The sequence below is a fragment of the Cohnella sp. CFH 77786 genome, from assembly GCF_019400745.1.
GTDB lineage: Bacteria > Bacillota > Bacilli > Paenibacillales > Paenibacillaceae > Cohnella.
Window position 1 is genome coordinate 115,344 of the sequence record NZ_WJIB01000001.1, and the last position, 56,815, is coordinate 172,158.

Here is a 56,815-nt window from a genome sequence, read left to right on the forward strand (position 1 = left end):
CTGACGCGTGCCATATGCTCCACCGTCTCGGTCAGGTCGGCCCTTCGCACTTCCGAAGCCAGCTGTTCCAGCCGGACCCGGTCGATCAGCAGCTCGCTGAACAGGTTCATCAGCGAGTCCAGCCGCTCAATGTCGACGCGAATCGTTCGCGGCACCGCCCCGCCTCCCGTCGCGGGCGCCGAACGCGGCGACGAGCCTTCCGGTTGTTGAGGCGCCGGCGGCGCGGAAGCAGCCGGAGCAGCGGCCGCAGCCGTTTCCCGCACGGTCGCAGCCGCCGGGGAGGACGGCGCTTCCGGGGCCCGGTTCATCTCCTGAAGCGAAGACTTGTCCACCGCCTTCATCCGGACGGATTCGATTTCCGAAACGCGGGATACTTGGTCTGCCAGCGTCTGTTCGTCCGTTTTCGTTATGTAATAGACCGTAAAGCTCCGCTCGAACTTTTCTTGCTCGATGTCCTGTACGGAGGGGTGGGATTTCACCACTTCCCCGTGCTTTTCGAGCACGTCGAACACCATGTACGCCCTCGCCGCCTTGAGCAAGCAATCCTCGCGGACCGTTACCTCGATAAAGTAAGCCTGATGCCCGCTTTCCAAGGACTGGATCAAGACGGATTGCTGAAACTGGTCGAGCGTGAGCGATGCGGGCGTTTCTTGGGCTGCCGCTTTCGCGCCGGAACCCTGGCTTTCGACGTCCCCTTTGACGATCGCTTTAAGACGCGCGACCAGGTCGGCTACGTCCCGTTTGCCTGTTCCTCCCGCCACGACGTCCTGCACCATGCCTTCGAGCGCGTCCAATCCCTTGAACAACGTATCGAAAATCGTGCCGTTCATCGCAAGCTTGCCGTTGCGGACCAGGTCCAGCACGTTTTCCATTTCGTGCGTCAAGGAGGCGAGATCCTCGAACCCCATCGTCGCCGACATTCCTTTGAGCGTGTGGGCGGATCGGAAAATGACCTGAACGATGCCGATATCCTCCGGCTGCTGCTCCAGCCGAAGCATATTCTCGTTAAGCGACTGCAAATGATCGTTGGCCTCGTCGATGAAAATCGACATATACTGATTCATTTCCACTGGCCGGACACCTCCTGATAGCGTCGACTGGCTTGCGAGTCTGTCATTTGTTTCGGGACCTTACTTCGCTTACGAGAGCCGGGGTGATTTGCTGGAGCGGAAGCACGCGGGAGACGGCGCCGAGTTCCACCGCGGAACGCGGCATCCCGTATACGACGCAAGTTTCCTCCGACTCCGCGATCCGCGTCTCCGCGCCGTCCTCCTGCAGGGCCTTCATGCCTTTGGCCCCGTCGCTTCCCATGCCCGTCATCAGCACCGCATGGCGCACAAGCCCGCGATGTCCGACCAGCGATTCGAACAGCACGTCCACGGAAGGCATATGCCCGCTCCGAGGACCTTCCTCCGTAAGCCGGATCCGGTATTTGCCGGAAGCATCTTTGGCGAGCCTCATCTGTTTCCCGCCCGGTGCGATGTAAGCCGTTCCCGTTTCCACGAGATCGTCGTGCGTCGCTTCGCACACCCGGATGGCGCAGAACGAATTGAGCCGCTGCGCGAGCGAGTAGGTGAACTTCGGCGGCATATGCTGAACGACCAGCACCGGGGCTTGGAAATCCTCGGGCAATTTCGTGAGCACCTCATGCAAGGCTCGCGGTCCCCCGGTCGAAGTTCCCACAGCCACGATCTGCGTGAACGAGGACGACTTCCGGCTTGTCGGAGGTGCGACGGGCGGCTCCGCGGCATGCATTCCTGTTGCTTGCCGGATCGGCGTTCGATTATCCTTGGTAGATGTCGATACCGGATCCGATGCGGGATTCTTGCCTTTCACCGGAGCCGCGGACGAAGCAGAAGCAGCCGGCTCCGCTTTGCGGCCCTTCGATTCACCGGACTTCGGCAAGTTTGCCGCCGGCTGCGGCTCCTGCGTTTTCGCCGGCTTGGCCCGGGCCGGGGGAACGGCCGGAGGCATCGTTCTGCGGGCTGTATGTTGCAGCTCGGCTTCTCCGGTCGTCCGATCCCGTTTCGGAGCCGGACGTTCCCGCCCGGCGGACTCGTCCGGAGGAATCGTCCGTTCCGTATCGGCCGCGGGCGGAACAGGATCGGGCGACTCCGCGGCGGCTGCCGCTTCCGTCGCGGCCTCTTCCCCGCCGGGTTCCCACTCGGCCGGCAGCGCCCGCCACGACCCGCTGCGGATCGATTCCGCCGCGATGTGAAGCTTCTCGAGCAAGTACTCGCTGACTTCCTCGATAACCAATTTCACCGACGGATCCGGCTTGCGCACGAAATCGAATGCTCCGTATTGCAGCGCCTTGATCGTATCCCGGGTGCCATTGTCCGTTACCGCGGACAGCATAATGACAGGCGTCGGATGCGCCGCCATGATGCGCCGAAGCGCTTCAAGCCCGTGCATCCTCGGCATTTCCATGTCCATCGTGATGATGTCCGGTTTCAATTCCATCGCGAGGCGAATCGCTTCTTCCCCGTCGGAGGCCGTACCGGCAACGGCAAAAGCTTCGTCCGAGCCCACGACGTCGCTCAGCACCTTGCGCATGAACCTGGAATCGTCCACGATCAATACCCGATAGACAGTCATCATCCCCAACTCCTTCCGCCGATGAAATCCGAAACCGAGCGTCAACTCCACAACCGTTTCATGCGTTGAAAAAATCCGGAAATGCCCCGGTCCCGCCGCTTACGTTCTTCCAGCAGGAATCGCGAAGCGATGAGATCGATGCCCCTGGCCGCCGCGCTGTCCGGGAACGCGGCTGTCAGCGGGATTTGCCTTTTGACCGCCTTCGAAACGTTCGCGTCATCCGGAATGAATCCGAGTACCGGCAGCTCCATGCCCAAATATTTGGCGGCCACTTGCCGGATGTTGTCGGCCGTCTGCCGCCCCTCCCGGTCATCGCCCACGCGGTTGACGACCAATCGGAAAGCGACTTCATTCCCCATCGTCTTGACCATTTTCATGAGCGCGTACGCGTCGGTAATGGAGGTCGGCTCCGGCGTCGTGACGACGATCGTCTCTTCCGCCGCCAGGATAAAACGGAGCGTTTGCTTGGACAAACCCGCTCCCGTGTCGAAGAGCAGAAAGTCGACATGTCCGTTCAGCAAAGCGACTTGTTCGGCGAAATATTCGAGCTCCTCGTCGGAGAGCCGGACCAGTTCCTGAAATCCCGAGCCCCCCGCGATGAATTGAAGTCCCCCGGGACCGGTCTGGATAATGTCCCAGATCGTCTTCTCCCTTTTCAGTAGATGGAACAGGTTGTAAGGAGCGGGCGTCCCTAGCAGCACGTCGATGTTGGCCATCCCGATATCCGCGTCGAAGACGAGCACGCTGTGTCCCCGCTTTTGCAGAGCCATCGCGAAATTCAGGCTGAAATTCGATTTGCCGACACCGCCTTTGCCGCTGGTGACGGTTACGATTCGAGTCGCGGAGCTTCTGGGAAATTCGCGCGTCTGAACCAGCTGCCGGAGCGCTTCCGCTTGATCATTCATGTGCCGGTTCCCCCAGAAGCTTGCGTACCCATTCCTCCGGATCGAAAGCTCGGATGTCGTCCGGAACGGTCTGCCCGCAGGTGATGTAGGAAATCGGGAAGGAATACTCGCGTACCAGGTTGACGATAGAACCGTAAGTATCCGTTTCGTCCGCCTTCGTCAGCAACAATCGTCGGACGCCGTATTTGGCGAACTGAGAGACGATCGCCCTCATGTCCGCGTATTTGTGGGTCAAGCTGAGGACGAGGAAGGTCTCGGCTTTCTCTCCCGGAGCGAGGAGGCTGTTCACCTCCGACACGAACAGTTCGTTGCGGTAGTTGCGGCCCGCCGTATCCATCAAGATCAAATCGCGGTCTTCCAGTTTCTTGTAGGACCGGGTCAATTCGCCGGGGGAAAATACCACTTCAAGCGGTACGTTCAGAATGTCGGCGTACGTCCGCAATTGGTCGACCGCCGAGATTCGGTACGTATCCGCCGTGATGAATCCGACGGACCGGCGGTGCGCGAACGACTGGTCTGCGGCCAGCTTGGCGATGGTCGTCGTTTTGCCTACGCCGGTCGGTCCGACGAAGCGGACGATCCGGGTGCCGGGACCGATACCGCCGCCGGCGCAGGGGAGCAGCCAGGCGCGAAGCACTTCCCTTGCCGCTTCGCCGGCCGCGCCGTCATCGGGCGCTTCTTGCCCGCCCAGCCGGTCGCGGACTTCTTCCGCGAACCGTTCGACATGTACCGGCTCGACGCCTTGTTCGGCCAGTCTCCGGCTCCAGGCGAGCACCGATTCCGGCATGCTTCGGAACGATTGCTGCCTGGCCATCTTCGCCATCATCTCTTTCATCGATCGCAATTCCTGAAGCAGCGCGTTCGTTTCATCCGGATCCGCAGGTTTGACGGAGACTGCAGGTACGTCCGGGGCTGCCGGCTTCTCTTCGGCGGCTGCGGCAGCTTGCTGCAATTGGTGCAGAGCTTCGGCAAACGCCTGCGAAGGAGTATCCGCGGCCGGGTTCGCCTCCACGAGGCCGACGGCCGGCGACGCGGCCGTACTGCCGCCGCCCCGTCGGCCGCCTTGGACATAAAGGTTGCGGACGGCTTGTCCGGGCATCGGAACCCGAGCTTCCAAATTCTCGGCCGGCGGCTGGAGCGGAGGAGCGGCCTTGCGTTCCGGAAGCGGAGCCTCTCGGACCGGACGGGCGGGCAGCGGACGCGAAGGGGTCCTGCGGGAAGCCTCGTCCACCGCGGCGATCACTTCGACCCGTTTCTTGCGGAACAAGCCCAGGAAACCGCCCGTGCGGATTTCTTTCGTATTCAGGATCACGGCATCCGAGCCGAGCTCGGTTCGGATCATCTGCACCGCTTCCGGCAAATCGTCGACCAGATAGCGTTTTACCTTCATGCGTTCACCACCCCAACGCTCTGCACTTCAATGTTTGGCTCCAGTTCGCTGTAGGATAGAACCGGAATGTCTTGCAAGCTGCGTTCCAGCAGTTGGCGCATGTACATGCGGATCGTCGGAGAAGTCAGGATAATCGGCTGCTGTCCGGTTTGCACGAGGCGGTTCACTTGTTCCGTCAGCTTCTGGTAGATCGATTGCGAAGACGCGGGGTCCATCGCCAAATAGCTGCCTTGGTCGGATTGCTGAACCGCTTCGGCGATTTTCTTCTCCACGGCCGGACTGACGGTGATGACCTTGAGCGGTTCGCTCGTCGACGCGTATTGCTGCGTGATTTGACGGGACAGATTCTGCCTCACGTATTCCGTCAAAATATCGGGATCTTTCGTGAACTTGCCGTAATCCGCCAACGATTCGAAGATGGTCACCAAGTCTCGGATGGAAATCTTCTCTTTCAAGAGCTTGGCGAGCACCTTCTGGATGTCTCCTACGCCCACGATCGATGGAATCAGTTCCTCTACGAGCGCCGGGTACGTTTCCTTCACGCTGTCGATGAGCGCCTTCGTCTCTTGGCGACCGATCAGCTCGTGCGCGTATTTCTTGATCACTTCCGTCAGGTGGGTGGCGACGACGGACGGCGGATCCACGACGGTATAACCCGCGAGCTCGGCCCTTTCCTTCGTCGCTTCGTCGATCCAGAGGGCGGGCAGGCCGAACGCCGGTTCCTGGGTCTCGATACCCGTAACGGAATCGTCCTCGAACCCGGGACTCATGGCGAGGTAGTGATGAAGTAATAATTCGCCACGAGCCACCATATTTCCTTTCATTTTGATGACGTATTCGTTCGGTTTTAGTTGAATATTGTCGCGAATGCGGATGACGGGGACGATAAGTCCCATTTCCAGGGCGCATTGCCGCCGGATCATGATGATGCGGTCGAGCAGATCGCCGCCCTGCTGCGTATCCGCCAGCGGAATAAGCCCGTATCCGAATTCGAATTCGATCGGATCGACCTGGAGCAGGCTGATGACGCTCTCGGGGCTCCGCACCTCTTCGATCTCCTTCTCTTCGACCATGAGCTGTTCTTCCTGCTTGCGGCGATCGAGGTTCTTCTGCAGCCGGTAACCGGCGATGGCCAGAATGATCGCATACGGCATCGTCGTGACAAAGGGGATCGGCGTCGCGATTCCAAGCATCGCGACCGTTCCCGAAACGATATACAGCAAGCGAGGATAGCGGAACAGCTGGCTGGACATGTCATGCGCCAGGTTCCCTTCGGAGGCGGCCCGGGTGACGATGATGCCGGTCGCGGTACTGATGAGCAGCGCCGGAATTTGGCTGACGAGACCGTCGCCGATGGACAGCACGGCATAGGTGCTGAGCGCTTTCATGATGTCGAAGCCGTGAACGGCCATCCCGATGATGATGCCGCCGATGAGGTTGATCAGAACGATGATGATGCTCGCGATGGCGTCCCCTTTGACGAACTTGCTCGCGCCGTCCATCGCTCCGTAGAAATCGGCTTCCTTCTCGATTTTCTCGCGGCGCTCGCGGGCTTGCTGCTCGTTGATCAATCCCGCGTTCAGGTCGGCGTCGATGCTCATCTGCTTGCCGGGCATCGCGTCGAGGGTGAAGCGGGCCGCCACTTCGGCTACCCTCTCCGAACCTTTGGTGATGACGATGAATTGGACGACGACCAGGATCAGAAACACGACGAAGCCGATGGCCAGCTGGCCTCCGGCGACGAAATTGCCGAACGTTTCGACGACGTGTCCGGCATCGGCGTCACGCAAAATCAGCCGGGTCGTCGAAACGTTCAGGGAAAGACGGAAAACGGTCGTCACGAGCAGCAGCGTCGGGAAGATCGAGAAATGCAGCGCGTCGGTCGTGTTCATCGCGATCAGCAGAATCATCAGCGCCGCCGAGATGTTCAAGACGAGCAAGACGTCCAGCAGCCAGGTCGGGATCGGAACGACCATCATCAGGACGACGCCGATAATGCCGATCAGGATGCTCAGGTCCTTGATTTTCATCTTTCGATCCCTCCCTTCATAAGGAATTACTCGAATATTTCGTGTACCTTGGCGTTTCTGAATCGGATTCTGAGGAATTACTCGAAAATTTCATGTAACTCGGATGATTACGCTCTTCTGCGCCCTTTGAGGCGGTATACGTATGCCAGCACCTCCGCGACGGCTTGGAACAAGTCGGCGGGGATCGAATCCCCGACCTCCGAACGTTCGTACAGCGCGCGGGCGAGCGGCTTGTTTTCCATGATCACGACATCGTGCTTGCGGGCGATTTCGCGGATGCGAAGCGCCAGATAATCCTGGCCTTTGGCCACGACGACGGGGGCTTCCATCTTCGTCCCGTCGTATTGAAGGGCTACGGCGAAGTGGGTCGGGTTGGTGATGACCACATCGGCCTTCGGCACCTCCTGCATCATGCGCATGAGCGCCATCCGGCGCTGCTTTTCCTTGATCTTGCCTTTGATGAGCGGATCGCCTTCCGCGTTCTTATGCTCGTCCTTGATGTCCTGCTTGCTCATTTTCAAGCTTTTTTCGTACTCGAATTTCGAGTACAGATAATCGCCGATGGACAATACGAACAAAATGACCGCGACGATCAGACCCAACTGGAGAATGAGGTCCGCCGTAAACGAGAAGATGCCTTCGACCGGGACGTGAGCGAGTCCAAGAAACTGCTTCTTCTTCGACCACAACACCCAGTAAACGACCAAACCGATGACCGTCAGCTTTAACGCGCTTTTCAGAAACTCGATCAAAGAGCGCATCTTGAAGAGGTTTTTCGCTCCGGTAAGCGGATTAAGCTTCGACAGGCTCATCTTCAGCGGCTCCGTCGTGAACAGCCAGCCAATTTGCACGTACGTGGCGGCAAACGCGATCACGACGACGATGATCAGAATCGGGGACAGAAGGATCAACGTTTGCAGTGCGTAATGGAAGAACAACGCCAGGACGTTCTGATCCGTGATGTCCATGTTCAACCGATGGAGAAAAATGTCCCCGAACAACTGCAGTGTCCGGTCCCGGAAAAACGGACCCAGCATCATAAAGCAGGCCAACACGCCGACCAGGATCAAGGAGTGGGGAATCTCGACGCTTTTGGCGACTTGCCCTTTGTTCCGGGCTTCCTGTCTTTTTTTCGGAGTCGCCTTTTCCGTTTTTTCGCCGGCGAACAGCTGCAAATCGAGCTTGTAGCGAAATTGCGGCATGCGTCCGCCTCCCTTCCGGTCGATCGGTTACGCCGGGGTATTTTTCAGAATCGTGAACAGCTGGTGCAGCGATCGAAACATGTAATCGAACACCATTTGGAACAAGGCGCTGAAACCGGGCAGCAGCACGATCAGCAACGCGAGGCCGACCAGGATTTTCACCGGGATCCCGATCACGAAGACGTTGTATTGGGGAGCCGTCCTCGCAAGCAGCCCGAGCCCCACGTCCGTCAGCAGCATCGCCACCACGATCGGCGCCGAGATTTGCAGGGCGACCATGAACGTGTCCGCGAACGTTCGGACCAGAAAGTCGGACAGTCCTCCGTCCGCGATCTTGCTATAAAGCGCGTTGTCGAGCGGCAGCCATTGATAGCTGTCCATGATCGCCGCAAGCAAGTAATGGTGCCCGTTCATGGTTAAGAATACGAGAATCGTAAGCATGTACTTGAGATTTCCGAGCATCGGCGCGGAGACGCCGGTCAGCGGATCGACGATGTTGGAGATGCCGAAACCGATCTGCAAATCCATGATCGCCCCGGACGTCTGGACCGCCGCGAAAAACAAGTACGAGACGTATCCGATCAGGAGGCCCGCGAGCACTTCCCGGAACACGGCCAGCAAGTAGGTCGCGTCCGCGGTGACCTTGGTGTCGAATCCGACGGTCAGGAAGACGATCACCGACACGAAGAAAGCCAGGCCGATTTTGAGCGTTTTCGGCACATTGCGCGTCGAGAAGACGGGCGCGACCGCAAAAAACGCGCTGATTCGACATAAAACAAGCAGAAAGGCAGGAAACACCTTCATGATCACATCGGTTGTCAACATGAGGCGTTATCCTATGTACTGGGCTAAATTGCCCAAGATGTGGCTCGTGAAATCGATCATGATCGTGAGAATCCAGGGACCGAATACGAGAATCGCCACGAACACGGCTACGATTTTAGGAACGAACGCCAGCGTCTGTTCCTGGATCTGCGTCGTGGCCTGAAAGATGCTGACGATCAGGCCGACGATCAATCCCAGGCCCAGCATCGGCGCACTGACCTTCAGCACCGTATAGAGCGCTTGGCCTGCAAGGCCGATAACGAATTCGGAACTCATGTGAACCTCCCGCTTGACTCTGTCGCCGGCATTCTACGCATGGAAGCTGGTGAGCAGCGACCTGACGACCAGATACCAACCGTCGACCAACACGAACAGCAAAATTTTGAACGGCAGCGAGATCATGACCGGCGGCAGCATCATCATGCCCATCGCCATCAGCGTACTCGCGACGACCATGTCGATGACGAGAAACGGGATGAAAATCATAAAGCCCATCTGGAAAGCCGTTTTCAGTTCGCTCAGCGCGTAGGACGGAATGAGGACGGTAATCGGGATATCCTGGAACGTCTTCGGCTTTTCCGTTTTCGTATAGTTCAGGAAAAGCAGGAGATCTTTCTCTCTCGTGTGCTTGTACATGAACTCTTTCATCGGAACGGAAGCTTTCTGCAGCGCTTCGGTTTGCGTGATCTCGTTTTTCAGGTAGGGCTGAAGGGCATCCTTGTTCACTTGGGACAAAGTCGGAGACATGATGAACAAGGTCAGAAACAGGGCCAAGCCGATCAAAACCTGGTTCGGAGGCATCTGCTGCGTGCCGAGCGACGTCCGGACGAAGCCGAGCACGATGACGATCCGGGTAAAGCTCGTCATCAGGACGAGGATCGCAGGCGCCAGGCTGAGCACCGTGATCAGAAGCAGCAGCGACAACGCCGATGCTCCGACCGGCTCCTTGCCGTTGCCCAGCGTAATGTCGACGATGGGACTGTCCGCAGCGAAAACGGAACCTCCGAAGCCGAACATAAGCGATAACAGAATGATGAAGCTGATGAGCGATTTCTTTTTCATGGGTGGCCCGACCGATCTTCGTTAGGTTTCTCTTCGAGCAGCCGTTCGGCGCGCTGGCGTCTCTCGGCGAGCTCTCGCAACCGGTTTTCGAGCGTCTTCTCGAAGCTCTCGCGGGCATCCGCGTCCGCGTTTGCCTTGCCGCCCTCGGGGGATGGGAATTTCCGGGTCCAGCTTCTCAGCCATTCGGGCAACGGGCTTGCGGACGATTCCGCCGCCGAGTCGTGCTCCGCCAGCAACGATGCCACCGTCTCGGGATCGGTGATCGATTCGAGCAGCGTAACGTCCTCGCCGACGCCCAGCACGTAAATCCGGCCGTTCCATTCCACGATCTGCATCGATTTGTTCGTCCCCAGCGGGAACCCGCCGAGCGAACGGAGCGAGCGGTTCGTTCCCCAGCCGCGGTTACGCTTGGCGAGAAAGCGGAGCAGCAGGATGATCAGTCCGACGATGACGGCCAGGACGAACAGGATCCAGAGCAGATCCCAGACGGAGCCGGCCGGACCGTTGTCCGCAAATCCGCCCGCGTAATAAAAACCTTTCATGGCCGCTTGTTCGCTCCCGACTTATCCGAGTGTTTTCTTGATGGCTTCGATGACGCGATCGGCTTGGAACGGTTTCACGATGAAATCTTTGGCCCCGGCTTGGATGGCATCGATGACCATCGCTTGCTGGCCCATGGCCGAACACATGATGACCTTCGCGTTAGAATCGAGCTTGCGGATTTCCTTGAGCGCGGTAATGCCGTCCATCTCGGGCATCGTGATATCCATCGTGATCAGGTCCGGATGGAGCTCCTTGTATTTCTCGATGGCTTGCGCTCCGTCTTGCGCTTCTCCAACCACCTCGTATCCGTTCTTGCTGAGAATGTCGCGGATCATCATGCGCATGAATGCTGCGTCGTCTACAATGAGAATGCGGTTAGCCATTTCGTTTTCCTCCCGAAGGTCTCTTATTGGATTTTTTGGACGCGATCCCATTGGCTGACGATGTCGGTAACGCGGACGCCGAAGTTTTCGTCGATGACCACGACCTCGCCTTTGGCAATCAATTTGTTGTTCACCAGGATGTCGACCGGTTCCCCGGCCAACTTGTCCAACTCGATGATCGAGCCTTGGGACAACTCCAAAATTTCCTTGATCTGCTTCTGCGTCCGTCCGAGCTCGACCGTGACCTTGAGCGGGATGTCGAGCAACAAATTCAAGTTGGTCTCGTCCGCCTGCGACAGTCCGCTTCCCTGGAAGCTGGCGAACTGGACGGGGTTGACGTTGACGCTGCGGCCGCCTGCCCCGAGCGTCTGCGGATAAGAAGGCTGCGCTCCGTATCCTGGAGGCATGGATGCCATCGGCGGCATCTGGTAAGCGGCCTCCTGCGGCGGCATATGGTAAGCCGGCGGCATCTGCTGCGGAGGCATTTGCTGCGGCATCTGCTGCGGCGCGGAAGCCGCAGGAGATGCCGCAGCCGCGGGAGCCGGGTAAGACGGCGCCGCTTGGGGAGCCGGCTGCGGAGCGGGGGCCGGCTGGGCGTCGCCCATCAGGGAACGGACGAGTTCCTTCGCGAACGGCACCGTCAGCAGCTGCATGATCGTCGAATCGATCAAATCCCCGATTTTCAGCCGGAAGGAGATTTTGATGAACATGTCTTCCGTAGGGATGTTGGAAACGCCGGAATTGTTCGCAACGTCGAGAATGTCGATACCCGGAGGGGAGATGTTGACCATCCGATTGAAAATCGTCGACATGGATGTCGCCGACGACCCCATCATTTGGTTCATCGCTTCCTGCACCGCGCTGATATGGATTTCGTTCAATTCCTCCGCGGTGACGTTGCCTTCTCCGCCCAGCATCAAGTCTGCGATCACCTGCGCGTCGTGCGTTTTGATCACGAGGGAGTTGATCCCTTCGAACCCGTCCACGTAACGAACGTGCACGGCGACGTGCGGCTTCGGAAACTCCTCGTTGAACCGATCCCTGGAGATCGCGGACACCTGAGGCGTGGTGATGTCCACTTTGCGGCCGAGCAGCGTCGACAAGGCCGTCGCCGCGCTGCCGAACGTGATGTTGCCGATTTCGCCGAGCGCGTCCTGTTCGATCGGCGTCAGCAGGTCATCCAAAGAAAGTTCGCCGTCGAACCCGAACGAAGAAGCCGCCTCCGGCTCCTCGCCGGACGATTGCCTCAGAAGCGCGTCGATCTCCTCCTGGGATAAGTAATCTTTACTCGTCATGGATTTCTTCCACCCCTTCGCTGACGATTTCGTTAATTTGGATCGCCATCTTGTCTTTGACCGTACCGGGGCTGGCGATGAACTTGACCTTATCCCCTACTTTCACTTCCAACCCCTCGCCGGTCGGCTTGTTCAAGGCGATGACGTCTCCGACCGCAAGATTCAGGAATTCGTGAACCGATATGTGCGAGGAACCCAGTTCGGCGACGACGGGAAGCTTCGCCTTGCTCACCCGTTTCTCGAGCATGATCTGCTCCTCCGGCGCCCTCATTTTCTTCTGGGAGGCAAACCATTGGTGGGCGGACAGCCTCGGCATGACCGGCTCGATGACCACGTGCGGAATACAGAGGTTGATCATACCCGTCGTATCCCCGATTTTCGTACTGAGCGAAATCAGCGCGATCGTTTCGTTCGGGGACACGATCTGCATGAACTGGGGATTCGTCTCCAGCGCTTCCAGCCTCGGCTGCATGTCGATCACCGTCTTCCATGCCTCCTGCAGGCTGTCGAACGCCCGGCTGAAAATCCGCTCCATGATGATCGTTTCGATTTCGGTCAGGCTGCCGATTTTGGTCGGCGCGGCGCCCGCGCCTCCTAGCACGCGGTCCAGCATCGCGAACGCGACGTTCGGATGCACCTCCAGCACCATGCGACCTTCGAGCGGCTCCGCTTCGAAAATGTTGAGTATCGTCATTTTCGGGATGGACCGGATGAATTCGTCGTAGGGGAGCTGCTCCACCTGAACGACGCTGATCTGCACGAACGTCCGGAGCTGGGCGGAAAAATAGGTCGTCAGGTAACGCGCGAAGTTCTCATGGATCCGGGTCAAGCTGCGGATATGGTCCTTCGAGAAACGCACCGCGCGTTTGAAATCGTAGGACCGCACCTTCTTCTGCGTATCCTCTTTTTTGAGCTCCTCCGCGTCCATTTCGCCGGACGACAGCGCGGCCAAGAGCGCGTCGATCTCGTTCTGCGACAAAACGTCAACCAAATCTCTCACCCCTTTCCAAACCCCGTAATCGGACGTCCGTCCGGCCCGTCATACTTGCTGCATGATGAAATCTTTCAATTCGACCTTCGTGACCTTGCCTTCGGTAAGCACTTCGTTGATCGAGTTGATCAATCCCGCGTAGAGCTGATCCTTGCCTTTCGTGCCCTGCAGGTCCTCCGGCTTCATGACCCACAGAGCGCGGTTGATGATCGGCCTGACCACGATATCCTTGATTTTGTCGAATTCCTCCTTGCTCTTCTCGCTGTCGAGCTGGAAGATGAACCCCGTGATGACCACGTAGGAGGTGTCCGCGATATTCGTTTTGATATCGGTTAACTCGGATGTGACCTTGAGGAGCTCATCCGCGGAGAGCGTATTCGCCTCCACATTCTTTACGCTCTCCGCCGCCTGCGCCGCAGGATCTTTGGAGTGGGAACCGCTGAAATACTGGTTCCACACGTAGATGCCCGCCGAAATGATCAGCGTGATCGCCAGCAGAAGCGAAACGAGCCAAGGTAACATTTTCTTCATGACGAAGCTCCCTCCGATTGCGTATCCGCCGGGCCGGTTATCGCGGCCATGATGCCGATACTGCGCAGATAGTGCCGGATGGACCGGATCACATCCGATGAATGTTCGGTAACCATGTATTTCTTGCCCGTCGTGAGCGTAATGATCGTGTCCGGCGTCTGTTCCACCGTTTCGATCAACAAAGCGTTGACATGAAACTGACTGCCGTTGAGCCTCGTAACGGCGATCATGGAGATCCCCCCGTTCCGCGAGGGAGAGGGCCGAGCCCTCTCCCGGCGGCCGCGTCAATTATCGTTTCAGATTGACGACTTCCTGCAAAATATCGTCCGAGGTCGTGATGATCCGCGAATTCGCCTGGAACCCGCGCTGCGCGACGATCATCTCGGTGAATTCGTTCGTAAGGTCGACGTTGGACATTTCAAGCTGGCCGGAGATGATGGCGCCCGTGCCGAGCTCGATGTTGTTCGCGGTCGTCGGCGCGAACGCGCCGTCCGCGTTCGCGTTCGCCGTCACGCGGTACAGGTTCCCTCCGACTTTCTCCAGACCGCCCGGGTTCGTCACCTTGGCGACTCCGATGAAAGTTCCGGTTCCCGTCGCGTTGCCGTCGGCGCCGATCGCCATGATTTGGCCGTCCTGGGCGATCGAGAACGCCGTTACGTCCTCGCCCAATGTGATCGGAGCGCTGCCGTCGGAGCTGGCGACGAGCATCCCGTCGGCGTTAACCAATTGGCGGTTGGCGTCCAAGGTGAAGTTGCCGGCACGGGTCAAATAGCTGATTTCGCTGTCGGACGTCGGTTTGACGATGAAGAACCCGTCCCCGTCGATCCGCAAATCCGTCGGTACGTTGGTCGTCATGGCGCTGCCCGGCGTATGGATCGTGTCGATCGCGGACACCGCGACGCCGAGGCCGACCTGTCTGGCGTTGACGCCGCCGCTCGTTCCTTCGACGGGCGCCGTGACGCCCGACATCGACTGGCTCAGGATGTCCTTGAACATCACGCGCCCCGCTTTGAATCCGACGGTATTGACGTTGGCGATATTGTTTCCGATCACGTCGAGCTTCGTCTGGAAGCCTCTCATGCCGGATACGCCGGAGTACATGGAACGCAACATGGAATGAAACCTACCTCCCGCTGATTTTGGAGTACGGCCGCTTCAGTCGATCCGCGGCCAGGGCCCCCCTTGCCGGGTCCAGCCCTTCTTGCTTCGCATTCCGTTCGCTAACTGACGACGACCGCGCTGTCGATCTGCGTGAAGACGTGCTCTTTCATCGAAGAGCCGTCCATCGCCGTCACGACGGTCCGGTTCGGCACGTTGACGATCATCGCGATGTCCCGGAACAGGACGAGCGAATCCCTCGCGCCTTTGGCAGCGGCCTGATCCACGGCGCCCGCGATCCGTTCCAGCTGGTCGGAATTCAGCACGATTCCTCTCTGCTCGAGCCTTTGCTCGGCGTGATGGCTGAATTTCAGCTGCTGGCGCTGAAGAAGTTCCCGGAAGGATACCCCTTCAGGCGACGTTCCCGGAGTTCGGGCCAGGGCGCGTGTTCCTTGAAGCGGCGCCGCCCGTCCTGCCGTGAGCGGCAGGGTCATGATCCGGTGGTCACTCATTCGGGGTCCCTCCTCCGCCGGAGGTTACCGAACCCGTGGAGGGCGTGTCCGAAATGGACAGCACTTCGTCGATTTTCACTTCCGCGGATCCGACCTTGACATACTGGACGCCGTCTCGCCGGATGATCGATTCCACGACGCCCGAACGGCTTACCGTTTCCCCCGAGCTCGTCGTTTCCTGCCACCCGACCGTTTTGCCGATCAATCCGGCCGCCATACCGGCCGACTGGCGAAGCGCGGTCAATTGGGTCGCCATGTTCATCGTCTGCTCCAAAGCGGAGAACTGCGCCATCTGGGCGATGAAATCCTTGTCTTGCATCGGCTGCATCGGATCCTGATTCTTGAGCTGGGTGACGAGAATCTGCAGAAACTGGTCCTTGCCCAAGTCCTTCGCCGGCTTTCGTGCCGCCGACTGCACGTTCTGGGCCGAATAGTTCGGCCAAATGTTCGTCGTTCCGGCGCTATCCGCCACCGGTCTCACCTCCTTGCCGCGTTAAGCCGTAACGTTAAGCGAGCTGCCGTACCCGATCTCCCGAAGGAACGCCGTCCTGTCAAGCTCCGCTTCGAATGCCGCGGCGTCCTCGTAAACGGCGCTGCTGCCCCTGCCTTTCGGGTGGCCTCCTTGGCGGCCGTTCCCGGATTGCTCGTGCCGTCCCTGGAAGAAAGCGGCGGAGTCGGCGGAAACGGACGAAGATTGCTGCACGACTTCCATTTTGTCGACCTGCAGGCCTTGCCCTTGAAGTGCGGCGCGCAGTTGGGACAATTGGGTTTCGAGCATGTCGCGCGCGGCCCCGTTCTCCGTGACGAATTGGGCGGTCATGAGCCCGTTCTGGATCGTGATCTTGATATCTACCTGGCCCAAGTGCTCCGGATGGAGGGAAATCTTGGCCTCCGACGTTCCGTGCCCCTGCGTCAGGATGAACTGCTTCACCAGGAACTTGCCCATGTGATCGGCGAACTGCTGAACCGGCACTTGGGCGGGCGCTCCCGCACTTGCGGACGGAGACACCGGCATAGCGGCGTTCGCGTCTCTCTGCAGCGTCCAGGCCAGCGCGGTCCCGTTCTGTCCGGAAGTTTCGGCCGATTCGGCCGCCGGCACCGCTTGGTTTTCAGGCGCCGTGCCCGCTTCCGTTCCTTGCGCTTGATGGAAATGCCAGACCGGACTGCGCAGCGGAAGGACGGTTTTGCTAACGGCTTCGGCTTGGACGCCGGCCGTTTGCTCGCCCTTGGCAGCCGCGTTCGCGGATGGGCCTGCATTCGCTGACGGGTTAGCCGCCTGGGGCGCCGTCGTCGCCGTTTGCGGGGACTCGGATGCCTGTCCGGCCTTGCCTTTCGAAGACGTCCATGGCTGCAGCGCTTCGAAGGCCTGCTTGAGCGTTTGCTCCAGCTGCTCGGCTTGTCCGTTAAGCGTCCCTCCTTGGGCTAGCCGGTGCTGCAATTGCACGAGAGACTCACGCAATGCCGCGATCAAATCCTGCTGCGCGCCCCGAACCGGTTTTTGCGAATCGAAGCCCATACCGTCCGCATCCGTCACAACGGAAGCGCCGTCGTTCTGCGCCGGAACATTCGCACCCGATCCGTTTAGCAGATTTTGGACCATCAGGAGCAAGGCCGCCAGCAGTTCTTGCAGCTCTGCCGGCAATTCGGCGTCCGGAGCCAGCCCGTTCAATTGATCCGTCAGTCCGCTGAGCAGTTCGGCCAACGGATTGGAGGAAGTCTCCCCCGTCTGGCCCCCAAGAAGACCGAGCAATCCCGTCAGACCTGCCGGAAGGCCGCTGCCCGTTGCCGAAGCGCCGGTGCCGCCGGTGCCTTCGACAGCTTGCACAAGCGCGGTGGCGAAGCCGCCCGCGGATCCGGTTTTTCCCGTTGCCGAGCCTGCGGCTTGGCCGGTTGCGGAGGTTGCCGCGTTCACCGTTGCCGCGATTCCGTTTGCGTTCATGTTGTTTCACCTCCTTTCACGTGGCGTTGCCGCAATCGTCAAGGATTCGCAGGCATCAGCTTGCTGACGAGAGCAGCCGTTTTTTTGCTGTCTTGATTCGACATGGCCGCGAGAACCTGCGAACGTGCGCTGTCGTCCATGGCGCCGAGAATCAGAAGCGCTTTGGACTGGCTCGAGCCCGACATCTGAAGCAGCAGGGTAGCGGCGTCCGCCGCTTTCATCGAGGAGAACGTCTTCTTCAGCTCCGAAGCGTCGAGCGTAGACGCGCCGGAACCCGCGGCCGTCTCCAACTCCTTGATCCGGGCCTGCAGGGCCGCGATTTGCTGATCCTGCACCGAGACGGAGTCTTTCAGCCTGATCGTCACGTCGGCCGCTTTCTGGGCACTCATTTTCTCCAGCACTCGGGTCCGTTCGGTATCGCTCATCGCTCCGAGAATGAGCGCCGTTTCTTCCAGGGTCATGCTTTCGAGAATAGGGGCGGCTTTGCCGGGCGTCATTTTGGCGTAAACGCCTGCGAGCGACTTGATCCGCGCCGTATACTCTTCCGCGGTTAACGTTTGCTGCTGCTTGCCTTTGTTCAATTGCTCGATTTGCGCCTTGAGCGTATCGATTTCCTTCTTCTGATCGGCGGTCTGCTGCGTCGCTTTCTTCAGCGACGCTTCCCGGTCCGCCAATAGCGCCTTCAGCTCGTCCACTTTCTTCTTCGCGTTGCTCACCGTAAGGTCTTCGTCGCTGGCCTCCGGCGGCGCAGACGACGCAGGATCGGGAAGTACGGCTTTGAGCACGGGAATCCGGTTGCCGATCTCCAGTGCCTTGTTCCTCCATTCCGTGTTGAACAAAAGCAGCAGCATGCCCAGCAGAACGGCGGTAAACAGAATCGGCGTCAGAAAAAAGAGAAACCTTTCGAAGCCGCTGTAATTGCTTTTTTCGGTATTGGCGTCGGCCACGACTATTCCTCCTCTCCCCGCGGAAACGTGAACGCGGCTTTCACCCGCGCGCGGACGCCGCGCGTACGGTCGCGATTTCGTCCAGCTCGTTCTGCTGTTTGATCAGCCACTCGTGCCGATGGATCCTTAGCGCCTTGTCGCGGGCGTTCTGCCATACTTTCTCGTCTATCGATTTCTCGGCCAGCTTGCTCCTCCTGAGGCGGACCAGCGCTTCCGCCGCTTCCACGCCTTCTGTCTGGCGGCGGACCTTGCCGTCCAGCACGTCCAGGTAGTGTTGAAGGGAAGTCAGCTCCGCGAGCGTAACCCCGGAGGCCGCCGAGCTCTCGATCCGTTCGCGGGCGGCGGCGCGTTCGGCGTCCAGCTCCCGAAGCCGTTCCTCTTCCTCTTTCAACCTGCCCAGCGAAGCGGCATATTCCCACTCCGCCATCGACTTCTCGCTGCCTTTCAGGTCGACGATTTTCTGCAACGGGTATCGAAACCGCATGGGCGTTTAACCTCATCTCTTGTAAAAATCGATGATCAACCGCTCGGCCGCTTCTTCGAGAGAAACTTTTTCGTCCGTTCTCTGCCGGGTATAGGCGTGAATCAAATCGATAAACTGGATGGACTTGTCGATTTCCGAGTTGGACCCTCTCTGGTACGCCCCGATATGGATCAAGTCTTCCGAATCCCGATAGACGGACAGCAGTCTTTTCAACTGCTCCGCCGCGCTTCGATGGTTATCCCTCACGATGTTGTTCATCACGCGGCTGACGCTGGCGAGCACGTCGATCGCGGGAAAATGCCCCTTGTTGGCCAAATTCCGATGGAGCACGATATGGCCGTCCAAAATGCCCCGAACCGCGTCCGCGATCGGCTCGTTCATGTCGTCTCCGTCCACGAGCACCGTATAGAAGGCGGTAATCGAGCCCGTCGGACCGGTGCCGGCCCGCTCCAGAAGCTTGGGCAGCGCAGCGAACACGGAAGGGGTGTATCCTCTTGTCGCCGGAGGTTCGCCGATCGCGAGCCCGACCTCCCGCAGAGCCATCGCGTAACGGGTGACGGAATCCATCATCAGCATCACGTTCAAGCCTCTGTCGCGGAAATACTCGGCGATCGTGGTGGCGATCAAGGCGCCTTTGATCCGGATGAGGGCCGGCTGGTCCGAAGTCGCGACAACCACGACCGAACGGGCCAAGCCTTCCGGACCGAGATCTTTCTCGACGAATTCCAGCACCTCGCGTCCGCGTTCCCCGATCAGCGCGATCACGTTGACATCCGCCGACGTGTTCCGGGCCACCATGCCGAGGAGCGTGCTCTTGCCGACACCGGATCCGGCGAAGATGCCGACCCGCTGTCCCTGCCCTACCGTCAGCAAGCCGTCGATGGCTCGAACCCCGGTCCCGAGCGGTTCCGTCACCCTCGGACGTTCGAGCGGATTGCCCGGCTTTCGATGGGTTGAATAATGCGGCATCCGGACGGGAAGCTTGGAGCCGTCGAGCGGCTGCCCCAATCCGTCGAGCACCTTGCCCAGCAATTCCGATCCGACCTGGACCGTAAGCGGGCGGCCCGTCGCGACGACATCGCACCCTGGACCTATGGCATGCAGTTCGCCCAACGGCATCAGCAGCAGCCGGTTGTCGCGAAAACCGACGACCTCGGCCAGGATCGGCGAACCGCCCTTCAGCGGATGGATCGCGCATACTTCGCCGACGCTGGCGTCCGGCCCTTCGGATTCGACGGTCAAGCCGATGACCTGCGTCACTTTGCCGTTGACCCGGACGGGATCCAGATGGGCCAGCACTTCCTCGTAGCGGGAAACGTCAAGAAGCGGCATCGGCATTCCCCTCTTCCGCGGCGTGGGCCGCGACTCTCAGCAGCTCGGCCCGGACCGTGCTGAGCTGCGTGTCGATTCTGGCATCGATGCTTCCGAAAGAGGAGCGGACGATGCAGCCCCCATCCCCGACCGAAGCATCCGGCACGATCTGCAGCTCCGCCTGAGCGTCCAAGACGAGGGACAGCTCGTCCTTCGCCGCCGACACGAACTCGAATTGCGCAGGCGCAACGCAGAGCGTGATGACGCCTTGTTCCTTGCGGCGGGCCAGCGCCCCTGCGAATAGCCGGATCGCCCGTTCGGGCTCCTCCGCAAGTTTGGCCGATAAGAGCTTCTCCGCAATGGAGCAGCTCAATTCGACGACGAATGCTTCGGCCTCCGCGATGATTCTTTCTTTGGATATGTATGCTTGTTCGACGAGGGAGCGGGCTTCCCGCATACGGGACTCCCATTCCGCGCGGAGTTCGCTTTCCGCTCGCTCCGCGCCGGCGGCGTAGCCTTCGGCGTACCCGCTTTGGCGGGCTTCCTCCGTGACTCCCGCGTCTTCCGCCCTTCGCGATTGCCACCACGACTCGGCCTCCATCCGCGCGGCCGCTCGGATGTCCTCCGCTTCCTCCCGGGCCTGCCGGACGATCTCCTGAGCCGTCCGTTCGGCATCCTCGAGGATGCGTTCTTTCATGGATAGGGTTTCGACATCCGCCTCCCCTTTTCCTTCGGCTTCTCCGTCGGAACCTGAAGGTTTTTGGGGATTCGGGACGAATCGGCGGATCAGTTCCAGCTGCTTGAGATCGTCCAGCGAGACGACGCGTCCGGATTTGATCAGATTAGACAATGATATCGTCTCCTCCGCCGCGGGCGATGATGATCTCGCCCGACTCTTCCAATCTGCGAATCGTGCCTACGATGCGCGTTTGCGCTTCTTCGACGTCCCGAAGCCGAACGGGGCCCATGTATTCCATCTCTTCCTTGAACGTATCGGCCATGCGTTTGGACATGTTCCGGAAAATCGCTTCCCGGACCTCGTCGCTCGCCACCTTGAGCGCGAGCTGCAAGTCGGCGTTCTCGATGTCCCGGATGATGCGCTGGATCGACCGGTTGTCGAGATTGACGATATCCTCGAATACGAACATCCGTTTTTTGATTTCTTCGGCCAGTTCGGGGTCCTGGATCTCCAGAGAGTCCAGAATCGTCCTTTCGGTGCCGCGGTCGACGCCGTTCAAAATCTGCACGATCGCTTCGATACCGCCCGCGTTCGTATAATCCTGCGTGACGGTCGCCGACAGCTTCTGTTCGAGCACCCGCTCGACCTGGGCGATCACCTCCGGAGAGGTGCTGTCCATGAGCGCGATCCGGCGGGCGACGTCGGCCTGCTTGTCCTGGGGCAGCGAGGAGAGCACCGCCGACGACTGATCCGGCTGCAGATACGAGAGGACGAGGGCGATCGTCTGGGGGTTCTCGTTCTGGATGAAGTTCAGGATTTGCTGCGGCTCCGCCTTGCGGGCGAAGTCGAACGGCCTGACCTGCAGAGTCGCGGTCAACCGGTTCAGAATATCCGACGCCCTGCCCGCGCCGAGCGCTTTCTCCAGAATTTCCTTGGCGTACGTGATACCGCCTTGGGAGATGTATTCCTGCGCCAAGCAAATCTGGTGAAACTCGGCCAGAATGCTTTCCTTTTCCATGCTGTCCACTTTGCGGACGTTGGCGATCTCCAGCGTCAGCTGCTCGATTTCCTCGTCCCGCAGCTGCTTGAATACGTTCGCGGAAACTTCCGGGCCTAGCGTGATGAGAAGGATGGCCGCTTTCTGCCTGCCGGAAAGTTGAATTGCTGATTTCGCCATATATGCTGCCACCTCTATTCGTCCACCAGCCAAGTCCGGAGCAGATTGACGAACTCCTCCGGTTTGCGCTTCGCCAGATTTTCAAGCTGCTTGCGGATCTGGCTTTCGCTCGAAACGTTGTCGATGTCGATCGTCGGCAGCTCCACGCGCGGCACTTCCGCTGCCGCAAGGGCGGCCGCCTCCTGCGCCGATTTCCGCCGCCGGTAGACGTAGTACCCGCCTCCGCCGAGCAGCGCGGCGGCGAGCACGCCGAGTCCCGCCAGCCAATAGGCCGAGACCGTCATGCCGGACGTCTGCGCCGCACTTGCGTTAAACGGCTCGGACAGGACCGACACGCGCTTCGTCATTTCCTGATCGCTCAGATCCAAGCCCGACTCCGCGAGCAAGGTGCGGACGCTGGCGACGAGCACCTGCTGGATCGCCGTCGTGCGCTCCGGCGTCATCAGCGCGGAGTCGATCCCGACGCTGATCGACACGTCCTTCACTTTGTAGGGCGCGGATTTGATCAAATCTTTGACGCGGCTGAAGTCGTAATTAATGATATCCTGCGTTTTTTCCGATGAAGAAGTCGAGGACGAAGCGCCCCCCGGGAAATTCGCGATGTCGGTCTCGCCCGTTCCGGCCACTCCGCTTGCGGCTCCGTCCGTGCCGGTAGAGGTTTCGGAAGTGTGCTGCTCGCTTTGAACGATCCCTTTGTTATCGTTGTTGGGAAGCGGCACCACCGTATTCGATTCCGTCGACTTCTGGTCGAAGTTCAGCGTCGAAACGACGTTGACGACCATGTTTTCCATGCCGACCATCGGGGCCAGGAATTGCTGGATTTTCTTTTTGACCTCGTTCTCGAAGTCGCGGGTGCTCGCGAGCTGCTGCTCGATGCCGCCATTCGTAACGCCCTCGCCGCCTAACGCGGCGGAAGGCTCCAAATCCCCCGTCGTGCTCGCGATCGTGATGCCGTCGATGGCCAGATTGGGCACGGCCGTCTTCACGAGGTTGAAGTAGCTGTCGATATCCTCCTGCTTCGGACGGAATCCCGGCTTGAACGACAGCACGACCGAAGCGGTCGCCTTTTCCCGCTCGTCGCCGGCGAACAACGTCTCTTGAGGAAGGTTGATCAGCACCTTCGCCCTCTGAACGCCTTGCTTGTTTTGAAGCAGCTGCTGCACTTCCCCGTTCAGCGCGTTGCGGTATTTGACCTGAAACTCTTCTTCCGTCGTCCCGATGGACGAACTGGATTGGCTCAGTTCCTTGAAGCCCAAGGAGCCGTTCTGGACGAGCCCTTGCGAACCGATCTCCACCCGGGCACGGGATGCGGCGGCGCTGGGCACCGAAATGCTCGTCCCGTCCGGACTCAGCTTGTAGGAAATTCCCTGGCCATCTAAATATTGCATGATGGAGGCGGCGTCTGTGCTGTCCAGATTTTGAAACGCGACCTCGTATTGGGTCCGGGTCAGCCACGAAGTCAACAATATGACGGCAAGCAATAAAAAAACGGCCGTCGAGGCGAGCACCCATTTCTGCGTCTTGCTGTATTGGTTCCAGAAGCCCGTCAGCCTCTCGCGAACCTGTGCCCACTTCTCGTTCACGTTGTCACCTCACCTGCGGATCACGCAGCCGTAACGCCGGTTGAAACGGCGACGGCTGCGGTTGTTGCTGCGTATGAGCTCGGATTACATTTGCATCCGCATGATCTCCTGATAAGCTTCGATCACTTTGTTGCGCACCTGAGAAGTCAGAGAGAGGCTGAGCTCGGCCTTGGAGGATGCGATCATCACGTCGTTCACGTCCGCTTGCCCGATGATGAACTGGTCCGTAACCGTATGTACGTTGTTTTCCTGGGCGGCTACGCTGTCCAGCGCGGTCTTCAGAAAAGAAGCGAAGCTTTCGGTCGCCTCGGCCGGCGTCGCTTTGGCTGCGGCAGGGGTTGTCTGCTGCAGCATCGACAGGCTTGCCGGAGCGAGCATTGCATTCTGAATCATTAAAGCCCCCACCTTTCGGATTCGAATTCGGATTCTGCGGCGGTCATCCTTGTGTTCGGATTATCTGCCGATCTCGAGCGATTTCATGAACATGGCTTTGCTTGCGTTAAGCGCCGTGACGTTCGCTTCGTAGGAACGCGACGCCGAAATCATATCGACCATTTCCTTGACGACGTCGACGTTCGGCATATTCACCATGCCGTTCTCGTCCGCATCCGGGTGCGCGGGGTTGTAAACCTGCTTGAAAGGCGTCGCATCGTCCCGGATGGCGGCTACCTGCACCCCTTGTTCCGCGTCCGCGTTCAACTTCTCGTCCAGCAGGTTCCGGAATTTGGGCTGTACGGCGGCAAGCACGACCTCCTTGCGCCGGTAGGGGACGAATCTGCCGTTCACGAATTGGGCCCGGGTCGTCTCGGCGTTCGCGATGTTGGCCGAAATGACGTCCATTCTCAGCCTTTGGGCGGTCAGAGCCGAAGCGCTGATGTCGAAACCTCCAAGTTTCATCCGTTATCCCCTCCCTTCGATCCCGATGCGCATCATTTTCACGTTGTGGTTCATTTGTTGGATAAACAGGTTGTATCGGAGCTGGTTCTCTGCGACAAGCGACATCTCCTTGTCGATATCCACGTTGTTGCGGCTGTTGTTGAATACCGTGGATTCCTCGGTTACGACCGAAGGAACGGGGCCTGAGGCGGAAACCCCGTTCGATATATGGCGCGGGTCCGAGGTCTTGAGAGCCAGCGTCTTCATGCCGCCGCTTCCCATGGCCTGCGACAGCATCTCCTCGAAAGCGACGTCGGATCGTTTGAAATTCGGGGTGTCGACGTTGGCGATGTTGTTGGCGAGAACTTGCTGCCGCATGGATGCGGCGTGGATCGCCCCTTCCAATCGCTGAAACGAGGCACCGCTCAAAAGGTCCATCGATGATTGCCATCCTTCCGTACGGATTATGAGAATCCGATGAGAAAATGTTCATGGGGATTCTCTATTAGATTCAACGGCATTCGTCAAAATTCCTGCCGAATTCGACATCCGAATTGCGATTTATTAAAAAAAGAAGAAGGATGACCTACCCCCAAAAATATCATGTCTGAGACCTCTGTCTAAAACAATAAGAAAAAAGCCCTAATCTTCAGAGAGATCGGGGCTTTTCCGTGACAGGGGATCAGAACGGCTTTAGTTTTTCTGTCTTTCGATTTCTTGCAGAAGCTGGGAATTAAGGATCCGGATGTAAGTTCCTTTCATGCCGAGCGAACGCGTTTCGATGACGCCCGCGCTTTCCAGCTTGCGGAGCGCATTCACGATGACGGACCGCGTAATGCCGGCTCTGTCGGCGATTTTCGAGGCAACCAGAAGCCCTTCCTTCCCTTCCAGTTCTTCGAAAATCTGCTCGACCGCTTCGAATTCGCTGAACGAAAGCGAATGTACGGCGACGGATACGATCGCTTTGTTTCGGGCTTCGACTTCCCGTTCTTCTGCGCGGTCGCGCAAAATCTCCATTCCGATTTGCGTGGATCCGCATTCGGCAAGGATCAAGTCGTCTTCCCCCAGCGCGACGGATTGTCGAGCTAGGACCAAAGTCCCTAGACGATCCCCGCCTCCGATAATTGGTACAATGGTCACGATTCTGTCCTTGAACGCCGCCTCGACTTTTCCGAGGGTTTCCTCCTTCGGCACCCCCACCGCGGTTTCCCCGATTCTCAGAAAAGCCTCGTTGCTTTCCGGGGGAAAGCGCAGCTCGGAAGGGTCTTCCTGCCGGAGCCACATTTCGGGAAATTCGGGGGTCAGCGCGCTTCCCAGCACTTTTCCCCGGCGGCTGACGACGAGAACGTCCGCCTGGATCGTTTCCCGGAGTACTTCCGCCATTTCCCCGAAATTGAGCGGCTTTCCGGCAGCCTTTTGAAGCAGTTTATTCAAGGTTCGGATCTTTTCCAACAACGTCATGATCGTTACGTTCCTCCTAATACGACAAGCGAAGCACCTTTTACAGAATATATTGACTTAAATCGCGGTTGCTTGCAATGGTAGCCAGCTTCTCCCGGACATATTCCGGGGTGATGCTCATTTGTTCCAGCTGCAGCTCGGGCGCCTCGAAGGACAAATCCTCCAGAAGCTTCTCCAGCAGCGTGTGAAGACGGCGGGCGCCGATATTCTCCGTGTTGCGGTTCACTTCCTGGGCCATGCGGGCGATTTCGGCGATGGCGGGCTCCGTGAATTCGATCCGGATGCCCTCGGTTTCGAGAAGGGCCGTATATTGCTTGGTCAGCGCGTTCTGGGGTTCCGTCAGGATCCGGACGAAGTCCTCGTCGGTCAGGCTGCTCAGCTCCACGCGGATCGGAAACCGTCCCTGCAGCTCAGGGATGAGGTCGGACGGTTTGGCGATATGGAACGCCCCGGCGGCCACGAACAGAATGAAGTCGGTCTTCACGGGACCGTATTTGGTCATGACCGTCGAACCTTCGACGATCGGGAGGATGTCCCTCTGCACGCCTTCGCGGGAGACGTCGGGGCCTTGCCCGCGGCCGGCGCTCGCGATTTTGTCGATCTCGTCGATGAAGATGATGCCGGACTGCTCCGCTCTCCGTACCGATTCCGAAATGACATCGTCCATGTCGATCAGCTTGTTCGCTTCTTCCTGGATGAGAACCTTGCGGGCTTCCTTCACCGGCAGCCGGCGTTTCTTGCGCCGTTTCGGCAGGAATTGGCCGAGCATCTCCTGCATGTTGCCCAGCTGCTCCTGTCCGGGGCCCGCGAGCAAGTCCAGCATCGGAGGGGCCGCGTCCTCCACCTCGATTTCCACGATGTCGTTCTCGAGGCTGCCGGCCTCCAGCTTCTCCTTGGCTTCCCGGCGTTTGGCCTGCAGGGTGGGATCGGGCGCTTCGGCTTCTTCCGCCGCTCCGTTGTTCCCTCCGCCGAACAGCATTTCAAGCGGGTTGCGCTGGGGCCTGGATTTGGCCGGAGACGGGACCAGCAGCTCCGCCAGCCGTTCGGTGGCGGCCCGCTCCGCTTTGTCGCGGACTTTCTCCGTACGCTCTTCCTTGACCATGCGGATGGCCGTCTCGACCAGGTCCCGGACCATCGATTCGACGTCGCGTCCGACATATCCGACTTCGGTGAACTTAGTCGCTTCGACTTTAATGAACGGCGCGTGCACCAATTTGGCGAGGCGTCTCGCGATCTCCGTTTTGCCGACGCCGGTCGGGCCGATCATGAGGATGTTTTTGGGGACGATCTCGTCCCTCAGCCCCTCTTCCAGGCGGCTGCGGCGGTAACGGTTGCGGAGCGCGACCGCGACGGAGCGCTTCGCCTGCTTCTGTCCCACGATGTATTTGTCAAGCTCCGCCACGATTTGGCGAGGCGTCAAATTTTCGCTCATGGTCCTCTACCTCCCTGTTCTCAGCCCAAAAAGTGAAGTTAAGCTTCAAAGCGAATCCCGGTTCAATCTCCGTCGAGTCGATGCACATGCGGCTAAGCGACGATAGATCCATGCATTACTCCGACGGTTCGGCCCTTCGGCGGCTGAATGATGCAAGATCTAAGGTTAACTCGGCTTTCCTTCGAAAAATCAAACCCACGACTGCATTTCCGTCAATCGAGTTTTCCCGTTATATTTCCTCGACGACCAGGTTGTCGTTCGTGAACACGCAAATCTCGGCCGCCACCTGCAACGATGAACGCGCGATTTCCTTCGCCTCCATCTGGGGCGCGTGCCGTTTCAACGCGCGGGCCGCCGCGAGCGCGAAGCTGCCTCCCGAACCGATGGCCAGAATTCCGTCGTCCGGCTCGATCACCTCGCCGTTGCCCGACAACAGCAGCATGCCGGTGGCGTCGACGACGATCATCATCGCCTCCAGTCGACGAAGCACCCGGTCGGAGCGCCAGTCCTTGGCCAGCTCTACCGCCGCGCGCTGGAGATTCCCATGGTGCTCCTCCAGCTTACCTTCGAACTTCTCGAAGAGGGTGATCGCATCCGCCACGGAGCCTGCGAAACCGGCCAGCACTTGTCCGCGGTAGAGTCTTCGCACCTTTTTGGCCGTATGCTTCATGACCATGCTGTTGCCGAACGTCACTTGGCCGTCTCCCGCGATCGCGCCTTTGCCGTTGTGCCGGACCGCGCAAATCGTAGTGGCGTGAAATTGACCGCTCATCGTTTTCTCCTCCTCTAATAGGGAGTTTGACGTGCAATAGGAAGTTTGAAGAAGACAGACCTTCACCGCTCAAACTCTCACCGCTCGAGGGCCGGATTGCCCATATGCCAAGCCGGCGCAAGGCTATCGGCCCGCCGTCCATGGTATGCCTTCGCTTTTCCGTGAACGCGCCGAAGCAGCGGGGGTCCCTGGACCCGCAGCCGCTGCTTCATACGGTCGGAACGTTTGCAACTGGGTGCAGATCCCGGGCGAACGCGTCGATATTCGCAAGCGCCCGCTCCGCGATCGAATCGTTCTTCTCTTTCTTGCTGCGGACACGCCGTCCGAGCGGCGGAAACAAGCCGAAATTGGCGTTCATCGGCTGGAAGTGCCGGAAATCCGCCGTCGTGATGTAATGCGCCATGCTCCCGAGCGTCGTTTCCGGGGGCAGCGTCAGCGGCTCCAGCCCCCTGGCCAGCCGTCCGGCGTTAATCCCCGCGATGAGTCCCGACGCGGCCGATTCGACATATCCTTCGACTCCCGTCATCTGACCCGCGAAGAACAGGTTCGGACTGCGTTTGAATTGGTAGGTGGGCAGCAGAAGCCGCGGGGAATTGATGAACGTATTGCGGTGCATGACGCCGTAACGGACGAATTCCGCTTCTGCGAGGCCGGGGATCAAGCCGAACACGCGCTTCTGCTCCCCCCACTTCAGATGCGTCTGGAAACCCACCAGATTGTACAGCGTGCCCGCCGCGTTATCCTGGCGCAGCTGCACGACGGCGTGGGGCTGTTTCCCGGTGCGGGGGTCGGTCAGCCCGACCGGCTTCATCGGCCCGAACAGCACCGTCTGCTTGCCGCGTTTGGCCATGACTTCGATCGGCATGCAGCCTTCGAAGTACATCTCCTTCTCGAACTCTTTGATCTCGGCCGTTTCCGCCGTGATCAACGCTTCGTAGAAAGCTTCGAACTCCTCTTCGTTCATCGGGCAATTCAGATAGGCGGCTTCTCCTTTGTCATATCGGGACGCAAGGAAAACCCGCTCCATGTCGATGGAGTCCTTCTCGACGATCGGCGCAGCCGCGTCGTAGAAGTAAAAATACTCCTCCCCGAGCAGCTCCTGGATTTCACGGGAAAGATCCGGGGATGTGAGCGGTCCGGTCGCGAGGACCGTGATGCCGTCCTGGGGAATGGCCGATATCTCTTCGTTCACCACCGTGACAAGCGGGTGCTCCCGCAGCCGGGCCGTCACTTCGCCCGAGAAACCGTCGCGGTCCACCGCGAGCGCGCCCCCCGCCGGTACGGCGTTCCGGTCCGCCGCGGACAGGATCAGCGAACGGAGACGGCGCATCTCTTCCTTCAAAACGCCCACGGCGTTCGTCAACCCGTTTGCCCGTAGGCTGTTGCTGCACACCAGCTCGGCGAACCGGTCCGTGTGATGGGCGGGGGTACGGCGAACGGGGCGCATTTCGTAAAGCGTGACGGGCACGCCTTGCGAGGCGATCTGCCATGCGGCCTCGCTTCCGGCCAGTCCGGCTCCGACGACCGTCACGCGCTGATGTTCGTTCACGGATTCTTCCTCCTTGGTGCTATTCCGCCGCTTCGTCCGCTTCCGGGGCGGGTTCGTCGTGGGCGCATGCGGTACAATGCCAAGTCACGTTGCCGCGGCTCCGTTTCTCCACCATCATGCCGCCGCAGTCGGGGCAAGGCTTCGCCACCGGTTTGTCCCAGGACACGTAATCGCACTCGGGATACCGGTCGCATCCGTAGAACAGACGCCCCTTCTTGCTGCGCCGCTCGACGATTTGGCCTTTGCCGCATTTCTGGCATCCGACGCCCGTATCCTTGACGATCGGCTTCGTGTTCCGGCATTCCGGAAACCCGGAGCAGGCGAGGAATTTGCCGAAGCGGCCCATTTTGTACACCATCGGATTGCCGCATTTGTCGCACAATTCGCCGGACGGCTCGTCGCGGATTTCGACTTCCTTCATTTCGTCTTCCGCCACGGTCAGCCTTTTCTCGAACGATTTGTAGAAATCGCCGATGACCTGAACCCAGTTCTCTTCGCCTTCCTCGACATGGTCGAGATCGTCTTCCATGCGGGCGGTGAATTCGGCGTCGAGAATTTCCGGGAAAAACTCCTCCATCAGCTGAATGACCAGCTCCCCGAGCTCGGTCGGCACGAATTTCTTGTCCTCGATCGCGACGTAATTGCGTTTCTGGATCGTTTCCAGCGTCGGGGCGTACGTGCTGGGGCGACCGATGCCCAGCTCCTCCAGAGTCCGCACGAGACGGGCTTCCGTGTAGCGGGGAGGCGGTTGGGTAAAATGCTGCTTCGGATCGATTTGCGCAGCCGTTATGGTCTCGCCGGTTTGGAGCGGCGGGAGCAGCCGCTCTTCCTCCGTCGATCCGTCGTCGTTCCCTTCCACGTAAATCTTCATGAATCCGGGAAACTTCAGCTTCGAACCGACGGCACGGAATTGGACCGGCCCGTTGATCAAATCCACGGTCATCGTGTCCAGCACGGCGGAAGCCATCTGGCTGGCTACGAAACGTTCCCAAACCAGTTTATACAGCCGATGCTGATCGCGAGACAAATAGGGCTTCACGGCATCCGGATCCCTCAGCACGGACGTAGGCCGGATCGCTTCGTGGGCGTCCTGGGCGTTCGAATTTTTCTTCGTGTAGACGCGCGGCGTATCCGGAACGTAAGGCGCCCCGTACCGCGCCGAAATGAATTCCTTGGCCTCTTCTTGAGCGACGGGCGAGATGCGGGTGGAATCCGTGCGCATGTAAGTGATGAGACCGACCGTGCCTTCTTTGCCGAGATCGACGCCCTCATACAGCTGTTGGGCGACCTGCATCGTTTTGGCGGCGCGGAAATTGAGCTTGCGCGCCGCTTCCTGCTGGAGCGAGCTGGTGATAAACGGAGGGGCCGGATGGCGCTGCCGCTCCTTCTCTTTCACTTCGCCGACGGTGAAAGGCGCGTTCCCGATCAGGGAGAGCACTTCCTTCACGTCGGCTTCGCTCCCCAGGTCCTTCTTGTCTCCGTTCAGAGAATGGAACTTCGCTTCGAACGCGGCGCCCTCTTTCATCAAATGCGCGGTGATGCTCCAGTATTCTTCGGGCACGAACGCCTTGATCTCGTTCTCCCGGTCGATGATCAATTTCACCGCTACCGATTGTACGCGCCCGGCGCTGAGACCTTTCTTGACTTTCTTCCACAGCAGCGGGCTGATCTTGTACCCGACCAGGCGGTCCAGCACGCGGCGCGCTTGCTGCGCGTTGACCAAATCCATGTCGATCGGCCGGGGAGACTTGAAGGCGTCTTTCACCGCTTGCTTCGTGATTTCGTTGAAGACGACGCGGCAAGCATCCTTCTCGTCGAGCTCCAGGTAATGCGCCAAATGCCAGGCGATCGCTTCGCCCTCCCTGTCGGGGTCGGCCGCGAGATACACTTTTTTCACCTTTTTGCTGGCGTCCTTCAATTCCTTGAGTACGTTGCCTTTGCCCCGTATCGTGATGTATTTCGGTTGAAACTCGTTTTCGATTTCTACGCCGATCTGGCTTTTGGGCAAATCGCGAATGTGGCCCATGGATGCCTTGACGATAAACTTGCTGCCCAAATATTTGCCGATCGTCTTGGCTTTGGCCGGGGATTCCACGATGACGAGCGAATCCGCCACATTCATTCCTCCTCTCCTGCGGTGGGCGGCGGCCCCCCGGCCGAGACGAGCGGCCTGAGGGGGTTATGCACGGTGCCGGGATTCTGTAGAACCCTTCATGATTAATAGTTAGCATATACGTTCTTCGAGGCCAACGCAAACGCCATGGCGAAGCCGGTTTGCGCATCGCTTCTTCGCACACATCGTACAGCATCCTGTACGGCCCGGTCAAATCCCGCGCGTATCGCCTCTCCCGGATACCCGCCGGAAGCGAAGCGTTCAGAGCGCCCCGTACACCGACCCGGGAAATCGCTGGATCTTCTTCTTGATCTCCAGGGACAGCAATATCGAATGCAGCATCCCGAGCGCGAAGCCCGTATCCGCGGCCAGCTCGTCGACGGTCCGGGGGTCTTCGAGCAGCAGCCGGTAAACGGCGTCCTCTTCTTCGTTCACGGCATCCGCCGGATCGGCTTGGCGTCCGTTATCATCCTCATCTTCGTCCTCGAGATGTGATCGAAAGCGGCCGACCACGTCCTCCGGCACGAGCGCCGGGTCCGCCGTTCCGTCCTGCAGCATGGCCATGCCTCCGAGACTTCGCGGGGAAGTGACGGGCCCGGGTATGACGAAGACGGGGCGCTCCGCTTCGATGGCATCTTTGGCCGTAATCAAGGCGCCGCTGTCCTTCGGGGCTTCCGCCACGAGCACGGCGAGCGAGAGCCCGGCAATGATCCGGTTGCGCGCCGGAAACATGCCGGTATGGTAGGGGGTACCCGGGGGCGCTTCGGAGAGGAGAAGGCCTTTGCGGGCGATCTCCTGATACAGCTGCCGGTTCTCCGGAGGATAAATCCGGTCCACCGGCAATCCCAGCACCGCGACGGTTCCGCCGGCCCGGTTCAAAGCCCCCTTATGCGCGCAAGTATCGATCCCCTTTGCCAGGCCGCTGATCACCGCGAAGCCCCGATCGGCGAACGCGGCCGAGAAAAGTTCGGTTACGTGTTTCCCGTAGGCGGTGGCGATCCGGGTCCCCACCACCGCGATCGCCGGCCGGGCGATCAGCTCTAGCCGTCCTATATAGTAGAGAACGGGAGGCGGATCCCCCGTCCGCCGGAGCAGCAGCGGATAGTCGCGATCCGCCCACGTGATCACCCCGATGCCGGCCCGACCTAGAAGGTATTGCCTCTCTTCCATTCTCGACGGCTCCAGATTGGCCGCAAGAGCTGCCGCCTGCTTCGGCAGAAGCCCGCATTCCCGCAGATCCCCTTCCCTCATCCCGGCTCGAATCGGGTGCCGTTTGCGGGCTGCCCACAGATCGCGGATCGTTTTCCAGCCGATGCCTTCCGTCTCGTGAAGGGCAACCAATGTTTCACGTGAAATACCACTAGATTCCATTATAACCACTCCTTTGTATATTATGTCGAAGCGTGCCGAACATAGGACCGGGCAGGCGATGAACGTTTCCGTCGTCCCATGACGAAAAAAAGCAGCCCCCCACACCCCGTACGGGGTGCGGAAGGCTGCTTGCCTATCCGGGTTCAAAGCGCATCGGCAGACGCGTATTCGAACGTTATTCGATTAGCGTACCATTAACTTTTGCATTTTTCCAGCAGACCGCGCTCTTCGAGAACGGAAATGAGCGTCGAACCCATTTCGGAGGGAGTCGGGGCGACCTTAATGCCGCATTCCTGCAGCTTGGCGATTTTCTCCGCCGCGGTGCCCTTGCCGCCGGAAATGATCGCGCCAGCGTGTCCCATCCGTTTGCCGGCCGGCGCCGTCGCGCCTCCGATGAAGCCGACGACGGGCTTCGTCATGTTCGCCTTGATCCATTCGGCCGCTTCTTCTTCCGCGGTGCCGCCGATTTCGCCGATCATGATGACCGCGTACGTGTCCGGATCTTCATTGAACAGCTTCAGGATGTCGATGAACTCCGAGCCTTTGACCGGGTCCCCGCCGATCCCGACGGCGGACGACTGGCCGATTCCGTTGGTCGTCAATTGGTGGACCGCTTCGTACGTCAGCGTACCCGAACGGGAGACGACGCCGACGTGGCCTTTTTTGTGGATGTAGCCCGGCATGATGCCGATTTTGATTTCTCCCGGCGTGATGACGCCCGGGCAGTTCGGTCCGATCAGGCGGGTTTTGCGGCCTTCCATGTACCGCTTGACCTTCACCATGTCGAGCACCGGAATGCCTTCCGTGATGCAAATGACGAGATCCAGATCGGCGTCGACCGCTTCCATGATGGCGTCGGCCGCGAACGGCGGCGCGACGTAAATGACCGAAGCCGTGGCGCCCGTAGCCGCGACCGCTTCCTTGACCGTATTGAAAATCGGCAGCGAAACCGTCGTGCCGTTCTCCAGCGTAATGTCGACGTTCTGGCCGCCCTTGCCCGGCGTCGTGCCGCCGACCATCTGCGTGCCGTAATCGAGCGCACCCTTGGCATGGAAAAGTCCGGTGGCGCCCGTAATGCCTTGGGTGATCACCTTGGTGTTTTTATCGATTAAAATGCTCATGACTTCACACTCCCCGGTTCGTTCTCCTTACATAGGGACCTTTGAGCGGAGCTCAAAGTCTCTCCTGACATAGGGATCTTTGAGCGGAGCTCAAAGTCTCTCCTTATTTCACGAGCGACACGATTTTTTGCGCGCCGTCGGCCATGGAATCCGCTGCCACGATGTTGAGGCCCGATCCGTTCAAAATCTCTTTGCCCAGCTTGACGTTCGTTCCTTCGAGACGAACCACGAGCGGTTTGTCCAAACCGATCTCGCGCGCGGCCGCGACAACGCCTTCGGCGATCACGTCGCACTTCATGATGCCGCCGAAAATATTGACGAAAATCCCCTTGACGTTAGGATCGGACAGAATGATCTTGAACGCTTCCGTCACTTTCTCCTTGTTGGCGCCGCCGCCCACGTCGAGGAAGTTGGCGGGCTCGCCGCCGTAATACTTGATGATGTCCATCGTCGCCATCGCGAGGCCGGCGCCGTTGACCATGCAGCCGATATTGCCGTCGAGCGCGATGTAGCTCAGGTCGAATTTCGAAGCTTGGATTTCCTTCTCGTCCTCTTCGTCGAGGTCGCGAAGCTCCACGATGTCCTTGTGGCGGAACAGCGCGTTGGAGTCGAAGTTCAGCTTGGCGTCCAGCGCCATCACGTCGCCGGATCCCGTCACGACGAGCGGGTTGATCTCGGCGATCGAACAGTCCTTGTCTTCGAACGCTTTATACAGCTTCAGCATGAAGCCGGCCGCTTTATTGATCAGCTCGCTCGGAATGTTGATCGCATACGCCAACCGGCGCGCCTGGAACGGCAGCAGTCCGGTAACCGGGTCAACGACTTCCTTGATGATTTTCTCCGGGGAATGGGCAGCGACTTCTTCGATCTCCGTGCCGCCTTCTTCGGAAGCCATCATCACGACGCGTCCGGTCGCGCGGTCGACGACGACGCCGACGTAATATTCTTTCTTGATGTCGCAGCCTTCCTCGACGAGGAGGCGCTTGACTTCTTTGCCTTCCGGTCCGGTCTGGTGCGTGACCAGCACTTTGCCCAGCAGCTCTTCCGCGTACTTGCGCACGTCGTCAAGGCTTTTGGCGATTTTGACGCCGCCGGCTTTGCCGCGTCCGCCGGCATGGATCTGGGCTTTCACGACGGTGACGGCGCTGCCGAGCTCCTTGGCGGCCGCAACGGCTTCGTCAGCGGTGAATGCCACTTTGCCGCGGGGTACGGTCACGCCGTATTGCCGCAGAACTTCTTTGCCTTGATATTCATGAATGTTCATGGCTCTTGCATCCTCCCGTTTGCGCGCGTTCTCCCGTGACTTGCGGGCTGGCCGGCCGGCGGCGCGCTCCGTCGTCACGAGGTCAAGCTATGTAACAAACCTCAATCATTGTATCACTTTTTGTAGAAGTCTTCCTCATATTTTGATGATTTTTTCAGATGCGTTTGGCAATGATTTCATCTGCTTTTGCGATGGATCAACGGACCTTTAGTTAGCATTTCCAGCCGGAAGAAATCCATCCCATGCGCATGAACATGTCCGCGATCACCCCCCCGCCTTCCCGCGGATCCTCTCCGACTTAAGTCGACCTCCATCAACCAAGTATTAGACCTTTGAAACGCCTCGCTCCGGTCACGTTTGGTCGACCGACAAGCTGATTATTGACGGTTGTTTAAAGACCAGCCAGCAGATCGGCATCAATCCGTCATTGCTTGAGGACGGGTATCTCCGGAAACAAATTCGACTTCAAACAATCTGGCTGCTCTTTTTCCCGAGGTTTCCTTGTGAAAAGGCGGGAGCGATGCCCTGAATGAGGAGATAAGCTCGCCCGGCGAACTTAACGTGCTGGTAAGCAGGTACCGTGAGTGAGATAAGCTCGCGAGAGGAGCTTAACGTGCGGGTACGCAGTAGCCGTGAGTGAGATAAGCTCGCGAGAGGAGCTTAACGTGTTGGCCGGCAGGTGCGGAGGGTGAGATAAGCTCGCCCGGCGAACTTAACGTGCTGGTAAGCAGGTACCCTGAGTGAGATAAGCTCGCGAGAGGAGCTTAACGTGCGGGTACGCAGTAGCCGTGAGTGAGTTAAGCTTGTCGCCGAACATAACGTGCTAACGTGCGGGCACGCAGCCGAGGTAGTGGAGGATAAGCCGTAGAGGATAATAGGCGGAAAAAGAGAGGTCTGGTGAGCAAGCCGTTCACGATACGTTGCTGCCGCAAACAAGGGGAGGCGGCTTAGAGGGGGCCCTTCCCGTTCATGCCGTGCGAGGACGAATCGCCCTTATTGACAACCCGTGCAGGCAGACGTAGACTGAAGGCAATAGAACGAAGCGGACCGGGAAGGAAGCACCTTTCTCCGCCAACGGACACGTTGAGGAGGAGGGTGTTTTTCGTCATGTACGTCAAAATGATCGGAGCGAGCGTGATCGGCGTCGAAGGCCGGTTGATCGAAGTGGAGGTCGACATCCGCTCTGGATTGCCGCAGGTAAGCGTAGTGGGGCTCGCCGACACGGCGGTTCGCGAATCCGTGGAGCGAGTGCGGGCGGCGGTCCAGAACGGGGGCTTGAAGTTCCCCATGGACAGGATTACCGTCAATCTGGCGCCCGCGGACATGCGCAAGGAAGGAAGCTCCTTCGACTTGGCGATCGCGGCCGGCATCTTGTGCGCGAGTGGCCAGCTGCATTCGGATAAGGTGGAGAACGCCTTGCTCATCGGGGAATTGGCGCTGAACGGCGACGTCCGCGCCGTCCCGGGGGTTCTGCCGATGACCGAGCGGGCGCGCGAAGCCGGACTGCGGCGGGTCGTCGTGCCGCTGGCGTCGGTCGCCGAGGCGCGCTTGATCGACGGCATCGAGGTCGAAGGGATCGGCTCGATCCGCGATTGGCTGGACGATGCGCCGCCGCGGGGCGCCTTAGCGGCGGGTCGGGAGAAGGATCCGCTATTGCGGGACCTGCTCCGCAAAGGGGAAGAGCCCGACCTGGCCGACATCGTCGGCCATGCGCAGGCTAAACGGGCGCTTATTATCGCGGCGGCCGGTATGCATAACATCCTCTTCATCGGGCCTCCGGGAACGGGGAAAACGATGCTCTGCCGACGCCTGCCCGGGCTTCTGCCGCCCCTCGACGACGCGGACGCGCTCTCCGTAACCAAGATTTTAAGCGTATGCGGCAAATTGGGGGAACTCCGGACGGGACTGATTCGCGAACGCCCCTTCCGCTCCCCCCACCACACGATCTCCACGGCCGGGTTGATCGGCGGCGGCACGGTGCCGAAGCCGGGGGAAGTAACGCTCGCGCACCACGGGGTGCTGTTTCTCGACGAAATGCCCGAATTTTCGCGGGTGTGCCTGGAATCGCTCCGCCAGCCTCTCGAAGACCGGGAGGTGACGATCGGCAGGGCGCGCGGCGTGTGCCGGTTTCCCGCCCGATTTATGTTAGCGGCCTCCATGAATCCCTGTCCGTGCGGATTTTTCGGCGGCGACCCGCTCACGGATCGGCCTTGCACCTGCTCGGAGTCCGCCGTTCTCCGGTACCGGTCGCGCATGTCCGGGCCGCTCGCGGACCGAATCGATCTGCAGGTCGAGCTTCCCCGACAGTCATCGAGGCCTTCGGCCCATACCTCCGTGCTCAACTCCGAACAGGCGCGGGCCATGGTCTTGGAAGCATATGAGCGGCAACGGTTCCGGTACGCCGGGCGCAGTATCTCCTGGAACAGCGAGCTGCAAGGCGCGCTGCTCAAGCAATACGCGGCGCTAACTCCATCCGGGGAAAAACTGCTGGCCAGCGTGTACGACCGGCTTGGACTGAGCTTCCGGGCGCACGACCGGATTCTGAAGATGTCGCGGACGATCGCGGACTTGGCCGGACGCGACGCCATCGAGGCCGAAGACGTCGCGGAGGCGATCCAGTACCGCTGCTTGGACAAAAGCTGAGGGAATCTCGCATCTTCGCTTTAGAACGGCGAAACCCCCGGCCAGCGATCACCGGGGGAATCAGTAATGAGTAAACCGCGTCAAGGGGCCGGCGTTTCGGTCGTGGAGGACGGAGTCGTGCCGGCGGACGTTCCCGAGCTTGATCCGTCAGCTGCGGTTCCGTTCGTCGTCGTTCCTCCCGACGCCGTCGCGTCCATGGTTGTTCCATTCGTTGTTCCGGAAGAAGCCGCGCCGTCCGTTGTCGATACGCCCGCGGTTGTTCCGTCTGTTGCTGTGCCTCCCGTTGCCGCCCCGTCTGTTGTCGGATTTCCCGTTGCCGCGCCGTCTCCGGATGCTCCGCCATCCGTCCCGTCAACCGGATCGTTCACGATCACGCTGCCCGACTCCGGCTCGTAACCCACGTCCATCCCGAATGCTTCCCCGATGAACCGGAACGGGACGAAAATGCGGTTGTGACGGGTCATCGGCGCTACCGCCAGCTGGACTTCCTTACCGTTAACCACAGCCGTCGTACTGCCTGCTTTCAGTTCGATCGTGACGCCGTCCCGGGTCACGATGACGGTTCCGTCTTCCCGATACTCGACTTCGGCCTTCAGCGCGGCGGCAATCGCCCGGAAAGGCACCATGGCCTTGCCTTTATACAAGATCGGTTCCACGTCGGAGGCGACTGCCTCCCCGTTCACGAAAGCTTGTTTTTCGGATTGCCCCGCTTTCTTCTTCAGCTTGCCGAGTCTCTTGTAGCCGTCCAAATCAGCCGGTTCCTCGGAAATCGCGGCTTCCTGCACGGCAACGGCCTTGGCGGGCTTGTCCAGCCGATCGTACACGTCGGCCAACTGCGTCAACCCTTCCGCACCCACCACGTATTTGCCTTCCTCGTAGCCTTCGCTGATTTCGTCCGCCAACGCTTCGAGTTCCGCGTCATCCGGCGCTACCGATTCCTCCCCGGTTACCTCCGGGGGATTCCCGCTTCCCGACAGCTCGTCCAACGAATCGATGATGTCCTCCACCCCGTACTTGGAAGCCATGAGATCGGAGATCGTCTTCTCGGCAGGCGTTCCTTTCACGTTCTCCAGCGCGCGGTACAATCCTTTTTTCCGATCCGGATCCAGCTTGTTCCCGGCGTTTTGGGAATCCCCCGAAGTTGACGAATCGTCCGTCGCTTGCAGCTCGTCAACCGGCTTGCCTTCGTTGTTGTGCTCCTTGCCGGAATCCGCTCCAGGGACGCTTTGCGCATTTCCATTTCCGTTTCCGTTCCCATTGCCGTTCTTGGCGAGAGCCGCTCCCGGCAAGATCGCAAGGCTAGCCGCCAATAAGGCTGCCAACACTAGCAGCTTCCTTTTTCTTGCTTTCCGCTCCATGTTCCGTTTCCTCCTCGGCCCATAATAAAAAAAGACTACGTCGCGTAGTCCCGGAAAGTCCGTAGATTCGGCCCATCCGGCGGCTGGCCGGCGTGGCCCGAGTCCGGGCGGCAGCCCCTGTAGCTTTGCGTCCCCGACTTTCGGCGGGTTTGCCCTGTCCGGCGGTAATCCGATTATACCATCTATGAATGCGAGGATGCGGCAAAATTCGACATTTTTCGAAAATCCGTGACCTAGAACGCCCCCGGAATGTGCTTCAGCTCCCGCACCGAGCCGTCCGCTCCGAACGTGACGGCGACGACGTCGAACCGGACGGAGCTGCCGTAGGAGCCCGTCATTTTCAGATAGACCTCGGCCGTTTCGCGGACTTGCCGGCATTTGAGCGGCGTGACGGCTTCGACCGCCGTGCCGAAGCGCGACGGTGACGTTCGCGAACGGACCTCGACGAATACGAGGACGGAGCCGTCCCAGGCAATCAAGTCCAGTTCGCCGGTCCGGCACCGCCAATTGCGGGCTTCGATCTCGTAGCTCCGGCCTTGCAGGTAAACGGCCGCAGCCTCTTCGGCCGCTCGGCCCGTCTCCGAACGGTTAAGCCGGTTGCGAGAGCTCATCTTCCACGCTCCTTCGGATGATCTTACCTGCGCAAGCCGTTCTGCCCCGCCGTCCGGTCGGAACGGTAGACGAAGCTCAGGATTTCCGCCACGAGCTTGTATAGCTCCGGCGGGATTTCCTGTTCCAGATCCAGCTTGGACAGCACTTCGACCAAAGAAGGATCTTCCTGCACGGGAACCCCGTGCTCCCTTGCTTTACTTAATATCTCTTCCGCGAGCGCTCCCTGCCCCTTGGCGACCACGACCGGCGCGGAATGGCGTTCAGGTTCGTATTTGAGCGCAACGGCTTTCTTGGGCATCGTCCGGGAGGAAGGCTGCTTGGCGTTCGGCGTCATACGCGGAAGTCCACCCCTTTGTAAGGCTTGGCGGCGAAGGCGGCAGCCGCGGCGCCTTCCGGTTTGTCTCTGCGTTCCGACGAATCCGGAGCCGACGGTTCTCTCAGCTGCGGCAGCGGCTGCGCCGTCATGGACAGCAATTGGAATCCGGCATCCCGCAGGGCGATGCCGACCTCGTCCTTCGCATGCTCCACAAGCTCGGCCATTCCGGGATAATCGTTCATCAGCTTGACCGAGACGATCCGGTCCACCACCTGAACGTCCACGACCGTATCCCCGAGGTGGCGCATCCGCAGGTCGAACAACAGTCGGCAATTGTCCGTGTCCCATTCTCCTTTGCGGCCGCGGCGGGTCTGCACGTGGATGGTCGCGGTCGTATTCCCGTCTTGCCCCTTCATCGGTAGGAAGAGCGTCATCATGCTGTAAGGATTCGCCGGCTGCCGTTCCGAAGAGAGAAGGAGCTGCTGGCCCGTGATTTGGTTCACCAGCGACTGCGCCGCGTCGCGCAGGGCGGGAGGCGCCTCCTCGTGCGACGCCAAGGTGAGCAAAGCGCTTTTGAGCGTCTCCGCGGAACTCCGGGGATTATCCGCCGCGGGACGCTCGTCGCCTGACGGAAGCGTTCCTGACGCCATAGCCGACAGATCCGCCTGCAGCCGGAAATCCGCCGCGTTCTGCAGCCGATGTTCGTGACCGGTTCCCAGCCACTGCAGGAAACGCCCGATCCAACCCGATTCGTCGCGGGAAGTCGCCCCTCTTGGTGCGGCGGAAGGCTCCCTCGCCATGACTTCCTTCGCATTCGGCTGGATGTTCCCGGAATCCGAAATGCCGTTATGTCGCAGCGGCGAGCGGACGATCGTCTCCTCCGGATCCGTCGTCGTCGGACGTCCCGAAGCGGACGGAAATGCATGGGGGTCGGGGGCCGCAGACGAGGACACGCTTTGCGCGGCGGAAGCGGGTGCCGGCTGTCCCAAGAGGCCGGATCCTCCGGGAGCGGCGGCTCCTGAAGGGATCGACGGGACTTGGCGGGACGCCGACTGCCCGTGCGATTCCGCCTCAACCTTTTGCGCGGGTTCCCCGGCGCTGCCGTCGATTGGCATACCCGGCGTTCGGGTAATGCCCGAACTGGCGGGTTCTCTCGAGCCGGTTCGGGAACCTCCGCCCAGCAGCTGGTTCTCCCCTTGGGCCAGCAGCTTCTCCCCTTCCGCAAGCAACGTCTGCAATCTCCCTGCCAAATCCGACACCGGAGAAGATTTAGCCCCATCCGTACCCGTCCATTCCCGTAGCGCGGAGGCGAACCCGGCTAATTCCGCGTGCAGCGGCTGGCCGAACAACGTTTGGCGCAAGGCGGAGATCGTCTCTTCCGAAGATGTCAATCCTCTCCGGAAAGCCACATCGGCCGCGGCCATCCAACTTGCCGGATCCGCTGCCGCGGGTTTGAGGGAAGCCGCATTCAGGAAGTAAGCGCCCGTATCCCTGTTGATCGCGTAACCGTCTCTCTTCAACCCGCGCAGCAGCTCGTAAGCCCACTTCTGATCCGGCAGGCCGAACGATTTCAGCACGTTTTTCAACCCGTCGTCGGGTATCGCTTCGGAGGGCTCGGCGAGCGGCTTCAGCAAAACCGTACCTCCGGAACCGCCGGGCTGAACTTGAAGCAGCGTTCCCCGGCCGACCTGCAATTCGGTTTCGAGCTTGGCCCGGACGGCGACGCCGTTAATGTTCATCAGCGCTTCCCCGTTATCCAGCATCTCCATCAGCACGCCGCGGACGATCTGGCCGATCCGCAGCTCAAGCGCCTTCGCGTCCGCCGGCACCGTTTCCCCCAGCATGGCCCGAAGCATCGGACCGATGTTCATGCCCAAGCCGCAACCCTCCTATCCGATCCGTACCGAAATCTTCTACTCTATGTATCGGTATTCCGTCTTCCGTCCGTGAATGGCTTCAAAACAATTCCTGCTGCACGGCGAACAGGTTGCCCAGGAAGCTCTGCCGGTGCATCGGCGTCGGTCCCATCCGAAGCAGCGCTTCCCGGTGCTCCTTCGTGGCGTAGCCCTTATGGCCGGCGATCCCGTACCCGGGATACAGCGCGTCCCAGACCTCGGTGCAGAGGCGGTCGCGCGTCACTTTGGCGACGATGGACGCCGCGCCGATCGATTGGCTTAAGAAATCTCCCTTTACGATCGGCGTCTGGGGCAAGTCCAAATCGACCGTTTCGGCGTCGATGAGCAAATGCTCGGGCGCCGGGCGAAGTCCGAGCACGGCCTGCTTCATGGCCAGCCGCGCCGCTTGCCGGATGTTGATCCGATCGATGACGGAAGCCTCCACGCGGGAGACGGACCAAGCGACCGCTTCCCTCGTGATTTCTTCGTAGAGCCGCTCCCTTTTTTTCTCGCTGATCTGCTTGGAATCGTTGATTTCCTCCAGCACCAGCCCGCGGGGGAGGATGACGGCAGCCGCGACGACGTCCCCGAACAGGCATCCCCGGCCCACTTCGTCAATCCCGGCTACCGCCGTCATCCCTTGCGCCCACAGCGCGGCTTCGAATTGCAATCGATCGATCGTTTCTTCCATAACGGCCAACGCCCTTTCGTTATCGGTTACTCCATTGTCGGTTATGTCGACTCGGATGCCAAGTTCTTTATCCCGAATTTCCGGTTCGATGAACGAATTTTAATGCTTCCCGTTCGCTCAGCGGCGAGAGCCCGGCTTCAACTACGTAACTTACTACCGCATCGGGATCGGTCTTCGACAATTCCCGAAGCGCCCATCCGATGGCTTTGCGGATGAAAAACTCCTTCGACTCCTTGCACTGCTCGATCAACCGGAACAGGAGCCCGGCGTCCGTCTTCGACTTGTAGCCTAACTGGAACAGCAGCGCCGTGCGCTGCAGCCACAATTCGCCCGAATCCATCCATTTGTTGGTATAGGCCGAAATCAGTTCCGGATGCCTCGCGAACAAGCGGCCCACGGAATGTCCGGCGAGCAGGTCGACGGTGTCCCACCAAGGCCGGGTCAAGATCAATTCCTCCAGCAGGCCGATATCGTTTGCCGTAAGCGACTTATCCATCCTGTCCAAAATTGCCATGGCCGTGTATTGGAATTCCCGTTCCGGCAGCGCCCACAATTCCTGGACGACGGTCCGGAATTCCTCTCGAGTCGGCAACCCTCGGCTTTTCCAATATTCGCGCGTGAGTGCCGTCCGAACCGGCGTCTTCAGGCCGAGAAACGGAAAATGGTTTTTCATGTACGCGGCCATCGGGACTGCCTCGTTATCGTTCCGGTGCGCCCGGAGAAATTCGGCAAACGAATCGGTATATTCCGTCAAGGGAAAACGCCTCCAGTTCCAGTGAAATGAAAGAAGAGGCTTTGCAGCCTCTCGAATCGGTTGACGTTCAAGGTGGAGTGAAGGAACTTTTGTTCGTGCGTCCGCAGATCACGACTCCATTCGGAATGTTTCCTGTCCGTTCGGAGCTTCGAGCGTGATCCTCCCGAGCTTGCCGGAGCGCAAATCGCGCAGCACGACGCCCGCCGCTTTCTCGTAGTCGACATGGCCCCCGCCGGCCAAGCACCCGCGCCGCTTGCCGATCGCTTCCAGCACCTCGGCGGCGGCCTGCAGATTGGGCAGCTCGGCCGGAAGCTCCTGCAATCCGTAGCGCTCTTTGAGCACTTCGCCATATACCGGCGCCAATGTCTGCAACACGAAGCAGGCCACCTCGTCGACGTGGAGCACCTCTTCCTTGATCGCGCCGGTCGCGGCCAGCAGATTGCCCGCCACCGGGTCCTCGAACTTCGGCCACAGAATCCCGGGCGTATCGAGAAGCTCGAGCTCGGAGCCCGACCGGATCCATTGCTGGCCCTTGGTGACGCCCGGCCGGTCGCCCGTCGCCGCGACGTTCCGTCCGGCCAGCCGGTTGATCAGCGTCGACTTCCCAACGTTGGGGATGCCTACGATCAAGGCACGGGCCGGACGCGGTTTCATGCCTTTGGCGACTTGCCGCTCGATTTTCTCGCGCAGCAGCTCCCGTGCCTTCGCCGGAATCTCCTTCACTCCGCTGCCGCTGCTCGCGTCAATGGCCAGCGCCTCGTGGCCGAGCGCGCGGAAGTAAGCAGTCCACACCGCGGTCAGGGCCGGATCCGCCAGATCGGCCTTGTTCAGCAGCACGAGCCGCGGTTTCGAACCGATTATCTCGTCGATCATCGGATTGCGGCTGGATTGAGGGATCCGCGCGTCGATCAGCTCAAGCACGACGTCGATCAGCTTAAGCTTTTCTTCGATTTGGCGTTTGGCCCGGGTCATATGCCCGGGGAACCATTGGATCGTCATGGTGAGTTCCCTTCTTTAGCGCAGAACCTCATTAATGCGTGATGAAATGGAAATCTGCCAGCGGCCAGTACACCAGGTCCGCGCGTCCGACGACCCGGTCCATCGGGATATAGCCGATCATGCGGCTGTCCTCGCTGTTGGACCGGTTGTCCCCCATGACGAACAGGGTGCCTTCCGGCACTTTGCCGTCGGGGTATCGGTTGTTCGGAAAGTTGCTCCACTCCATATCGTTCGGATTGTAGAGGCCTCCGGACGCATGCGCCTTCTCGTAGGCTTCCTTCAAATAAGGTTCGTCAATCGGCTTTCCGTTAATCGTGATGGTGTCCCCTTCGACCTTGACCGTATCTCCCGGAACCGCGATGACCCGCTTGATGAAATCCCGGCCCTCTTCCGGCACGTGGAATACGATGACTTCTCCGCGTTTCGGCTGGCGGATGTCGTAGATGATTTTATTGACGATGATCCGTTCCCGGTCGTGAAAATTCGGCTGCATGGAAGGACCGTCCACGATAAACGGGCTGACCAGGAACCACCGGATCACGAACACGAGAAGGCCGGCAACGGCCAATGCCTTGATCCATTCCACCAGCTCGCCGGCCGCCTTCGATGGCGGTTCGGGCTTGTCCGGATTTCCTCCGTTTTCGGAAGTGCCTCCGCCGTGCGGCTCGCGTTCCCCGTTCTCCGCTCGGACACCGGAAGCCGGTATTGCGGCCCTGCCGTTCTCCGATTCCGTTCCGACGATGTCGGGATTCCGCCGTTCTTCCATTTTCGATCGCCTCTATTCTTGCTCCGTCCGTCAAGGATGGGAATTGTATGTAAGGTAAAAATGCAAAAGGAGGACTTGCCTAATCAGCCAAGCCCCCCTGGAATGCCTCTTATCGAATTTCTTTGATACGGGCCGCTTTACCGCGCAGGTCGCGCAGGTAGTACAGCTTAGCACGGCGGACTTTGCCGCGGCGCGCCACTTCGATTTTCTCGATGCGCGGCGAATGTACCGGGAAAGTACGCTCCACGCCTACGCCGTAGGAGATTTTGCGAACCGTGAACGTTTCGCTGATGCCGCCGCCGCGACGTTTGATCACGACGCCTTCGAACAGCTGAATCCGTTCGCGGGAACCCTCTACGACCTTCACGTGTACTTTGAGCGTGTCGCCCGGACGGAAGCTGGGCACGTCCTTGCGAAGCTGTTCTTGCGTAATCGTTTGGAGCAAGCTCATGAGGTCTATTCCTCCTTCCATCATAGACGTTCTTGCCCCGCTCCCCGGATGCCGACACCCGGATCATGGCGTGCAGAGGACCGTCCGTATACAGAACAACAGTAGAAATTCTACCATATCCCAGGCGGAAACACAACCGTCAATTCAAGAGCCGTCAAGGAAAAATCAGTTGTTTCCCGAGTCGATTTTATCGCGCATCAAGCTCAGCCAATGCCGCTCCTTGTCCGTAAGCTCGGCTTTCTCCAGCAAGTCCGGCCGACGGACCAGCGTTCGCTCCAAGGACTGCATTCTCCGCCACTTCTCGATTTCGGCGTGATGTCCCGACAACAGCACATCGGGAACGGACCAGCCCCGGAATTCCGGCGGACGGGTGTATTGGGGATACTCGAGCAGGCCGTCGCTGAACGAGTCCGCCACGGCCGACCTCTCGTTGCCGAGTACGCCGGGCAGCAGCCTCACCACCGAATCGATGACGACCATCGCCGGCAGCTCCCCGCCCGTCAGCACGTAGTCGCCGATGGACAGCTCGTCCGTCACGAGATATTGGCGGATTCTCTCGTCGTAGCCTTCGTAATGACCGCAAATGAAGATGAGATGCGACTCCTCCGACAGCTCGGCCGCCTTGCGCTGGCTGAACGTCTCTCCTTGCGGGCACATGAGGATCACGCGCGGTTCGCGGCCGCCTCCGCCCTGCTCCAGCAGATGTTCCACGGCCCCGAAAATCGGCTCCGGCTTCAGCACCATGCCCCCTCCGCCGCCGTATGGCGTATCGTCGACGGTATGGTGTTTGTTCGTGGAGAACTCCCGAAAATTGAGGGTAGACAGCGACACGAGCCCCCGGTCCCGGGCTTTGCCCAGAATGCTGCTGCCGAACACGCCCTCGAACATTTCCGGAAACAAGGTCAGCACGTCGATGCGCATCGTCACAGCAGCCCTTCCATCAGATGGACCTTGACCCGTTGGGAAGGGACGTCGACTTCAAGCACGACCTCGTCGATGACGGGCAGCAGCAGCTCCTTGCCTTTGGGCCGCTTGACGACCCATACGTCGTTGGCGCCTGGCGAGAGTACGTCTGTGATCATGCCGACCGTTTCGCCTTCCTCGGTCACGACGGTACAGCCGACGATGTCCCGCACGTAATATTCGCCTTCGGACAGCGGCACCCGGTCCGATTCGCCGACCTTCAGCTCCCAGCCTTTGAACTTCTCCACCTGGTTGATATCGTCGTAACCTTTCAGCTTCAACACGAACACGTTCTTCTGCTCGCGGGCCGACTGGATTTCGACTTCTACCTTTTCCCCCGCTTCCGGCGGAACCATCAGCAGCCGGCTGCCGGCTTTGAAACGGACGTCCGGGAAGTCGGTTTGCGGCCAGACCCGCAATTCGCCCCGGATTCCGTGCGTATTTACGATTTTGCCCACATTCAGCAAGCGTTCTTCCGTCACGGCGGCAGCCCTCCCTCGCTTGGCGGAAACTTGTCCTCTGAATCATTGACGAAAAAGGGGCCAGACATGCATGGCTGCATCCCTCGCCCCTGTTCGTCCGCGTCCTGGACGACGGTCAACCGTCGCCACTATAGGACGCAGCAGCTGTTATTCCGAAATGATGTCCACGATGACGCGCTTCCGCTCTTTGACAGCCGCGGAAGTAACGACCGTGCGCAGCGCCTTGGCGATGCGCCCCTGCTTGCCGATGACTTTGCCGACATCGCCGGGATGAACGGAAAGCTCGTACACCAGGCCTCGCGCGTCTTCCTTGACCTGAACCTGCACGTCTTCCGGATGATCCACCAACGCCCGGGCGATGACCCGAATCAGTTGTTCCATGGCTTATCCCTCCGGTGAACCGTTCCCCGCCAAACCGGACATGGGCGGTTACCCGCGTTCGGCTTGAACATAAGGACGTTACTTCTGGACCTTGGATTCGTGGAACTTCTTCAGAACGCCCGCTTTGCTGAGCAGGCTGCGAACCGTATCGGAAGCTTGCGCTCCGTTTTGAAGCCATTTGAGCGCTTTTTCCTCGTCGATTTGCACTTGAGCCGGTTGGGCGACCGGGTTGTAGATCCCGATCTCCTCGATGAAGCGGCCGTCGCGCGGGGAACGGGAATCGGAAACCACCACGCGGTAGAACGGGGCTTTGTGGGCGCCCATCCGTTTCAGACGAATGCGAACTGCCATGTTAACTTTCACCTCCTTATGTGGACCCCAAAAGTGACGTTAAGCTTCGAAGCCGATTCCGATTACTTTTAGGGGAGCCCCCTGTATAAACCGTAGTGTCAAAACGGGAACTTCATGCCGCCCTTGCCTTTGCCGAGCATGTTCTTCAGCGCCTTCATGCCGCCCTTCGGGCCTTTGCCGCCGGGACCCATGAGGCCCGAAAACTGCTTCATCATCTTCTTCATGTCCTCGAACTGGCGCAGCAGCCGGTTGACGTCGGCAACCGTCGTGCCGCTGCCGGCCGCGATCCGCTTGCGCCGGCTGAAGTTGATGAGGTCCGGCTTCAGCTTCTCCTGCCGCGTCATCGACTTCACGATGGCCTCGGTCCGGGCGATCTGCTTCTCGTCGACCTTGAAGTTCGGCATGTTCTTGAGCTTGTTCATGCCGGGCATCATGTCGAGAAGCTGATCGAGGGGCCCCATCTTGCGGACCTGCTCCATCTGCTCGAGGAAATCCTCCAGCGTGAACTCCGCCGTGCGCATCTTGCGTTCCATCTCCGCGGCTTTGTCCGCGTCGATGTTGGCCTGCGCTTTCTCGATCAGCGAGAGCATGTCGCCCATGCCGAGAATCCGCGACGCCATCCGGTCGGGATGGAACGCTTCGAGCTGGTCGATCTTCTCCCCGGTGGAGGCGAACTTGATCGGGCAGCCGGTGACCGCCTTGACCGAGAGCGCGGCTCCGCCCCGGGTATCGCCGTCGAGCTTGGTCAGCACGACGCCCGTCAACTCGAGCTTCTCGTGGAAGCTCTGCGCGACGTTGACGGCCTCTTGGCCGGTCATGGCGTCGACCACGAGCAGCACTTCGTCGGGATCGACGGCGTCGTGGATTTGCTTGATCTCGTCCATGAGCGCTTCATCGATTTGCAATCGGCCCGCGGTATCGATAAGCACGTAATCGTTGCCTTGCTCCTTGGCCTGCTGTACGCCCCGCTTGGCGATTTCGACGGGGCTTACCTTGTCGCCGAGCGTGAAGACCGGCACGCCGATCTGGCCGCCCAGCACCTCCAGCTGCTTGATGGCCGCCGGACGGTAGATGTCGCCCGCCACGAGCAGGGGCTTGTGGTTCTGGGTTTTCAGCAGGTTCGCCAGCTTGCCGGTCAGCGTCGTTTTGCCGGCGCCCTGAAGGCCCGCCATCAGCACGACGGTCGGAGGCTTGTTCGACTTCGCGAGCTTCGCCTGGGTGCCGCCCATGAGCTCCGTCAGTTCCTTGTTGACGATGTCGATGACGACCATCGCGGGGGTAAAGCTCTTGAGCACTTCCTGCCCGACGGCTTTCTCCTTCACCTTGGCGATGAAATCCTTCACGACCTTGAAGTTGACGTCGGCTTCCAACAAGGCGAGCCGGACTTCGCGCATCGCTTCGTTCACGTCGTCCTCGGTCAGCTTGCCCCGGCCCCGCAGCTTGCCGAATACGTTCTGCAGCCGGGAAGTCAATCCTTCGAATGCCATCCTCTATCCCTCCTTGCCGAAGAAAGGTTTCGTTCCGTATGGTCAATCGCGCAGCCGAGCAGCGGCTTCGAGCAACGGCCCGCGCCGGTCCGGCGGCAGCCGGCCGATCTCCCGCTCCAGCAGGTCCAGGCCGGTTTGCAGCTTATCGTGCCGCTCGGCGAGCCCGAGCTTCTCTTCGTAGCTCTCGAGCATCTGCTCCGCGCGTTTCAAATGTTCGTAAACCGCTTGCCGGCTGATCTCGAATTCCGCAGCGATCTCGCCGAGGGAAAAGTCATCGTGGAAATAGCATTTGAGAAACGTCTGCTGCTTCTCCGTCAGCAACGGACCGTAGAAATCGAACAGCACGTTGATCCGGTTCGTCTTCTCGAGACTGTTCTCTCCTTGCACGACAGCCCCTCCTGTTAAGGAAAAACACTTTACAGCCCAAACGTACTTCCCTATGTTACGAAAAACGGGAGGCGATGTCAAGGATAAATCCTTAACACTGTCTCCCGTTCGCGAAGAAACGCTTGTTCAAACGGTTACCGGGCGACCGGTTCCGCCTTCGGTGATCCGGTTGCCGGCTGGAACTCCTCCTGCGGCTTCGTCCTGCGAATGAAGAACGCCAACGCCAATGACGCGACCGTCATCCACATGGCGACGGTAAAGGCGTGGTTGATTCCGTAAACGGTCGCTTGCCGAGCGATCTCCTTCATGGCTTCCGCGTTCGCCGGATCCTGCGGATTCAGCTTGGCCGCGATGGCCAGATCCTTGCCGCGGGACGCCGCCGCGTTCGTGAATATCGTGACGAGGAACGCGGTGCCGAGGGCGCCGGCGACGTTCCGCAGCGTCTGGGACATGGCGGAGCCGTGCGCGTTCAGGCGCCGGGGCAGCTGATTCATGCCGGCCGTCTGGATCGGCATCATCAGCATCGACATGCCGAACATCCGGATCGTGTAGATGAGGAGCATATGGTTATAAGTCGTATCCACCGTCAACCGGGTCAGCTCGTACGTCGAAACGGTCGTGATGGCCAAACCCAAAACGGACAGCCAACGGGCGCCAACCTTGTCGAAAATCATGCCCGTGACCGGCGACATGACCGCCATCAGCAGCGCGCCGGGCAACAGGAGCAGTCCGGCATCCAGCGGGGTGAACCCGCGAATGGTTTGCAGGAAGATCGGCAGCAATATCATGCCGGAATACATGGCCATCGTAATAATGACATTGATCACCGTGGTCAGCGAGAACATGTCGTATTGGAATACCCGGAACTCCAGAATCGGTTTCGCCGAGCGCAGCTCCCTCCAAAGGAACAGAACCAGGAACACGACCCCCGCGGTCAAGGCCACGATGACCCGCGGACTGTCCCAGCCGTCGGTGGACGCGTCGCTGAAGCCGTACAGCAAGCCTCCGAAGCCGATGGTGGAAAAGATGACGCCCGGAATGTCCAATTTGGGAAAAGACGTCCGGGTAACGTTCTTCATCGAGAATGCTCCGAAAACGAGCCCAATCAAAGTCAGGGGAAGCACGACGTAGAACAAGACGCGCCAGGAATAATGCTCGATGATCCAGCCGGACAACGTCGGACCGACGGCCGGGGCGAAAACCATCGCCAGCCCCATCATGCCCATCGCTTTCCCGCGCTGTTCGATCGGGAAGATCGTCAGGAATACGATTGACATCAGCGGCATGAGAACGCCGGCGCCGGCGGCCTGGATCAAACGCCCCGCGAGCAAGAGCTCGAATCCGGGCGCCGCGGCGCAAATGATCGTCCCCGCGGTGAAAAGACCGGTTGCCCAGAGGAACAGCTGCCGGGTCGTAAACCGTTCGATCAGGAAAGCGCTGATCGGGACGAGGATCCCGTTCACCAGCATATACCCGGTGATCAGCCATTGGATAGTGCTTTCGCTGATGTTCAAATCTTTCATCATGGTAGGCAAAGCTACGTTCAGAACGGTCTGGCTGAGAATCGCGACAAAAGCGGCAATCAGCAGGGAAGCGACGATCGGTCCCCTTCGGATTTGATGTTGCACTTGTTGCATGTTCACGGTTCCTCTCTCGCTTGTTGCAATAGGTTCACCATCTGCCCCTGGATCCGAAGCAGTTGTCCGACATCCTCCTCCGACAGTTGGAGCAGCGGGGACAGCCGCTTCATCATGCGTTCTCCCACGCGATTCAGCAGCTCCTCCCCTTCCGGACTGAGTTTGAGCGCGACCGCCCTGCGGTCCTCCTCCAGGCGGTCCCGGACGACGAGGCCGGCCTGCACGAGCCGGTCGATGACGCCGCTGGCCGTGCTCGCCCCCGTGTAAATCAGATCGGACAGCTCGCCGAGGCCGATCATGGGATGCTGTTTCAGCGCGCGGAGCACCAGGTACTGGATCTGGGTGATGCCGCACGCTTCCGCATCCTTGCGGGTCGCATGGTAGAAGCTCTGGTTGAGCTCGCGCATCGATCTTGTGATCTGCATAATACGCTGCTGACGATCATCCATGGCTCCACTTCCTTCGCAATCAAATAATTCGCACACGAAGTATGTTACCTCCGGAAGAGGGTAGGGTCAAGTATGGAATATTGCCTATTCGGACCAAAAAAAACCGTATTTCACCGCGTAGATCACGGTAAAATACGGTTTTGCTTCCTTATTCGCCCTCGTTCTCTCCGTTGCCCGCCAACCCGGCGAACAGGGCATGCACGAACTGCTCGGGATCGAACTCCTGCAAATCGTCCATTTTCTCGCCGAGACCGACGAACTTGACCGGCAGCGCCATCTCGTGGCGGATGGCGATCACGATCCCGCCTTTGGCCGTACCGTCCAGCTTCGTCAGCACGAGGCCGGTCACGCCGCTCTTCTCGCCGAACAGCTTCGCCTGCTGCAGCGCATTCTGTCCGGTAGCGGCGTCCAGCACGAGCAGCGTCTCATGGGGCGCTCCCGGAATTTCCCGCTGGATGACGCGGTGGATTTTGGCAAGCTCCTCCATGAGGTTGACCTTGTTCTGCAGGCGGCCGGCCGTGTCGCACAGCAGCACGTCGACGCCCCGCTTCTTCGCCTCGCGCACCGCGTCGAACATGACCGCGGCCGGGTCGGAGCCGGCTTCCTGCCGGATGACGTCGACTCCGGCGCGCTGCCCCCACACCTCAAGCTGCTCGATCGCGCCGGCGCGGAACGTGTCGCCCGCCGCGAGAAGCACCGATTTGCCCTGCTGCTTGAATCTCCAGGCCAGCTTGCCGATCGTGGTCGTTTTGCCGACGCCGTTGACCCCGACGAACAGAATCACGGTGATGCCGTCCGGGTCCATCTTCAGACTCGCGTCTTCCCCGGAGCCGCGAAGCAGGTCCATCAACTTCTCCGAGAGGATCGGCTGCAATTCGGACGGGTCTTCGATTTTGCGTTTCTTCACTTCGGCGCGAAGGTTCTCGATCAGCTCCATCACCGTGTTCACACCGACGTCCGCACCGATCAGGATTTCTTCCAGCTCTTCGAAGAAAGCGTCGTCGATTTTCTTGCGCCGGGTGAAGAGCTCGGCCACACGGTCCGTCAGCACGGAGCGGGTTTTGGCCAAGCCTTCCTTGAACTTGCTCGTCACCGCCTCCGTCTTGGACGCGATGCTCTCCCTTAATCGTTTGAAAAAACTCATTTCCCTGTTTCCCTCCAAACCGGTTTAAGCCGTGGCCGTCATGATGTCGTCCGTTTCCTCCAGACGCACGGAGACGAGCTTGGATACGCCGCCTTCCTCCATCGTGACGCCGTACAGCATGTCCGCCTCCTCCATCGTGCCTTTGCGGTGGGTGACGACGATGAATTGGGTCGTTTCGGAAAACTCCCGCATGTATTGCGCATACCGGGCCACGTTCGCTTCGTCCAGGGCGGCTTCGACCTCGTCGAGCACGCAGAACGGCACGGGCTTGACGTTCAGGATGGCGAACAGCAGCGCCAGCGCCGTGAGCGCGCGCTCGCCGCCGGACATAAGCTGCAGGTTCTGCAGCTTCTTGCCCGGAGGCTGCGCCACGATATCGATGCCGCTGTCCAGCGGGCTGCCCGGCTCGGTCAGGATCAGATCGGCCCGGCCGCCTCCGAACAAGCGGGAGAACACGACGACGAAATGCTTGCGGATCTCCGCGAATGTCGTGAGGAAACGTCTCGACATCTCTTCGTCCATCTCGCGGATGATGCCGTGCAGCTTCGTCTTCGCTTCGATCAGGTCGTTCTTCTGGCCGGACAAGAAATCGAACCGCTCGCTGACGCGGGCGAACTCTTCGATCGCCCCCAGGTTGACGTCACCCAGCATCGTGATTTTGCGTTTGAGGTCGCGCACCTCGTTCTGGGCGGCGGTCGCGTCTTCCGGCACCGGATAACGCTCCTTGGCCAGCTCGAAGCCGATTTCGTATTCCTCGGTCAGCTTGCGAAGCAGGTTGTCTAGCTCCACGTCAAGCCGCCCTTCGGCGATTTCCGACTGGCGGAGGGCTTCCTCGACGCCTTTCAGCTTCGTGCGCTGTTCCTTCGTCTCGCCTTCCTTGACCTCCAGCTCCTTCAAGCGGACGGCGCGGTCGGCGCGTTTGTATTCGATCGTCTCCGTCAGCTGCTTCCGCTGAATCCGCAGCTCGTTCAGCTTTTCTCTCAGCGCCGTCGACTCTTCCGCCGTGCGGGCGGCTTCCGCAGCGTTATGCTCCAGCGCCTCGGCCAGCCCTGTACGTTCCGCCGAGAGGCGGGACTGCTCCGCGCGCGCGCGGGACGACTGCTCGTCCATCGCCGCGATATCCTGCTCGAGACGGGCGATCGACACCTTCAGTTCCGTCAGCGCGGCTTGAAGATCTTCCTTCTCGGATAAGGTACGCCGGCGCAATTCCTCCGCTTCGCGGATCCGTTCCTGGATCCGTCTCTCTTCCTCCGCGAGCGAAGCCAGCCGCGTTTCCGCTTCGCCCCGCTCCGCGGCAAGACCTCCGGCTTCCGCTTGGACGGCCGATTTCTCCCCGTCCAAGGCGGCGCGCATTTCCTCGAGCTGGTTCATTTCGTCCAGCAGCCGCTGACGGTCGGCAAACGCCTGCTGCTCGTTCAACCGTTCCCTCTCGCCCGCTTCGCGCAGCTGCTCGATGTTCTGGGCGACCTGCGCGAGCTCCTTCTTCAGGTCGTCGACCTCGGCTTTGGCGCCTTCGCGCGCCGTTTCCGCTTCCGCGATTTCCTTCCCGAGCTCTTCCAGCTGGCGCTGGCGGCCCAGCAGGCTGGCCGATTTCTTCTGCAGGCTTCCCCCGGTCATCGATCCGCCCGGGTTGACCACGTCGCCGTCCTTCGTCACGACGCGGTACCGGTACTGCAGACGGGACGCGATCTTGTTCGCCTGTTCGAGCGTCTCCGAGATCAGGACGTTGCCAAGCAGGTTGCCGACGATACCTTCGTAACGCTTCTCGGTGCCGACCAGCTCGGATGCGACTCCGATGAAGCCTTCGGCCTGTTCGAGCACCCTGCGGTCACCGTCCCCAAGATGCCGGGGCCGGATGACGTCGAGCGGCAGGAAAGTCGCCCGGCCGGACTGCCGCTGCTTCAGATAAGCAATGGCGGCGCGGGATGTCTTCTCGTCCTCCATGACGATATTCTGAAGGGCTCCCCCGAGCGCCGTTTCGATCGCCGTTTCCAGGTGCGCCGGCACGCTGACCAGCTCCGCGACCGCGCCGTGCACGCCGTGCAGCTGGCCGCGCTTGGACGCCTTGAGCACTTCGCGCACGCCGTGCTGGAAGCCGTCGTAATCGTTTTGCAGCTCCTTGATCGTATCGTGCCGGGATACGAGCGCTTCCCGTTTCTGCTCCCAGCGGCGGGCGTTCGCCTGCGCCTCCTCCACTTTGCGCTGCAGGTCGCCCGAACGGGCGCCCTCCGACACGAAGCGGTCGCGGACCTCGCTCAGCGTCCGCGCGGCTTCCGCCAGCCGCTCTTCCGCGCCGGCGCGGCGGGCCTCCAGTTCTTCGCGCTGCTGCCGCCATTTCGCTTCCTCTTCGGCAATGCGGGCCATGCGCCGCTCCAGCATCTCCCGCTGGCCTTCCCCGTACCGGATTTCGTTCCGCGACTGGGCCATCGCGTTCATGACCTCGAACAATTCCGCTTTGAGCTTGTTCTCGGCCTCTTCGCTGCCGTCCGCAAGCGCCAGCTTCTCTTCTTCGGAAGCCAGGCGGACGGACAGCTCCGCGCGTTCGGCTTCGGCCTGAGTCCGCTTCGCCTTCAGCGCTTCCGCCTCCGCGGAAGCATCCGCGTAACGTTGCTCGGCCGAAGCGAGCGATTCCTGCAGCCCTTCCCGATTGCGTTCCAGGTTCGTCCTGCGTTCGTTCAACACTTCGCCGAAGCCTTCCGACTTCTCGGTTTCCTCGCTGCACCGCAGAAGCTCGTCCTGCAGCTTCGCCAGCTCTTCTTCCAGACGCAGCAGCGTCTGGCGGTCTTCCTCCAGCATGGCGTCGTGACGGCTGACGAAGGTGCCGAGCGCCGTCTCTTCCTCGCGGAGGGACGCGAGCTTCTCGTTCAATTCCTTCCAGGCCGCGTGCACGCCTTCGATCTGCTGAACGTACAGCGCGATTTCCTTGTTTTTCAGCTGTTCCTTCAGCGCCTTGAACGTCTCGGCCTTCTCGGCTTGCTTCCGCAGCGGACCGACCTGGCTTTCCAGCTCGCTGACGAGGTCGTGGATCCGCAGCAGGTTGTTCTCCGTGTCCTCGAGCTTTTTCTGGGCTTCCTTCTTGCGGCTCTTGTATTTGACGATGCCCGAAGCTTCTTCGAAAATCCCTCGGCGGTCCTCCGAGCGGGTACTGAGAATTTCCTCGATGCGCCCTTGTCCGATGATCGAGTAAGCTTCCTTGCCGATCCCCGTATCCATGAACAGCTCGGTAATATCCTTCAGCCTGCAAGGCTGCTTGTTGATCAAATATTCGCTTTCCCCGCTGCGGTGAACGCGGCGGGTGACGGTCACTTCGCTGAAATCCAGGGGCAGCGCCTTGTCGGCGTTATCGAGCGTAAGCGACACTTCCCCGAAGCCGACCGGCTTCCGCGTATCGCTGCCGGCAAAAATGACGTCCTGCATGTTGCCGCCGCGCAACGATTTGGCGCTCTGCTCGCCGAGCACCCAGCGGATCCCGTCGGAAATGTTGCTTTTGCCGCTCCCGTTCGGCCCGACGACGGCCGTGATGCCCCGCGTGAATTCGAGTTCCGTGCGGTCCGCGAACGATTTGAAGCCGGCCAGCTCGATCCTTTTCAAATACATCTCCGTGT

Annotated in this window: 56 protein-coding genes and 1 riboswitch (1 of these 57 running past the window's edge); of the genes, 1 reads left to right on the plus strand and 55 read right to left on the minus strand. The window is 59.9% G+C overall.

Features of this window, described 5'->3' with window-relative positions:
• The 36 genes from GE107_RS00550 to sucC all read right to left on the minus strand — a co-directional run.
• Positions 1-1,070, minus strand: the 5' portion of a protein-coding gene (locus GE107_RS00550) for a chemotaxis protein CheW (RefSeq protein WP_219637455.1). The gene continues 997 nt to the left of window position 1, outside the view; 1,070 of the gene's 2,067 nt are visible here — the first part of the coding sequence; its start codon is at positions 1,068-1,070; its stop codon lies off the left edge, out of view.
• A gap of 43 nt (positions 1,071-1,113) precedes the next feature.
• A complete protein-coding gene (locus tag GE107_RS00555) occupies positions 1,114-2,601 on the minus strand; it encodes a protein-glutamate methylesterase/protein-glutamine glutaminase (protein ID WP_255570071.1) in 1,488 nt (495 codons plus the stop codon).
• Positions 2,602-2,639: 38 nt separating this feature from the next.
• Complete coding sequence (locus tag GE107_RS00560) at positions 2,640-3,503, minus strand: MinD/ParA family protein (RefSeq protein WP_219637456.1); 864 nt, start codon at positions 3,501-3,503, stop codon at positions 2,640-2,642.
• Complete coding sequence (flhF, locus tag GE107_RS00565) at positions 3,496-4,893, minus strand: flagellar biosynthesis GTPase FlhF (protein WP_219637457.1); 1,398 nt, start codon at positions 4,891-4,893, stop codon at positions 3,496-3,498. Before flhF ends, GE107_RS00560 begins: the two co-directional genes overlap by 8 nt.
• Complete coding sequence (gene flhA / locus GE107_RS00570; RefSeq protein WP_219637458.1) at positions 4,890-6,923, minus strand: flagellar biosynthesis protein FlhA; 2,034 nt, start codon at positions 6,921-6,923, stop codon at positions 4,890-4,892. Before flhA ends, flhF begins: the two co-directional genes overlap by 4 nt.
• Before the next feature lie 107 nt (positions 6,924-7,030).
• Positions 7,031-8,125, minus strand: a complete 1,095-nt coding sequence (flhB, locus tag GE107_RS00575) for a flagellar biosynthesis protein FlhB (RefSeq protein WP_219637459.1) — start codon at positions 8,123-8,125, stop codon at positions 7,031-7,033.
• A gap of 27 nt (positions 8,126-8,152) precedes the next feature.
• Positions 8,153-8,950 (minus strand): flagellar biosynthetic protein FliR, encoded by a 798-nt coding sequence (fliR, locus tag GE107_RS00580; protein ID WP_219637460.1) that lies wholly within the window; start codon positions 8,948-8,950, stop codon positions 8,153-8,155.
• Between the two features lie 6 nt (positions 8,951-8,956).
• Entirely contained in the window at positions 8,957-9,226 is a 270-nt protein-coding gene (fliQ, locus tag GE107_RS00585) for a flagellar biosynthesis protein FliQ (protein ID WP_219637461.1), read from the minus strand.
• A gap of 33 nt (positions 9,227-9,259) precedes the next feature.
• Positions 9,260-9,967 carry a flagellar type III secretion system pore protein FliP gene (fliP, locus tag GE107_RS00590; RefSeq protein WP_370636223.1) on the minus strand — a complete coding sequence of 236 codons (708 nt, stop codon included), beginning with the start codon at positions 9,965-9,967 and terminating at the stop codon, positions 9,260-9,262.
• 41 nt (positions 9,968-10,008) lie between these two features.
• Positions 10,009-10,554 carry a flagellar biosynthetic protein FliO gene (locus GE107_RS00595; protein ID WP_219637463.1) on the minus strand — a complete coding sequence of 182 codons (546 nt, stop codon included), beginning with the start codon at positions 10,552-10,554 and terminating at the stop codon, positions 10,009-10,011.
• Between the two features lie 21 nt (positions 10,555-10,575).
• Positions 10,576-10,938, minus strand: a complete 363-nt coding sequence (locus tag GE107_RS00600; protein ID WP_123040051.1) for a response regulator — start codon at positions 10,936-10,938, stop codon at positions 10,576-10,578.
• Positions 10,939-10,961: 23 nt separating this feature from the next.
• Positions 10,962-12,233 carry a flagellar motor switch phosphatase FliY gene (gene fliY / locus GE107_RS00605; RefSeq protein WP_219637464.1) on the minus strand — a complete coding sequence of 424 codons (1,272 nt, stop codon included), beginning with the start codon at positions 12,231-12,233 and terminating at the stop codon, positions 10,962-10,964.
• Positions 12,223-13,224 (minus strand): flagellar motor switch protein FliM, encoded by a 1,002-nt coding sequence (fliM, locus tag GE107_RS00610; protein WP_219637465.1) that lies wholly within the window; start codon positions 13,222-13,224, stop codon positions 12,223-12,225. Before fliM ends, fliY begins: the two co-directional genes overlap by 11 nt.
• Before the next feature lie 48 nt (positions 13,225-13,272).
• Complete coding sequence (locus GE107_RS00615) at positions 13,273-13,755, minus strand: flagellar basal body-associated FliL family protein (protein ID WP_219637466.1); 483 nt, start codon at positions 13,753-13,755, stop codon at positions 13,273-13,275.
• Positions 13,752-13,985 carry a flagellar FlbD family protein gene (locus tag GE107_RS00620; RefSeq protein WP_219637467.1) on the minus strand — a complete coding sequence of 78 codons (234 nt, stop codon included), beginning with the start codon at positions 13,983-13,985 and terminating at the stop codon, positions 13,752-13,754. Before GE107_RS00620 ends, GE107_RS00615 begins: the two co-directional genes overlap by 4 nt.
• A gap of 58 nt (positions 13,986-14,043) precedes the next feature.
• Positions 14,044-14,868, minus strand: a complete 825-nt coding sequence (locus GE107_RS00625; protein ID WP_219637468.1) for a flagellar hook-basal body complex protein — start codon at positions 14,866-14,868, stop codon at positions 14,044-14,046.
• A gap of 107 nt (positions 14,869-14,975) precedes the next feature.
• On the minus strand, positions 14,976-15,365 hold the full coding sequence (locus GE107_RS00630) for a TIGR02530 family flagellar biosynthesis protein (protein WP_219637469.1): 390 nt from the start codon (positions 15,363-15,365) through the stop codon (positions 14,976-14,978).
• The gene (locus tag GE107_RS00635) at positions 15,358-15,837 is read right to left on the minus strand and encodes a flagellar hook capping FlgD N-terminal domain-containing protein (RefSeq protein WP_219637470.1); all 480 of its coding nucleotides are present in this window, start codon (positions 15,835-15,837) and stop codon (positions 15,358-15,360) included. Before GE107_RS00635 ends, GE107_RS00630 begins: the two co-directional genes overlap by 8 nt.
• A 21-nt stretch (positions 15,838-15,858) precedes the next feature.
• A complete protein-coding gene (locus tag GE107_RS00640; RefSeq protein ID WP_219637471.1) occupies positions 15,859-17,304 on the minus strand; it encodes a flagellar hook-length control protein FliK in 1,446 nt (481 codons plus the stop codon).
• A 38-nt stretch (positions 17,305-17,342) separates the two neighbouring features.
• Entirely contained in the window at positions 17,343-18,251 is a 909-nt protein-coding gene (locus tag GE107_RS00645) for a MotE family protein (RefSeq protein WP_219637472.1), read from the minus strand.
• 40 nt (positions 18,252-18,291) lie between these two features.
• Positions 18,292-18,735, minus strand: coding sequence for a flagellar export protein FliJ (gene fliJ, locus GE107_RS00650; RefSeq protein ID WP_219637473.1), 444 nt, complete (start codon positions 18,733-18,735; stop codon positions 18,292-18,294).
• Positions 18,736-18,747: 12 nt separating this feature from the next.
• Positions 18,748-20,067, minus strand: a complete 1,320-nt coding sequence (gene fliI / locus GE107_RS00655; protein ID WP_370636196.1) for a flagellar protein export ATPase FliI — start codon at positions 20,065-20,067, stop codon at positions 18,748-18,750.
• Positions 20,054-20,896, minus strand: a complete 843-nt coding sequence (locus tag GE107_RS00660) for a FliH/SctL family protein (protein WP_219637477.1) — start codon at positions 20,894-20,896, stop codon at positions 20,054-20,056. The genes fliI and GE107_RS00660 overlap by 14 nt, the downstream gene beginning before the upstream one ends.
• Entirely contained in the window at positions 20,889-21,902 is a 1,014-nt protein-coding gene (gene fliG, locus GE107_RS00665; protein WP_219637479.1) for a flagellar motor switch protein FliG, read from the minus strand. The genes GE107_RS00660 and fliG overlap by 8 nt, the downstream gene beginning before the upstream one ends.
• Positions 21,903-21,916: 14 nt before the next feature.
• Positions 21,917-23,485: a flagellar basal-body MS-ring/collar protein FliF gene (gene fliF, locus GE107_RS00670; protein ID WP_219637481.1), complete on the minus strand. Its 1,569-nt coding sequence runs from the start codon at positions 23,483-23,485 to the stop codon at positions 21,917-21,919.
• A gap of 84 nt (positions 23,486-23,569) precedes the next feature.
• On the minus strand, positions 23,570-23,878 hold the full coding sequence (gene fliE, locus GE107_RS00675) for a flagellar hook-basal body complex protein FliE (RefSeq protein WP_219637483.1): 309 nt from the start codon (positions 23,876-23,878) through the stop codon (positions 23,570-23,572).
• Between the two features lie 60 nt (positions 23,879-23,938).
• Positions 23,939-24,382: a flagellar basal body rod protein FlgC gene (gene flgC / locus GE107_RS00680; protein WP_219637485.1), complete on the minus strand. Its 444-nt coding sequence runs from the start codon at positions 24,380-24,382 to the stop codon at positions 23,939-23,941.
• A 3-nt stretch (positions 24,383-24,385) separates the two neighbouring features.
• Positions 24,386-24,799, minus strand: a complete 414-nt coding sequence (gene flgB, locus GE107_RS00685) for a flagellar basal body rod protein FlgB (RefSeq protein ID WP_219637487.1) — start codon at positions 24,797-24,799, stop codon at positions 24,386-24,388.
• A 255-nt stretch (positions 24,800-25,054) separates the two neighbouring features.
• Positions 25,055-25,822: a GTP-sensing pleiotropic transcriptional regulator CodY gene (gene codY / locus GE107_RS00690; RefSeq protein WP_219637489.1), complete on the minus strand. Its 768-nt coding sequence runs from the start codon at positions 25,820-25,822 to the stop codon at positions 25,055-25,057.
• 40 nt (positions 25,823-25,862) lie between these two features.
• Positions 25,863-27,254: an ATP-dependent protease ATPase subunit HslU gene (gene hslU / locus GE107_RS00695; protein WP_219637491.1), complete on the minus strand. Its 1,392-nt coding sequence runs from the start codon at positions 27,252-27,254 to the stop codon at positions 25,863-25,865.
• Positions 27,255-27,483: 229 nt separating this feature from the next.
• Entirely contained in the window at positions 27,484-28,026 is a 543-nt protein-coding gene (gene hslV / locus GE107_RS00700; RefSeq protein ID WP_219637493.1) for an ATP-dependent protease subunit HslV, read from the minus strand.
• Between the two features lie 208 nt (positions 28,027-28,234).
• Positions 28,235-29,575 (minus strand): FADH(2)-oxidizing methylenetetrahydrofolate--tRNA-(uracil(54)-C(5))-methyltransferase TrmFO, encoded by a 1,341-nt coding sequence (gene trmFO / locus GE107_RS00705; protein WP_219637495.1) that lies wholly within the window; start codon positions 29,573-29,575, stop codon positions 28,235-28,237.
• 19 nt (positions 29,576-29,594) lie between these two features.
• On the minus strand, positions 29,595-31,691 hold the full coding sequence (topA, locus tag GE107_RS00710; protein WP_219637982.1) for a type I DNA topoisomerase: 2,097 nt from the start codon (positions 31,689-31,691) through the stop codon (positions 29,595-29,597).
• A 258-nt stretch (positions 31,692-31,949) separates the two neighbouring features.
• Complete coding sequence (gene dprA, locus GE107_RS00715) at positions 31,950-33,059, minus strand: DNA-processing protein DprA (RefSeq protein ID WP_219637497.1); 1,110 nt, start codon at positions 33,057-33,059, stop codon at positions 31,950-31,952.
• 194 nt (positions 33,060-33,253) lie between these two features.
• On the minus strand, positions 33,254-34,180 hold the full coding sequence (gene sucD, locus GE107_RS00720) for a succinate--CoA ligase subunit alpha (RefSeq protein ID WP_219637499.1): 927 nt from the start codon (positions 34,178-34,180) through the stop codon (positions 33,254-33,256).
• Between the two features lie 103 nt (positions 34,181-34,283).
• Positions 34,284-35,444, minus strand: coding sequence for an ADP-forming succinate--CoA ligase subunit beta (gene sucC, locus GE107_RS00725; RefSeq protein WP_219637501.1), 1,161 nt, complete (start codon positions 35,442-35,444; stop codon positions 34,284-34,286).
• A 1,107-nt stretch (positions 35,445-36,551) separates the two neighbouring features.
• On the opposite strand from sucC, the gene GE107_RS00730 reads away from it, so the two are divergent.
• On the plus strand, positions 36,552-38,087 hold the full coding sequence (locus tag GE107_RS00730; protein WP_219637503.1) for a YifB family Mg chelatase-like AAA ATPase: 1,536 nt from the start codon (positions 36,552-36,554) through the stop codon (positions 38,085-38,087).
• Between the two features lie 80 nt (positions 38,088-38,167).
• On the opposite strand, the gene GE107_RS00735 is transcribed toward GE107_RS00730, so the two are convergent.
• The 19 genes from GE107_RS00735 to smc form a co-directional block, all read right to left on the minus strand.
• Entirely contained in the window at positions 38,168-39,445 is a 1,278-nt protein-coding gene (locus GE107_RS00735; protein WP_219637505.1) for a copper amine oxidase N-terminal domain-containing protein, read from the minus strand.
• A 75-nt stretch (positions 39,446-39,520) separates the two neighbouring features.
• Positions 39,521-39,609: riboswitch (cyclic di-GMP riboswitch) on the minus strand.
• Positions 39,610-39,678: 69 nt separating this feature from the next.
• Positions 39,679-40,056, minus strand: a complete 378-nt coding sequence (locus GE107_RS00740) for a YraN family protein (protein ID WP_219637507.1) — start codon at positions 40,054-40,056, stop codon at positions 39,679-39,681.
• Positions 40,057-40,079: 23 nt separating this feature from the next.
• Entirely contained in the window at positions 40,080-40,391 is a 312-nt protein-coding gene (locus tag GE107_RS00745) for an EscU/YscU/HrcU family type III secretion system export apparatus switch protein (protein WP_219637509.1), read from the minus strand.
• Positions 40,388-42,250, minus strand: a complete 1,863-nt coding sequence (locus tag GE107_RS00750; protein WP_219637511.1) for a hypothetical protein — start codon at positions 42,248-42,250, stop codon at positions 40,388-40,390. Before GE107_RS00750 ends, GE107_RS00745 begins: the two co-directional genes overlap by 4 nt.
• 79 nt (positions 42,251-42,329) lie before the next feature.
• Positions 42,330-42,968, minus strand: a complete 639-nt coding sequence (locus GE107_RS00755; protein ID WP_219637513.1) for a ribonuclease HII — start codon at positions 42,966-42,968, stop codon at positions 42,330-42,332.
• A 58-nt stretch (positions 42,969-43,026) separates the two neighbouring features.
• A complete protein-coding gene (locus GE107_RS00760) occupies positions 43,027-43,713 on the minus strand; it encodes a DNA alkylation repair protein (RefSeq protein ID WP_219637514.1) in 687 nt (228 codons plus the stop codon).
• A gap of 108 nt (positions 43,714-43,821) precedes the next feature.
• Positions 43,822-44,712 carry a ribosome biogenesis GTPase YlqF gene (gene ylqF / locus GE107_RS00765; RefSeq protein ID WP_219637516.1) on the minus strand — a complete coding sequence of 297 codons (891 nt, stop codon included), beginning with the start codon at positions 44,710-44,712 and terminating at the stop codon, positions 43,822-43,824.
• 31 nt (positions 44,713-44,743) lie between these two features.
• Positions 44,744-45,478, minus strand: coding sequence for a signal peptidase I (gene lepB / locus GE107_RS00770; protein WP_219637518.1), 735 nt, complete (start codon positions 45,476-45,478; stop codon positions 44,744-44,746).
• A gap of 109 nt (positions 45,479-45,587) precedes the next feature.
• A complete protein-coding gene (gene rplS / locus GE107_RS00775; RefSeq protein ID WP_219637519.1) occupies positions 45,588-45,929 on the minus strand; it encodes a 50S ribosomal protein L19 in 342 nt (113 codons plus the stop codon).
• Positions 45,930-46,094: 165 nt separating this feature from the next.
• Positions 46,095-46,850 carry a tRNA (guanosine(37)-N1)-methyltransferase TrmD gene (trmD, locus tag GE107_RS00780; RefSeq protein ID WP_219637983.1) on the minus strand — a complete coding sequence of 252 codons (756 nt, stop codon included), beginning with the start codon at positions 46,848-46,850 and terminating at the stop codon, positions 46,095-46,097.
• A 2-nt stretch (positions 46,851-46,852) separates the two neighbouring features.
• Positions 46,853-47,374, minus strand: a complete 522-nt coding sequence (gene rimM, locus GE107_RS00785; RefSeq protein ID WP_219637521.1) for a ribosome maturation factor RimM — start codon at positions 47,372-47,374, stop codon at positions 46,853-46,855.
• A gap of 147 nt (positions 47,375-47,521) precedes the next feature.
• Positions 47,522-47,755: a KH domain-containing protein gene (locus tag GE107_RS00790; protein WP_219637524.1), complete on the minus strand. Its 234-nt coding sequence runs from the start codon at positions 47,753-47,755 to the stop codon at positions 47,522-47,524.
• Between the two features lie 78 nt (positions 47,756-47,833).
• Positions 47,834-48,106 carry a 30S ribosomal protein S16 gene (gene rpsP / locus GE107_RS00795; protein ID WP_219637526.1) on the minus strand — a complete coding sequence of 91 codons (273 nt, stop codon included), beginning with the start codon at positions 48,104-48,106 and terminating at the stop codon, positions 47,834-47,836.
• A gap of 98 nt (positions 48,107-48,204) precedes the next feature.
• Positions 48,205-49,593 carry a signal recognition particle protein gene (gene ffh / locus GE107_RS00800; protein WP_219637528.1) on the minus strand — a complete coding sequence of 463 codons (1,389 nt, stop codon included), beginning with the start codon at positions 49,591-49,593 and terminating at the stop codon, positions 48,205-48,207.
• Between the two features lie 42 nt (positions 49,594-49,635).
• Positions 49,636-49,980, minus strand: a complete 345-nt coding sequence (ylxM, locus tag GE107_RS00805; protein ID WP_219637530.1) for a YlxM family DNA-binding protein — start codon at positions 49,978-49,980, stop codon at positions 49,636-49,638.
• Between the two features lie 134 nt (positions 49,981-50,114).
• Positions 50,115-51,617 carry a DHA2 family efflux MFS transporter permease subunit gene (locus GE107_RS00810; protein WP_219637532.1) on the minus strand — a complete coding sequence of 501 codons (1,503 nt, stop codon included), beginning with the start codon at positions 51,615-51,617 and terminating at the stop codon, positions 50,115-50,117.
• 2 nt (positions 51,618-51,619) lie between these two features.
• Entirely contained in the window at positions 51,620-52,066 is a 447-nt protein-coding gene (locus GE107_RS00815) for a MarR family winged helix-turn-helix transcriptional regulator (protein ID WP_219637533.1), read from the minus strand.
• Positions 52,067-52,214: 148 nt separating this feature from the next.
• Entirely contained in the window at positions 52,215-53,210 is a 996-nt protein-coding gene (gene ftsY / locus GE107_RS00820; RefSeq protein ID WP_219637534.1) for a signal recognition particle-docking protein FtsY, read from the minus strand.
• Between the two features lie 24 nt (positions 53,211-53,234).
• Complete coding sequence (gene smc / locus GE107_RS00825; protein ID WP_219637535.1) at positions 53,235-56,807, minus strand: chromosome segregation protein SMC; 3,573 nt, start codon at positions 56,805-56,807, stop codon at positions 53,235-53,237.
• Positions 56,808-56,815 lie beyond the last annotated feature (8 nt).

Excerpts from the sequence above, each read along its gene's own strand:
- GE107_RS00555 (WP_255570071.1), bottom strand. The coding sequence starts at position 2,601 with ATGATGACTGTCTATCGGGTATTGATCGTGGACGATTCCAGGTTCATG.
- GE107_RS00560 (WP_219637456.1), bottom strand. The coding sequence starts at position 3,503 with ATGAATGATCAAGCGGAAGCGCTCCGGCAGCTGGTTCAGACGCGCGAA.
- flhF (WP_219637457.1), bottom strand. The coding sequence starts at position 4,893 with ATGAAGGTAAAACGCTATCTGGTCGACGATTTGCCGGAAGCGGTGCAG.
- flhA (WP_219637458.1), bottom strand. The coding sequence starts at position 6,923 with ATGAAAATCAAGGACCTGAGCATCCTGATCGGCATTATCGGCGTCGTC.
- flhB (WP_219637459.1), bottom strand. The coding sequence starts at position 8,125 with ATGCCGCAATTTCGCTACAAGCTCGATTTGCAGCTGTTCGCCGGCGAA.
- fliR (WP_219637460.1), bottom strand. The coding sequence starts at position 8,950 with ATGTTGACAACCGATGTGATCATGAAGGTGTTTCCTGCCTTTCTGCTT.
- fliQ (WP_219637461.1), bottom strand. The coding sequence starts at position 9,226 with ATGAGTTCCGAATTCGTTATCGGCCTTGCAGGCCAAGCGCTCTATACG.
- fliP (WP_370636223.1), bottom strand. The coding sequence starts at position 9,967 with ATGTTCGGCTTCGGAGGTTCCGTTTTCGCTGCGGACAGTCCCATCGTC.
- GE107_RS00595 (WP_219637463.1), bottom strand. The coding sequence starts at position 10,554 with ATGAAAGGTTTTTATTACGCGGGCGGATTTGCGGACAACGGTCCGGCC.
- GE107_RS00600 (WP_123040051.1), bottom strand. The coding sequence starts at position 10,938 with ATGGCTAACCGCATTCTCATTGTAGACGACGCAGCATTCATGCGCATG.
- fliY (WP_219637464.1), bottom strand. The coding sequence starts at position 12,233 with ATGACGAGTAAAGATTACTTATCCCAGGAGGAGATCGACGCGCTTCTG.
- GE107_RS00615 (WP_219637466.1), bottom strand. The coding sequence starts at position 13,755 with ATGAAGAAAATGTTACCTTGGCTCGTTTCGCTTCTGCTGGCGATCACG.
- GE107_RS00620 (WP_219637467.1), bottom strand. The coding sequence starts at position 13,985 with ATGATCGCCGTTACGAGGCTCAACGGCAGTCAGTTTCATGTCAACGCT.
- GE107_RS00625 (WP_219637468.1), bottom strand. The coding sequence starts at position 14,868 with ATGTTGCGTTCCATGTACTCCGGCGTATCCGGCATGAGAGGCTTCCAG.
- GE107_RS00630 (WP_219637469.1), bottom strand. The coding sequence starts at position 15,365 with ATGAGTGACCACCGGATCATGACCCTGCCGCTCACGGCAGGACGGGCG.
- GE107_RS00640 (WP_219637471.1), bottom strand. The coding sequence starts at position 17,304 with ATGAACGCAAACGGAATCGCGGCAACGGTGAACGCGGCAACCTCCGCA.
- fliJ (WP_219637473.1), bottom strand. The coding sequence starts at position 18,735 with ATGCGGTTTCGATACCCGTTGCAGAAAATCGTCGACCTGAAAGGCAGC.
- fliI (WP_370636196.1), bottom strand. The coding sequence starts at position 20,067 with ATGCCGCTTCTTGACGTTTCCCGCTACGAGGAAGTGCTGGCCCATCTG.
- fliG (WP_219637479.1), bottom strand. The coding sequence starts at position 21,902 with ATGGCGAAATCAGCAATTCAACTTTCCGGCAGGCAGAAAGCGGCCATC.
- fliE (WP_219637483.1), bottom strand. The coding sequence starts at position 23,878 with ATGATTCAGAATGCAATGCTCGCTCCGGCAAGCCTGTCGATGCTGCAG.
- flgC (WP_219637485.1), bottom strand. The coding sequence starts at position 24,382 with ATGAAACTTGGAGGTTTCGACATCAGCGCTTCGGCTCTGACCGCCCAA.
- flgB (WP_219637487.1), bottom strand. The coding sequence starts at position 24,799 with ATGGACCTTTTGAGCGGTGCCTCGTTTCAGCGATTGGAAGGGGCGATC.
- codY (WP_219637489.1), bottom strand. The coding sequence starts at position 25,822 with ATGACGTTGTTGGAAAAGATCCGAACCTTGAATAAACTGCTTCAAAAG.
- hslU (WP_219637491.1), bottom strand. The coding sequence starts at position 27,254 with ATGAGCGAAAATTTGACGCCTCGCCAAATCGTGGCGGAGCTTGACAAA.
- hslV (WP_219637493.1), bottom strand. The coding sequence starts at position 28,026 with ATGAGCGGTCAATTTCACGCCACTACGATTTGCGCGGTCCGGCACAAC.
- dprA (WP_219637497.1), bottom strand. The coding sequence starts at position 33,059 with ATGGAATCTAGTGGTATTTCACGTGAAACATTGGTTGCCCTTCACGAG.
- sucD (WP_219637499.1), bottom strand. The coding sequence starts at position 34,180 with ATGAGCATTTTAATCGATAAAAACACCAAGGTGATCACCCAAGGCATT.
- sucC (WP_219637501.1), bottom strand. The coding sequence starts at position 35,444 with ATGAACATTCATGAATATCAAGGCAAAGAAGTTCTGCGGCAATACGGC.
- GE107_RS00730 (WP_219637503.1), top strand. The coding sequence starts at position 36,552 with ATGTACGTCAAAATGATCGGAGCGAGCGTGATCGGCGTCGAAGGCCGG.
- GE107_RS00735 (WP_219637505.1), bottom strand. The coding sequence starts at position 39,445 with ATGGAGCGGAAAGCAAGAAAAAGGAAGCTGCTAGTGTTGGCAGCCTTA.
- GE107_RS00740 (WP_219637507.1), bottom strand. The coding sequence starts at position 40,056 with ATGAGCTCTCGCAACCGGCTTAACCGTTCGGAGACGGGCCGAGCGGCC.
- GE107_RS00745 (WP_219637509.1), bottom strand. The coding sequence starts at position 40,391 with ATGACGCCGAACGCCAAGCAGCCTTCCTCCCGGACGATGCCCAAGAAA.
- ylqF (WP_219637516.1), bottom strand. The coding sequence starts at position 44,712 with ATGACGATCCAATGGTTCCCCGGGCATATGACCCGGGCCAAACGCCAA.
- lepB (WP_219637518.1), bottom strand. The coding sequence starts at position 45,478 with ATGGAAGAACGGCGGAATCCCGACATCGTCGGAACGGAATCGGAGAAC.
- rplS (WP_219637519.1), bottom strand. The coding sequence starts at position 45,929 with ATGAGCTTGCTCCAAACGATTACGCAAGAACAGCTTCGCAAGGACGTG.
- trmD (WP_219637983.1), bottom strand. The coding sequence starts at position 46,850 with ATGCGCATCGACGTGCTGACCTTGTTTCCGGAAATGTTCGAGGGCGTG.
- GE107_RS00790 (WP_219637524.1), bottom strand. The coding sequence starts at position 47,755 with ATGGAACAACTGATTCGGGTCATCGCCCGGGCGTTGGTGGATCATCCG.
- rpsP (WP_219637526.1), bottom strand. The coding sequence starts at position 48,106 with ATGGCAGTTCGCATTCGTCTGAAACGGATGGGCGCCCACAAAGCCCCG.
- ffh (WP_219637528.1), bottom strand. The coding sequence starts at position 49,593 with ATGGCATTCGAAGGATTGACTTCCCGGCTGCAGAACGTATTCGGCAAG.
- GE107_RS00810 (WP_219637532.1), bottom strand. The coding sequence starts at position 51,617 with ATGCAACAAGTGCAACATCAAATCCGAAGGGGACCGATCGTCGCTTCC.
- GE107_RS00815 (WP_219637533.1), bottom strand. The coding sequence starts at position 52,066 with ATGGATGATCGTCAGCAGCGTATTATGCAGATCACAAGATCGATGCGC.
- ftsY (WP_219637534.1), bottom strand. The coding sequence starts at position 53,210 with ATGAGTTTTTTCAAACGATTAAGGGAGAGCATCGCGTCCAAGACGGAG.
- smc (WP_219637535.1), bottom strand. The coding sequence starts at position 56,807 with ATGTATTTGAAAAGGATCGAGCTGGCCGGCTTCAAATCGTTCGCGGAC.